59 protein-coding genes, 1 tRNA gene and 1 pseudogene (1 of these 61 only partly in view) are annotated in these 56688 nt (G+C 66.7%); 47 read left to right on the plus strand and 14 right to left on the minus strand.

Features of this window, described 5'->3' with window-relative positions:
• Positions 1 to 603 precede the first annotated feature (603 nt).
• The 11 genes and pseudogenes from KIH27_RS22365 to xerD form a co-directional block, all read left to right on the plus strand.
• Positions 604 to 1320: pseudogene (locus KIH27_RS22365) on the plus strand (tetratricopeptide repeat protein); the annotation flags it as partial.
• 39 nt (positions 1321 to 1359) lie between these two features.
• A complete protein-coding gene (locus KIH27_RS22370; RefSeq protein WP_372451295.1) occupies positions 1360 to 2358 on the plus strand; it encodes an HAD-IIA family hydrolase in 999 nt (332 codons plus the stop codon).
• 27 nt (positions 2359 to 2385) lie between these two features.
• A complete protein-coding gene (locus KIH27_RS03180; protein ID WP_214091479.1) occupies positions 2386 to 2592 on the plus strand; it encodes a hypothetical protein in 207 nt (68 codons plus the stop codon).
• Between the two features lie 8 nt (positions 2593 to 2600).
• Positions 2601 to 3410, plus strand: a complete 810-nt coding sequence (locus KIH27_RS03185; RefSeq protein ID WP_214091480.1) for a TlyA family RNA methyltransferase — start codon at positions 2601 to 2603, stop codon at positions 3408 to 3410.
• A 10-nt stretch (positions 3411 to 3420) separates the two neighbouring features.
• Positions 3421 to 4353, plus strand: coding sequence for an NAD kinase (locus KIH27_RS03190; RefSeq protein WP_214091481.1), 933 nt, complete (start codon positions 3421 to 3423; stop codon positions 4351 to 4353).
• Between the two features lie 2 nt (positions 4354 to 4355).
• The gene (recN, locus tag KIH27_RS03195) at positions 4356 to 6149 is read left to right on the plus strand and encodes a DNA repair protein RecN (protein ID WP_214091482.1); all 1794 of its coding nucleotides are present in this window, start codon (positions 4356 to 4358) and stop codon (positions 6147 to 6149) included.
• Between the two features lie 84 nt (positions 6150 to 6233).
• Positions 6234 to 7415 (plus strand): putative cytokinetic ring protein SteA, encoded by a 1182-nt coding sequence (gene steA / locus KIH27_RS03200; RefSeq protein ID WP_214091483.1) that lies wholly within the window; start codon positions 6234 to 6236, stop codon positions 7413 to 7415.
• Between the two features lie 13 nt (positions 7416 to 7428).
• Positions 7429 to 8370 (plus strand): copper transporter, encoded by a 942-nt coding sequence (locus KIH27_RS03205; protein WP_214091484.1) that lies wholly within the window; start codon positions 7429 to 7431, stop codon positions 8368 to 8370.
• A gap of 100 nt (positions 8371 to 8470) precedes the next feature.
• Positions 8471 to 10207 (plus strand): CTP synthase, encoded by a 1737-nt coding sequence (gene pyrG / locus KIH27_RS03210; RefSeq protein WP_284144675.1) that lies wholly within the window; start codon positions 8471 to 8473, stop codon positions 10205 to 10207.
• Positions 10200 to 10823, plus strand: coding sequence for an NUDIX domain-containing protein (locus KIH27_RS03215; RefSeq protein ID WP_214091485.1), 624 nt, complete (start codon positions 10200 to 10202; stop codon positions 10821 to 10823). Before pyrG ends, KIH27_RS03215 begins: the two co-directional genes overlap by 8 nt.
• On the plus strand, positions 10820 to 11776 hold the full coding sequence (xerD, locus tag KIH27_RS03220) for a site-specific tyrosine recombinase XerD (RefSeq protein ID WP_214091486.1): 957 nt from the start codon (positions 10820 to 10822) through the stop codon (positions 11774 to 11776). The genes KIH27_RS03215 and xerD overlap by 4 nt, the downstream gene beginning before the upstream one ends.
• Positions 11777 to 11852: 76 nt before the next feature.
• On the opposite strand, the gene KIH27_RS03225 is transcribed toward xerD, so the two are convergent.
• The gene (locus KIH27_RS03225; protein WP_214091487.1) at positions 11853 to 12605 is read right to left on the minus strand and encodes an O-methyltransferase; all 753 of its coding nucleotides are present in this window, start codon (positions 12603 to 12605) and stop codon (positions 11853 to 11855) included.
• A gap of 131 nt (positions 12606 to 12736) precedes the next feature.
• Between KIH27_RS03225 and KIH27_RS03230 the strand changes: the two genes are divergently transcribed.
• From KIH27_RS03230 to KIH27_RS03260, 7 genes are all read left to right on the plus strand, one after another.
• Complete coding sequence (locus KIH27_RS03230) at positions 12737 to 13594, plus strand: ParA family protein (RefSeq protein ID WP_214091488.1); 858 nt, start codon at positions 12737 to 12739, stop codon at positions 13592 to 13594.
• Positions 13591 to 14430 (plus strand): segregation/condensation protein A, encoded by an 840-nt coding sequence (locus tag KIH27_RS03235; protein WP_307856771.1) that lies wholly within the window; start codon positions 13591 to 13593, stop codon positions 14428 to 14430. The genes KIH27_RS03230 and KIH27_RS03235 overlap by 4 nt, the downstream gene beginning before the upstream one ends.
• 71 nt (positions 14431 to 14501) lie before the next feature.
• Positions 14502 to 15206: an SMC-Scp complex subunit ScpB gene (scpB, locus tag KIH27_RS03240; protein ID WP_214091643.1), complete on the plus strand. Its 705-nt coding sequence runs from the start codon at positions 14502 to 14504 to the stop codon at positions 15204 to 15206.
• Positions 15206 to 15967 carry a pseudouridine synthase gene (locus KIH27_RS03245; protein ID WP_214091489.1) on the plus strand — a complete coding sequence of 254 codons (762 nt, stop codon included), beginning with the start codon at positions 15206 to 15208 and terminating at the stop codon, positions 15965 to 15967. The genes scpB and KIH27_RS03245 overlap by 1 nt, the downstream gene beginning before the upstream one ends.
• A 65-nt stretch (positions 15968 to 16032) precedes the next feature.
• Positions 16033 to 16692: a (d)CMP kinase gene (gene cmk, locus KIH27_RS03250; protein WP_307856772.1), complete on the plus strand. Its 660-nt coding sequence runs from the start codon at positions 16033 to 16035 to the stop codon at positions 16690 to 16692.
• The gene (der, locus tag KIH27_RS03255; RefSeq protein ID WP_214091491.1) at positions 16689 to 18101 is read left to right on the plus strand and encodes a ribosome biogenesis GTPase Der; all 1413 of its coding nucleotides are present in this window, start codon (positions 16689 to 16691) and stop codon (positions 18099 to 18101) included. Before cmk ends, der begins: the two co-directional genes overlap by 4 nt.
• A 19-nt stretch (positions 18102 to 18120) precedes the next feature.
• Positions 18121 to 18903: a sulfite exporter TauE/SafE family protein gene (locus KIH27_RS03260; RefSeq protein WP_214091492.1), complete on the plus strand. Its 783-nt coding sequence runs from the start codon at positions 18121 to 18123 to the stop codon at positions 18901 to 18903.
• A gap of 4 nt (positions 18904 to 18907) precedes the next feature.
• Here KIH27_RS03260 and KIH27_RS03265 read toward each other — a convergent pair whose 3' ends face one another.
• Positions 18908 to 20611, minus strand: a complete 1704-nt coding sequence (locus tag KIH27_RS03265; RefSeq protein ID WP_214091493.1) for a patatin-like phospholipase family protein — start codon at positions 20609 to 20611, stop codon at positions 18908 to 18910.
• A 233-nt stretch (positions 20612 to 20844) separates the two neighbouring features.
• Here KIH27_RS03265 and KIH27_RS03270 point away from each other — a divergent pair.
• Positions 20845 to 20918 (plus strand) — tRNA-Pro (locus tag KIH27_RS03270).
• A gap of 118 nt (positions 20919 to 21036) precedes the next feature.
• Positions 21037 to 21705 carry a sensor domain-containing protein gene (locus KIH27_RS03275; protein WP_307856773.1) on the plus strand — a complete coding sequence of 223 codons (669 nt, stop codon included), beginning with the start codon at positions 21037 to 21039 and terminating at the stop codon, positions 21703 to 21705.
• Here the strand turns inward: KIH27_RS03275 and KIH27_RS03280 are convergent.
• Together KIH27_RS03280 and KIH27_RS03285 are read right to left on the minus strand one after the other, a co-directional pair.
• Complete coding sequence (locus KIH27_RS03280; protein WP_214091495.1) at positions 21702 to 22901, minus strand: site-specific integrase; 1200 nt, start codon at positions 22899 to 22901, stop codon at positions 21702 to 21704. The two genes, KIH27_RS03275 and KIH27_RS03280, sit on opposite strands and share 4 nt — an antisense overlap.
• Entirely contained in the window at positions 22894 to 23337 is a 444-nt protein-coding gene (locus tag KIH27_RS03285; RefSeq protein WP_214091496.1) for a helix-turn-helix domain-containing protein, read from the minus strand. Before KIH27_RS03285 ends, KIH27_RS03280 begins: the two co-directional genes overlap by 8 nt.
• A gap of 100 nt (positions 23338 to 23437) precedes the next feature.
• Between KIH27_RS03285 and KIH27_RS03290 the strand changes: the two genes are divergently transcribed.
• The 20 genes from KIH27_RS03290 (at position 23438) to KIH27_RS03380 (ending at position 41443) form a co-directional block, all read left to right on the plus strand.
• The gene (locus tag KIH27_RS03290) at positions 23438 to 23668 is read left to right on the plus strand and encodes a helix-turn-helix transcriptional regulator (protein ID WP_214091497.1); all 231 of its coding nucleotides are present in this window, start codon (positions 23438 to 23440) and stop codon (positions 23666 to 23668) included.
• Positions 23665 to 24192, plus strand: coding sequence for a hypothetical protein (locus KIH27_RS03295; protein WP_214091498.1), 528 nt, complete (start codon positions 23665 to 23667; stop codon positions 24190 to 24192). The genes KIH27_RS03290 and KIH27_RS03295 overlap by 4 nt, the downstream gene beginning before the upstream one ends.
• Positions 24189 to 24521, plus strand: coding sequence for a WhiB family transcriptional regulator (locus KIH27_RS03300; RefSeq protein WP_372451296.1), 333 nt, complete (start codon positions 24189 to 24191; stop codon positions 24519 to 24521). The genes KIH27_RS03295 and KIH27_RS03300 overlap by 4 nt, the downstream gene beginning before the upstream one ends.
• A complete protein-coding gene (locus KIH27_RS03305; RefSeq protein WP_214091500.1) occupies positions 24518 to 24835 on the plus strand; it encodes a hypothetical protein in 318 nt (105 codons plus the stop codon). The genes KIH27_RS03300 and KIH27_RS03305 overlap by 4 nt, the downstream gene beginning before the upstream one ends.
• A gap of 256 nt (positions 24836 to 25091) precedes the next feature.
• Entirely contained in the window at positions 25092 to 25253 is a 162-nt protein-coding gene (locus KIH27_RS03310; protein ID WP_214091501.1) for a hypothetical protein, read from the plus strand.
• A 182-nt stretch (positions 25254 to 25435) separates the two neighbouring features.
• Positions 25436 to 25789 carry a hypothetical protein gene (locus KIH27_RS03315; protein ID WP_214091502.1) on the plus strand — a complete coding sequence of 118 codons (354 nt, stop codon included), beginning with the start codon at positions 25436 to 25438 and terminating at the stop codon, positions 25787 to 25789.
• 1119 nt (positions 25790 to 26908) lie between these two features.
• On the plus strand, positions 26909 to 27112 hold the full coding sequence (locus tag KIH27_RS03320) for a helix-turn-helix domain-containing protein (protein ID WP_214091503.1): 204 nt from the start codon (positions 26909 to 26911) through the stop codon (positions 27110 to 27112).
• Between the two features lie 167 nt (positions 27113 to 27279).
• On the plus strand, positions 27280 to 30879 hold the full coding sequence (locus tag KIH27_RS03325; protein WP_214091504.1) for a bifunctional DNA primase/polymerase: 3600 nt from the start codon (positions 27280 to 27282) through the stop codon (positions 30877 to 30879).
• A gap of 48 nt (positions 30880 to 30927) precedes the next feature.
• Positions 30928 to 31140 carry a hypothetical protein gene (locus KIH27_RS03330; protein ID WP_214091505.1) on the plus strand — a complete coding sequence of 71 codons (213 nt, stop codon included), beginning with the start codon at positions 30928 to 30930 and terminating at the stop codon, positions 31138 to 31140.
• Positions 31141 to 31225: 85 nt separating this feature from the next.
• The gene (locus tag KIH27_RS03335; RefSeq protein ID WP_214091506.1) at positions 31226 to 32185 is read left to right on the plus strand and encodes a DUF2637 domain-containing protein; all 960 of its coding nucleotides are present in this window, start codon (positions 31226 to 31228) and stop codon (positions 32183 to 32185) included.
• Positions 32186 to 32198: 13 nt separating this feature from the next.
• Positions 32199 to 33488: a hypothetical protein gene (locus tag KIH27_RS03340; protein WP_214091507.1), complete on the plus strand. Its 1290-nt coding sequence runs from the start codon at positions 32199 to 32201 to the stop codon at positions 33486 to 33488.
• Between the two features lie 777 nt (positions 33489 to 34265).
• On the plus strand, positions 34266 to 34808 hold the full coding sequence (locus KIH27_RS03345; protein WP_214091508.1) for a hypothetical protein: 543 nt from the start codon (positions 34266 to 34268) through the stop codon (positions 34806 to 34808).
• Positions 34808 to 35080, plus strand: a complete 273-nt coding sequence (locus KIH27_RS03350; protein WP_214091509.1) for a hypothetical protein — start codon at positions 34808 to 34810, stop codon at positions 35078 to 35080. The genes KIH27_RS03345 and KIH27_RS03350 overlap by 1 nt, the downstream gene beginning before the upstream one ends.
• Before the next feature lie 6 nt (positions 35081 to 35086).
• Positions 35087 to 37219: a P-loop NTPase family protein gene (locus KIH27_RS03355; RefSeq protein WP_214091510.1), complete on the plus strand. Its 2133-nt coding sequence runs from the start codon at positions 35087 to 35089 to the stop codon at positions 37217 to 37219.
• Complete coding sequence (locus KIH27_RS03360) at positions 37213 to 37917, plus strand: hypothetical protein (RefSeq protein ID WP_214091511.1); 705 nt, start codon at positions 37213 to 37215, stop codon at positions 37915 to 37917. The genes KIH27_RS03355 and KIH27_RS03360 overlap by 7 nt, the downstream gene beginning before the upstream one ends.
• Entirely contained in the window at positions 37914 to 38015 is a 102-nt protein-coding gene (locus tag KIH27_RS22375) for a DUF3067 family protein (protein ID WP_250149506.1), read from the plus strand. The genes KIH27_RS03360 and KIH27_RS22375 overlap by 4 nt, the downstream gene beginning before the upstream one ends.
• Complete coding sequence (locus tag KIH27_RS03365; protein ID WP_214091512.1) at positions 38012 to 38350, plus strand: hypothetical protein; 339 nt, start codon at positions 38012 to 38014, stop codon at positions 38348 to 38350. The genes KIH27_RS22375 and KIH27_RS03365 overlap by 4 nt, the downstream gene beginning before the upstream one ends.
• A complete protein-coding gene (locus KIH27_RS03370) occupies positions 38347 to 38574 on the plus strand; it encodes a hypothetical protein (RefSeq protein ID WP_214091513.1) in 228 nt (75 codons plus the stop codon). The genes KIH27_RS03365 and KIH27_RS03370 overlap by 4 nt, the downstream gene beginning before the upstream one ends.
• Before the next feature lie 152 nt (positions 38575 to 38726).
• The gene (locus tag KIH27_RS03375) at positions 38727 to 39281 is read left to right on the plus strand and encodes a hypothetical protein (RefSeq protein ID WP_214091514.1); all 555 of its coding nucleotides are present in this window, start codon (positions 38727 to 38729) and stop codon (positions 39279 to 39281) included.
• On the plus strand, positions 39281 to 41443 hold the full coding sequence (locus tag KIH27_RS03380; RefSeq protein WP_214091515.1) for a hypothetical protein: 2163 nt from the start codon (positions 39281 to 39283) through the stop codon (positions 41441 to 41443). The genes KIH27_RS03375 and KIH27_RS03380 overlap by 1 nt, the downstream gene beginning before the upstream one ends.
• Here the strand turns inward: KIH27_RS03380 and KIH27_RS03385 are convergent.
• The 3 genes from KIH27_RS03385 to KIH27_RS03395 all read right to left on the minus strand — a co-directional run bounded on the left by KIH27_RS03385 (position 41440) and on the right by KIH27_RS03395 (position 42578).
• Positions 41440 to 41712: a hypothetical protein gene (locus KIH27_RS03385; protein WP_214091516.1), complete on the minus strand. Its 273-nt coding sequence runs from the start codon at positions 41710 to 41712 to the stop codon at positions 41440 to 41442. The genes KIH27_RS03380 and KIH27_RS03385 overlap by 4 nt on opposite strands.
• Positions 41709 to 42173, minus strand: a complete 465-nt coding sequence (locus KIH27_RS03390; protein WP_214091517.1) for a hypothetical protein — start codon at positions 42171 to 42173, stop codon at positions 41709 to 41711. The genes KIH27_RS03385 and KIH27_RS03390 overlap by 4 nt, the downstream gene beginning before the upstream one ends.
• 63 nt (positions 42174 to 42236) lie before the next feature.
• Positions 42237 to 42578, minus strand: a complete 342-nt coding sequence (locus tag KIH27_RS03395) for a VOC family protein (protein ID WP_214091518.1) — start codon at positions 42576 to 42578, stop codon at positions 42237 to 42239.
• Between the two features lie 69 nt (positions 42579 to 42647).
• Here KIH27_RS03395 and KIH27_RS03400 point away from each other — a divergent pair, with 69 nt between their 5' ends.
• The 4 genes from KIH27_RS03400 (at position 42648) to KIH27_RS22380 (ending at position 48114) form a co-directional block, all read left to right on the plus strand.
• Complete coding sequence (locus tag KIH27_RS03400) at positions 42648 to 46232, plus strand: DEAD/DEAH box helicase (RefSeq protein ID WP_214091519.1); 3585 nt, start codon at positions 42648 to 42650, stop codon at positions 46230 to 46232.
• Positions 46233 to 46486: 254 nt separating this feature from the next.
• On the plus strand, positions 46487 to 47254 hold the full coding sequence (locus KIH27_RS03405; RefSeq protein WP_214091520.1) for a hypothetical protein: 768 nt from the start codon (positions 46487 to 46489) through the stop codon (positions 47252 to 47254).
• 339 nt (positions 47255 to 47593) lie between these two features.
• Positions 47594 to 47899 (plus strand): hypothetical protein, encoded by a 306-nt coding sequence (locus KIH27_RS03410; RefSeq protein ID WP_214091521.1) that lies wholly within the window; start codon positions 47594 to 47596, stop codon positions 47897 to 47899.
• A gap of 80 nt (positions 47900 to 47979) precedes the next feature.
• Complete coding sequence (locus KIH27_RS22380; RefSeq protein ID WP_250149521.1) at positions 47980 to 48114, plus strand: YlcI/YnfO family protein; 135 nt, start codon at positions 47980 to 47982, stop codon at positions 48112 to 48114.
• A gap of 382 nt (positions 48115 to 48496) precedes the next feature.
• Here KIH27_RS22380 and KIH27_RS03420 read toward each other — a convergent pair whose 3' ends face one another.
• Positions 48497 to 48772, minus strand: a complete 276-nt coding sequence (locus KIH27_RS03420) for a hypothetical protein (protein WP_214091523.1) — start codon at positions 48770 to 48772, stop codon at positions 48497 to 48499.
• 180 nt (positions 48773 to 48952) lie between these two features.
• Here KIH27_RS03420 and KIH27_RS03425 point away from each other — a divergent pair, with 180 nt between their 5' ends.
• Together KIH27_RS03425 and KIH27_RS03430 are read left to right on the plus strand one after the other, a co-directional pair.
• Positions 48953 to 49288 (plus strand): DUF732 domain-containing protein, encoded by a 336-nt coding sequence (locus KIH27_RS03425; protein ID WP_214091524.1) that lies wholly within the window; start codon positions 48953 to 48955, stop codon positions 49286 to 49288.
• A gap of 212 nt (positions 49289 to 49500) precedes the next feature.
• A complete protein-coding gene (locus KIH27_RS03430; RefSeq protein WP_214091525.1) occupies positions 49501 to 50361 on the plus strand; it encodes a DMT family transporter in 861 nt (286 codons plus the stop codon).
• Between the two features lie 12 nt (positions 50362 to 50373).
• Here the strand turns inward: KIH27_RS03430 and KIH27_RS03435 are convergent, their stop codons facing one another.
• The 6 genes from KIH27_RS03435 to KIH27_RS03460 all read right to left on the minus strand — a co-directional run bounded on the left by KIH27_RS03435 (position 50374) and on the right by KIH27_RS03460 (position 56540).
• Positions 50374 to 51099: a VldE C-terminal domain-containing protein gene (locus KIH27_RS03435; RefSeq protein WP_372451297.1), complete on the minus strand. Its 726-nt coding sequence runs from the start codon at positions 51097 to 51099 to the stop codon at positions 50374 to 50376.
• 15 nt (positions 51100 to 51114) lie between these two features.
• The gene (locus KIH27_RS03440; protein ID WP_214091527.1) at positions 51115 to 52758 is read right to left on the minus strand and encodes an NAD-dependent malic enzyme; all 1644 of its coding nucleotides are present in this window, start codon (positions 52756 to 52758) and stop codon (positions 51115 to 51117) included.
• Positions 52755 to 54008, minus strand: a complete 1254-nt coding sequence (locus KIH27_RS03445) for an amidohydrolase family protein (protein WP_214091528.1) — start codon at positions 54006 to 54008, stop codon at positions 52755 to 52757. The genes KIH27_RS03440 and KIH27_RS03445 overlap by 4 nt, the downstream gene beginning before the upstream one ends.
• A gap of 63 nt (positions 54009 to 54071) precedes the next feature.
• The gene (locus KIH27_RS03450; RefSeq protein WP_214091529.1) at positions 54072 to 54881 is read right to left on the minus strand and encodes an LLM class flavin-dependent oxidoreductase; all 810 of its coding nucleotides are present in this window, start codon (positions 54879 to 54881) and stop codon (positions 54072 to 54074) included.
• Between the two features lie 46 nt (positions 54882 to 54927).
• Complete coding sequence (locus tag KIH27_RS03455; protein ID WP_214091530.1) at positions 54928 to 56169, minus strand: PE-PPE domain-containing protein; 1242 nt, start codon at positions 56167 to 56169, stop codon at positions 54928 to 54930.
• A gap of 50 nt (positions 56170 to 56219) precedes the next feature.
• A complete protein-coding gene (locus tag KIH27_RS03460) occupies positions 56220 to 56540 on the minus strand; it encodes a DUF732 domain-containing protein (RefSeq protein WP_214091531.1) in 321 nt (106 codons plus the stop codon).
• 140 nt (positions 56541 to 56680) lie between these two features.
• Between KIH27_RS03460 and KIH27_RS03465 the strand changes: the two genes are divergently transcribed.
• Positions 56681 to 56688, plus strand: the 5' end (the start) of a protein-coding gene (locus tag KIH27_RS03465) for a hypothetical protein (protein WP_250149507.1). It continues 361 nt past the right edge of the window; 8 of the gene's 369 nt are visible here — the first part of the coding sequence; it begins with the start codon at positions 56681 to 56683; the stop codon falls past the right edge of the window.

A 56688-nucleotide genomic window follows, 5' to 3' on the forward strand; every position in this document is an offset into this window, starting at 1 on the left:
AACCTGGACCCCCCAAGAAATTGGGGGGTCCAGGCATATCCATTGATCGATGTATTTGTCGCCGTTGCCCGGCGCCCCGCGTGGTGCTGCCGGCAAATGGGATTGCGGCGGTGTCATCGGCGAGTTCGCCGTATCCTTTGCGGGGTACGGATTCGATCGGGAAGGCACGAAGTGGCCGAGCACGGCAGCGGCGGAGACGGCACGCGAGGAGAGAACGCCGGCGGTGCCGACGACGCCAGGCGACAGGACCGGCCGAAGTCGTCGTTCGGCGGGGCATCCCGGGATCACCGGGAGTCCCGCGAGCGTCGTGACTTCCGGGATTCGCGCGAACCTCGCGAGCACCGCGGCGCAGCCAAATGGTCGGGCCCGGATCGGCCTCGCCGGGCGCAGCCGCAGCGCGACGAGGGCGGCTTCCGCCCGCCGCGCGGCGAGGGCGGACCTCGTCGGCCGCGCACCGACGGCGGATCACGACCACCACGCAGTGACGGCGATGCCCGCCGACCGCGTACCGAGGGCTGGTCACGGCCGCAACGCGACGACGGCGACGCCCGTCGGCCCCGCTCCGAGGGTGGATCGCGTCCGCCGCGGACCGGGACCGGGTCGCGACCACCGCGTTCGGATGCCGGTCGCCCAGCACCCGCACGGGACGAGTCGGCGCCGCGCCGCGACGACCCGCCGATTCCCGAAGGCGTCGAACCCAAGCAGTTGGCGCCGGAAGTGCGCCGTGAACTGAGCACCCTGAGCAAGGCCGTCGCGGACGCCGTGGCCTGTCACCTGGTGGCGGCCGGCAACCTGCTCGACGACGACCCGCAGGCTGCGCTGCGGCATGCCCAGGCGGCACGGGCCCGGTCGACCCGGATCACCGCGGTGCGCGAGGCCGTCGGCATCGCGGCCTACCACTGCGGTGACTGGACGCAGGCGCTCGGCGAACTGCGGGCGGCACGACGGATGGGCAGCAAGTCCGCGCTGCTGCCGCTGATCGTCGACTGCGAGCGCGGCCTGGGCCGGCCGCAGCGGGCGATCGAACTGGCCACCGGACCGGAAGCGGAGGCACTGGAAGGCGACGAGGCCGACGAACTGCGGATCGTCGTCGCCGGCGCCCGCGCCGACCTCGGCCAACTCGAGCAGGCGCTGACCGTGCTGTCGGCGGCGCAGGCCGATCCGGAGCGGACCGGCCCCATCGTCGCCCGGCTCTGGTACGCGCGTGCCGAGGTGCTGACCGCGCTGGGCCGCACCGACGAGGCGCTGCAGTGGTTCCTGCAGGCCGCCGCCGCCGACGTCGACGGCGTCACCGACGCCGAGGAACGGGTCGCCGAGCTGGCCGGGGCGAAGCCGCTGGCCGAGGAGTACGACTGCCTGCTGCTCGATCTGGACGGCACTGTCTTCCGGGGCGGCGAGCCGACCGTCGGCGCCGTCGACACGCTGGCGCAGGTGCCCGGCCGGGCACTGTTCATCACCAACAACTCGTCGCGCAGCGCGGGCGAAGTCGCGGCGCACCTGGCCGAGCTCGGCTTCACCGCCGGCGCCGACGACGTCGCCACCAGCGCGCACGTCGCCGCCGAACTGCTGGCCGGGCAGTTGCCCGCGGGCGCGCCGGTGCTGGTGGTCGGGACCGAGGCGCTGGCCGGTGAGATCAGCGCCGTGGGTCTCACCCCGGTGCGGCTGGCGTCGGAGAACCCGGCCGCGGTGATCCAGGGGCTGTCAACCGAAACGGACTGGGCGGAATTGGCGGAGGCGGCGCTGGCGATCCGGGCCGGGGCGCTGTGGATGGCGACCAACGTCGACAAGACGCTGCCGTCGGAACGCGGGCTGCTGCCCGGCAACGGCTCGATGGTGGCCGCGCTGCGCACGGCCACCGACGTCGAACCCCAGGTGGCGGGGAAGCCGTCGGCCGCACTGCTGACCGCCGCGCTGGCCCGCGGCGAGTTCTATGCACCGCTGGTGGTCGGCGATCGCCTCGACACCGACATCGCGGCGGCCAGCGCCGCCGGGCTCCCCAGCCTGATGGTGCTCACCGGCGTCAACTCGGCAAGCGACGCCGTGCTGGCGGTCGCCGGCCATCGGCCGACGTACATCGGCGCGGACCTGCGGTCGCTGCTGGTCGACGCCGACCGGCTCGCGATCGGGCCGCAGCCGGACTGGGACGTGCGCGTCGACGGCGCCACGGTCACGGTCGCCACCCGGGAGCACGACAGCGCCGGTGACGACACCGAGAGCGACGGACTGTCGATCGTCCGGGCCGTGGCGGCCGCGGTATGGGACGCCGACCTGGACGGAAAGGCCGTCACGCTGGCCGCCGCCGACGACGCCGCACGGGAAGCCCTGCAGCGCTGGGCCCTGCTCGACACCTGCCCGTAGCCGCCATCGACTAGCGTAAGTGGCGCAATGGAAATCGAAACCCGCCACAACGCCGAGTCGGACCGGGACCCTGAGCGCATCAGATCCCGGATCGAAGCGCTGCTCGCCGAGCTGCCCGGCGAGGCCGAACTGCCCGATCTGCCGGCGCAGACCGACCTCAACCAGCTGGCGCAGCGGCTCGAGGAGGCGCACACCGTGCTGGTGCGGGCGCTGGAGTCGGTGGAGAAAGGCTGAGGGCACGCATGTCGCGGCGCGCTCGCGTTGACGCTGAACTGGTTCGGCGCGGCCTGGCCAGATCCCGCCAGCAGGCAGCGGAGTTGATCGATGCCGGCAAGGTGACCATCGACGGCATCCGGGCCGTCAAACCGGCCACCGCCGTCGCCCTCACCGCGGCCCTGGCGGTTGCCGCCGACGCCGAACGAAGCTGGGTGTCCCGCGGGGCGCACAAATTGATCGGCGCCCTGGACGCGTTCGGCATCGCGGTCGAGGGCCGCCGCTGTCTGGACGCCGGGGCGTCGACCGGCGGGTTCACCGAGGTGCTGCTGGACCGGGGCGCGGCCCAGGTGGTCGCCGTCGACGTCGGCTACGGGCAGCTGGCCTGGTCGCTGCGCACCGATCCGCGCGTCGTCGTCATCGAACGGACGAACGTGCGGACGCTGTCCCCGGAGACGGTCGGGGCGCCGGCGGACCTGATCGTCGCGGACCTGTCGTTCATCTCGCTGTCGACGGTGCTGCCCGCGTTGACTGGTTGCGCGTCGGTGGACGCCGATATCGTTCCGATGGTGAAACCGCAGTTCGAAGTCGGGCGCCAGCAGGTCGGCGCCGGTGGCGTGGTGGCCGACCCGCAGCTGCGCGCCGGCGCGGTGCTGACCGTGGCGCAGCGTGCCGAGCAGCTGGGCTGGCACGCGGTCGCGGTGACGGCCAGCCCGCTGCCGGGCCCGTCGGGCAACGTCGAATACTTTCTCCATCTGCGCAGGGCTGCCGAGAATCTGCTGACCGGCGATGCGCTGCAGCAGGCCGTCCAGGATGCCGTCGTGAGAGGTCCGCAGTGAGAGGCCCACAGTGACTGTCGAAAATCACCAGCGCACCGTCCTGCTGGTCGTGCACACCGGGCGCGAGGAAGCCACCGACACCGCCCGCCGGGTGGAGAAGGTGCTCGGCGAGCGCGGCATCGCGCTGCGGGTGCTGACCGCCGAGGCCGTCGACAAGGGATCGCTGCACTTGGCGCCCGACGACATGCGGGCCCTGGGCGTCGAGATCGACGTCGTCGACCCTGACAACCGGGCTGCCGAGGATTGCGAACTGGTGTTGGTGCTCGGCGGCGACGGCACCTTCCTGCGTGCCGCCGAACTGGCCCGCAACGCCGACATCCCGGTGCTGGGAGTCAATCTCGGCCGGATCGGGTTCCTTGCCGAGGCCGAAGCGGAGACCATCGACGCGGTGCTCGACCACATCATCGCCCGGGACTACCGGGTCGAGGACCGGATGACGCTGGACGTCATGGTGCGGGCCGGCGGGGAGATCATCGACCGCGGGTGGGCGCTGAACGAGGCCAGCATGGAGAAGGGCCCGCGCCTCGGTGTGCTCGGCGTGGTCGTCGAGGTCGACGGCCGGCCGGTGTCGACGTTCGGCTGCGACGGCGTGCTGGTGTCGACGCCGACCGGGTCCACCGCCTACGCGTTCTCCGCGGGCGGCCCGGTGCTCTGGCCGGACCTCGACGCGATCCTCGTGGTGCCCAACAACGCGCACGCCCTGTTCGCCCGGCCGATGGTGACCAGCCCGGAGTCGACGATCGCGATCGAGGTGGAGAGCAACGGCCATGACGCGCTGGTGTTCTGCGACGGCCGCCGCAAGATGCTGGTGCCCGCCGGCGGACGCCTGGAGGTGCAGCGCGGCGGCACCCCGGTGAAATGGGCGCGGCTGGGCAGTTCCCCGTTCACCGACCGGCTGGTGCGCAAGTTCCGGCTGCCGGTCACCGGCTGGCGCGGGCAATAGGCGTGCTTACCGAGATCCGGATCGAGTCGCTCGGCGCGATCAGCGCGGCGACCGCCGAATTCGACCGCGGCCTGACCGTGCTCACCGGGGAGACCGGTACCGGCAAGACGATGGTGGTCACCGGCCTGCACCTGCTCGGCGGTGCCCGCGCCGACGCCACCCGGGTGCGGTCCGGGGCGGCCCGTGCGGTGGTGGAGGGCCGGTTCTCCACAGCGGAGCTGTCGGATGCGGCCGCCGCACAGATCGATCAGCTGCTGGACTCGTCGGGCGCCGACCGGGACGAGGACGGCAGCGTCATCGCCGCCCGCTCGGTCAACCGGGAGGGACCGTCGCGCGCCTACCTGGGCGGCCGCGGGGTGCCCGCCAAGTCGCTGACCGGCTTCACCGAGGGGCTGCTCACCCTGCACGGGCAGAACGACCAGCTGCGCCTGATGCGGCCCGACGAGCAACGTGCCGCGCTCGACAAGTTCGCGGGGGTAGGCGCCCGGCTGGACCGGTATCGCGCGGCGCGGGACGCGTGGCTGTCGGCCCGCCGCGAACTGGTCGACCGGCGCGACCGGGCGCGGGAGCTGGCGCAGGAAGCCGATCGGCTGGCGTTCGGGCTGCGGGAGATCGACGCCGTGGACCCGCAGCCCGGTGAGGACGAGACGCTGACGCTGGAGATCCGGCGGCTCTCCGAACTCGATGCGCTGCGCGCGGCGGCCACCGGCGCCCGCACCGCGCTGACCGGCGGTGACGACTTCGCCGAGCTGAGCCCGTCATCGGCCACCGACCGGTTGGGGCAGGCCAGGGTGGTGCTGGAGGGCACCGACGACACCGCGCTGTGGGTGCTGGCCGAGCAACTCAGCGGCGCGATGACGGTGGTCGGCGACGTGGCCCGCGAGCTCGGCGACTATCTGGGGGAGCTGCCCACCGAGGCCGACGCCCTGGACACCCGGTTGGCCCGGCAGGCCGAACTGCGCACGCTGACCCGCAAATACGCTTCCGACGTCGCCGGGGTGCTGGCCTGGGCGGCCGAGTCGCGGGCCCGGCTGGCCGGCCTGGACGTCTCCGAAGAGGCAATGGTGGCGCTGGCCGCCCGCGTCGACGAGTTGGCCGGTGCGGTCGCCACGGCCGCCACCGAACTCAGCGCGGCCCGCGGGAAAGCAGCCGGGAAACTGGCCAAGGCCGTCAGCGCCGAGTTGTCCGGGTTGGCGATGGCCGACGCGGAGTTCGCCATCGGCGTCGTCACCAGCCCCGGTGCCGCCGACGATCCGGCGGTGCTGACGCTGCCGTCGGGTCAGCAGGTGCACGCCGGCGCCGACGGCATCGACGACGTCGAGTTCGGGCTGGCCGCGCACCGCGGGATGGACGTGCTGCCGCTGGCGAAAAGCGCGTCCGGCGGTGAACTGTCGCGGGTGATGCTGGCGCTGGAGGTGGTGCTGGCGACGACCGTGCGTGACTCGGCCGGCACCACGATGGTCTTCGACGAGGTCGACGCCGGTGTCGGTGGCCGGGCCGCGGTGCAGATCGGCCGTCGGCTGGCCCGGTTGGCGCAGACCCACCAGGTGATCGTCGTGACCCACCTGCCCCAGGTCGCCGCCTACGCCGACGCGCACCTGACCGTCGACAGCGGCGGGGGCCGCGGCGCCAGCACGGTGCGGCACCTCGGTGACGACGACCGGGTCGCCGAACTGGCCCGGATGCTGGCCGGCCTGGGGGAGTCCGACACCGGCCGGGCGCATGCGCGTGAACTGCTGGCCGCCGCCCGCGAGCATCGCGCCGAAGACGGAAGCGTGACGCCCCAAAACGTGTGACAAATGTGACGCGTTGTGACTTGTGTTGCTGTTGTTACGGCGCGCCTCCCCGCGATCCGGGTATTTCCGGCCAGAATCGCGCCCATGAAGATGTCTTCGCTGCTGTCTCGTAACACCGCCCGGCCAGGTGTCATCGGCACGGCCCGAGTCGACCACGACATCGACCGTCTGCTGCGCCGCGTCGGCCCGGGCGACATCGTCGTCCTCGACGTGCTGGACCTGGACCGGATCACCGCCGACGCACTCGTCGAAGCCGGCATCGCCGGCGTCGTCAACGCCTCGGCGTCGATCTCCGGCCGCTACCCCAACCTGGGACCCGAGGTGCTCGTCGCCAACGGCGTCACGCTGATCGACGAAGCCGGGCCGACGGTGTTCAAGAAGATCCGCGACGGCGCCAAGGTCCGCCTGCACAACAGCGGCGTCTACTCCGGTGACCGGCGACTGGCCCTGGGCGTCGAACGCACCGACATCGACATCACCGAGATGATGCACGAGGCCAAGAGCGGCCTGGTCGCGCATCTGGAGGCGTTCGCCGGCAACACCATCGAGTTCATCCGCAGCGAGAGCCCGCTGCTGATCGACGGCATCGGCATCCCCGAGATCGACGTCGACCTGCGCCGCCGGCACGTGGTGCTGGTCGGTGACGAGCCGTACGCCGCCGAGGACCTCAAGCGCCTCAAGCCGTTCATCAAGGAGTACCAGCCGGTGCTGATCGGTGTCGGTGGCGGCGCCGACGTGCTGCGCAAGGCCGGCCACCGGCCCGAACTGATCGTCGGCGACCCCGAAACGATGAGCACCGAGGTGCTGCGCTGCGGATCGCAGGTGGTGCTGCCCGCCGACGCCGACGGGCACGCGCCGGGCCTGGAGCGCATCCAGGACCTCGGGGTCGGGGCGATGACGTTCCCGGCCGCCGGATCCGCGATGGACCTGGCCTTGCTGCTGGCCGACCACCACGGGGCGGCGCTGCTGGTTACGGCGGGCCACACCGCCAACATCGAGACGTTCTTCGACCGGACCCGCCAGCTGTCCAACCCGTCGATGTTCCTGACCCGGCTCAAGGTCGGCGAGAAACTGGTGGACGCCCGCGCGGTCGCCACCCTCTACCGCAACCGGGTGTCCGCCGGCGCCATCGCGCTGCTGGTGCTGACCATGCTGGTCGCGATCGTCGTCGCACTTTGGGTGTCGCGGACCGACGCGGTGGTGCTGGACTGGCTGACCAACTACTGGCACCACGCCGTGCAGTGGTTGCGGCACTGGGTGACGTAGGGCGGGTGGACCGGTGATCACCCCTCGGCAGCACACGATCTCGCTGGTCGCGGTCTTCGTGGCCCTGGTGCTCGGCGTCGTCCTGGGATCCGGCGTGCTGTCGGGACCGCTGCTGGCCGGCCTGCAGTCGGAAAAACAGGAACTGCGCGCCCAGGTCGACGCCCTGCATGAGCAGCAGGCCGCGCTGAACGAGCGGCTGACGACCGCGAACGACTTCGACGCCCAGATGGCGTCTCGGATGGTGCACGGTGCGCTGACCGGGAAATCGGTGGTGGTCTTCCGGGCCCCCGACGCCCACGACGACGACGTCGAGGCGGTGTCGCGGATCATCGGTCAGGCCGGCGGCGTCGTCACCGGAACGGTCACGCTGACCAGCCAGTTCGTCGAGGGCAACGACGAGGAGAAGCTGCGCACGGTGGTCGAGTCGGGAATCGTGCCGGCCGGCGCGCAACTCAACACCGGCTACGTCGACCAGGGCGCGCAGGCCGGCGACCTGCTCGGCCTCGCCCTGCTGATCAACCGGGACCTGGCGGTTGCGCCCGCCGACGACAACCAGCGTGAGACGGTGCTGGCCGCGCTGCGCGACACCGGTTTCGTGACGTACGGCGAGCAGCGGCTCGGGGCGGCGAACACCGCCGTGGTCATCACCGGCGGGGCGCTGGGTGATGAAGCCGGCAACGTCGGCGTCAGTGTGGCCCGCTTCGCCGCGGCGCTGGCCCCGCACGGGTCGGCGACGGTGCTCGCCGGCCGGGAGGGGTGCGCGTCGGGGACCGCGGCGGTCGCGATGGCCCGCGCCGATTCCGGGATCTCCGGTGCGGTGAGCACGGTCGATGACGTCGACGTGGAGTCCGGTCGGATCACCACGGTGATGGTGGTGAGCAGTCAGGCCGACGGCGGCCACGCCGGTCAGTACGGGATCGGTCACGGCGCCGGATCGGTGACCATCGCGCGGTAGGCCGGGCGTGTCGAGGACCGTTCGCGTGAGTCGATGTTAGGGTGAGATTCCGTGGGTCGGCAGGCCCTCAATCCCTGCGCCGTCGTCACGGAGGTTGGTGTTGCCACCATTGCGCAAGCATCCCCAAGCTGAGCCGAAGCATCTCTTCGTCACCGGTGGGGTTGCGTCCTCGCTGGGGAAGGGTCTGACCGCGAGCAGCCTGGGTCAGCTGTTGATCGCCCGCGGCCTGCAGGTCACCATGCAGAAGCTCGACCCCTACCTGAACGTCGATCCGGGAACGATGAACCCGTTCCAGCACGGCGAGGTCTTCGTCACCGAGGACGGCGCCGAGACCGACCTCGACGTCGGCCACTACGAGCGCTTCCTGGACCGGGATCTGTCCGGCTCGGCGAATGTGACCACCGGACAGGTGTATTCGACCGTCATCGCCAAGGAGCGCCGCGGCGAGTACCTCGGTGACACGGTGCAGGTGATCCCGCACATCACCGACGAGATCAAGCGGCGCATCCTGGCGATGTCCGAACCTGACGCCGACGGGCGCCGCCCCGACGTCGTCATCACCGAGATCGGCGGCACGGTCGGCGACATCGAGTCGCAGCCGTTCCTGGAGGCCGCCCGGCAGGTCCGCCACGACGTCGGCCGGGACAACGTGTTCTTCCTGCACGTGTCGCTGGTGCCGTACCTGGCGCCGTCCGGCGAGCTCAAGACCAAACCCACCCAGCACTCGGTGGCGGCGCTGCGCAGCATCGGCATCACGCCCGACGCGCTGATCCTGCGCTGCGACCGCGACGTTCCCGAACCGCTGAAGAACAAGATCGCGCTGATGTGCGACGTCGACATCGACGGGGTGATCTCCACCCCCGACGCGGCGTCGATCTACGACATCCCCAAGGTGCTGCACCGGGAGGAGTTGGACGCCTACGTGGTGCGCCGACTCAACCTGCCGTTCAAGGACGTCGACTGGACCGAGTGGGACGACCTGCTGCGCCGGGTCCACGAACCGCACGAAACCGTCCGAATCGCGTTGGTGGGCAAGTACATCGACCTCTCCGACGCCTACCTGTCGGTGAGTGAGGCGCTGCGCGCCGGCGGTTTCAAGCACTACGCGAAGGTCGAGGTCGTCTGGGTCGCCTCCGACGAGTGCGCGACCCCGGCCGGTGCGCTCGCCGCACTCGGCGACGTGCACGGCGTGCTGATCCCCGGCGGCTTTGGCATCCGCGGGATCGAAGGCAAGATCGGTGCGATCACCTACGCCCGCACCCACGGCATCCCCGTGCTGGGGCTGTGCCTGGGCCTGCAGTGCATCGTGATCGAAGCCGCCCGGTCGGTCGGGCTGACCAAGGCCAGCTCCGCTGAGTACGACCCGGACACACCCGACCCGGTCATCGCCACCATGGCCGACCAGATGGATGCGGTCGCCGGCACCGCCGACCTCGGCGGGACGATGCGGCTCGGCGCGTATCCGGCGACGCTGGAAGCGGATTCGATCGTCGCGGAGGCATACGGGGCGACCGAGGTCTCCGAACGGCACCGGCACCGGTACGAGGTCAACAACGCCTATCGGGACCGGATCGCGGCCAGCGGGCTGCGGTTCTCCGGCACCTCACCGGACGGGCACCTGGTGGAGTTCGTCGAGTACCCGCGGGAGATCCACCCGTTCCTGGTCGGCACGCAGGCGCACCCGGAACTGAAGAGCCGGCCCACCCGTCCGCATCCGCTGTTCGCGGCGTTCATCGGTGCGGCGATCGATTACGAAGCAGCCGAACGGCTTCCGGTCGAAATCCCCGAACACCACCTGGAAGCCGAGGAACTGCAGGAGTCCGCCACTCGTGGCTGAGCACGTCTTCGAGACGACGTCGTCGCGGTTGCTGCACAGCGGCAAGATCTTCGCGCTGCGCGCCGACGAGGTGCTGATGCCAGGTGGCGGGACCGCCACCCGAGAGGTGGTGGAGCACTACGGCGCGGTGGCGATCGTCGCGATGAACGACGACGGCGAGATCCCGCTGATCTACCAGTACCGGCATCCACTGGGCCGGCGGCTGTGGGAGCTGCCCGCCGGGCTGCTCGACGTCGGCGGTGAGGCACCGCAGTTGACCGCGGCCCGCGAACTGCAGGAGGAGGCGGGACTTGCGGCCACCGACTGGCAGGTGCTGGTGGACCTGGACTCCACGCCCGGTTTCAGCGACGAGTCGGTCCGGGTGTTCCTGGCGACCGGGCTGCGCGAGGTCGAACGGCCCGCGGCACACGACGAGGAAGCGGACCTGAAACTGCAGTGGTTCCCGCTCACCGACGCGGCCCGGATGGTGTTCGCCGGGGAGATCGTCAATGCCATTGCGGTGGCGGGGATTCTGGCCGCGAACCAGCTGGCGCAGGGCGCCGGGCAACTGCGCCCGCCGGACGCTGCGTGGGTGGACCGGCCGACGGCCTTCGCCGCCCGGCGGGGCCGTCCATGACCACGGCGGCCCGCCCGACGTGTCCGGTCGAGGAGCAGTTGCAGGGCTACCTCGACCACCTGACGATCGAGCGCGGTGTCGCCGCCAACACGCTGAGTTCCTATCGCCGCGACCTGCGGCGCTACCTCGATCACCTGCTGAGCCGCGGCGTGGACGACCTGGCCGCCGCCGGCGAGACCGACGTCAGCGAATTCCTGGTTGCGCTGCGCAAGGGTGACCCCGACAACGGTGTGTCGGCGCTGTCGGCGGTGTCGGCCGGCCGGGCGCTGATCGCGGTGCGCGGACTGCACCGGTTCGCCGCAGCCGAGGGACTGACCCCGCTGGACGTCGCGCATGCGGTCAAACCACCGACTCCCGGGCGACGACTGCCGAAAAGCCTGACGGTGGACGAGGTTTCGGATCTGCTGGCCGGGGCCGGCGGAGACAGCCCGTCGGATGGGCCGCTGAGCCTGCGCAACCGAGCCCTGCTCGAACTGCTGTACTCCACCGGATCCCGGATCTCCGAGGCCGTCGGGCTCGACGTCGACGACATCGATGTGCAGGATCGGTCGGTGCTGCTGCACGGCAAGGGCGGCAAGCAGCGCCTGGTGCCGGTGGGCCGGCCGGCGATCACGGCGCTGGATGCCTACCTGGTGCGCGGCCGGCCCGGTCTGGCGCAGCGCGGGAAGGGCACACCGGCGGTGTTCCTCAACGCCCGCGGCGGCCGGCTGTCCCGGCAGAGCGCCTGGCAGGTGCTGCAGGACTCCGCCGAGCGGGCGGGCATCACCACCAAGGTTTCGCCGCATACGCTGCGGCACTCGTTCGCCACCCACCTGCTCGACGGCGGCGCCGACGTCCGGGTGGTGCAGGAGCTGCTCGGCCACGCCTCGGTGACGACCACGCAGATCTACACGCTGGTCACCGTGCACGCGCTGCGTGAGGTGTGGGCCGGGGCGCACCCGCGGGCGCGGTAACCCTTCCCCGCGAGCGTGCACAACCCACCGGCATCCGCCCAGGTGGGCCCGGTCATTTCTGCACGGTGGCGCGAGATCAGCCCAGGAACTTCGACTCCAGCACCAGGTCGTGGATCAGGCTCTGATACTCCACGTGGGTCTTGTGCTCGACGGTCTCGAACCGGCGACCCTGCTGGGCCTGCATGTACTCCCGATATCGGGGCGCCCCAGGCACTTTCACGTTGTCGGCGACGACGATCGACCCCGGGTGCAGCCAGCCCCGGTCGAGAATGCTCTGCAGGTCCGGCAGGTAGGCGTCCTTGTCGTGATCGATGAACAGGAAATCCAGGGCTCCCGCGGCGAAACCGTGCCGGACGGTCAGTGCGTCCAGCGTCCGCCCGCCGTCGCCGACGGTGCCGACCACACAGGTGATCCGGTCGGCGACCCCGGCGTGCGCCCAGATCTGCCGGGCGTTGGCGGCGTTGGCCTCGGCCAACTCGACCGAGTACACGCGTGCGGCCGGCGCGGCCCGGGCGATCCGCAGCGCGCTGTAGCCGCAGTAGGTGCCCAACTCCAGCGCCAGTGTCGGGGCGGCGCGGCGCACCGCGGCGTCGAGCAGCAGTCCTTTCTCGTCGCCGACGTTGATCAGCAGGGACTTCTCGTAGGCGAACCGGTCGATGGTGGCCAGCACGTCGTCGATGTCACCGGGCCGGGCGTTGTTCAGCACATAGTCGACGGCCGCGGCCTCGCGGCCGTCGCCGATCTGGCCCGTCGTGGTGATGTTGCGGGTGACGGTCGCCATCCGCAAGACCGACCACCGCAGGAAGGGCATCCGCCGCTTGAGGCTCATGGTTGCGATTTTATGTCCGTCCAGCGCAAACGATCACCGGTTATGTGCCCGACACGGCGGTGGACACCCGTTAGACTTCTGCGGATGTTTGCCACCACAGCGCAGACCCGGTCGACGACACCTGACCGGCGATGACCGACGCCGAGAACGCTGATGTCGGCCTGACCGGCCGACCCACACGGGTGATCCCCGAACCGCAGCCCCGAACCGCGCACGGTCCGGCCAAGGTCATCGCCATGTGCAACCAGAAGGGCGGCGTCGGCAAGACCACGTCGACGATCAACATGGGTGCGGCACTGGCCGAGTACGGCCGGCGGGTGCTGCTGGTCGACCTGGACCCGCAGGGCGCGCTCTCGGCCGGGCTGGGGGTGCCGCATTACGAGCTGGAGCACACCGTCCACAACCTGCTGGTGGAACCGCGGGTCGCGATCGACGACGTGCTGATGGAGACCCGGGTCGAGAACCTCGACCTGGTGCCCTCCAACATCGACCTGTCCGCCGCGGAGATCCAGCTGGTCAACGAGGTGGGTCGGGAGCATTCGCTGGCGCGGGCGCTGCGGCCGGTACTGGACCGCTACGACTACGTGCTGATCGACTGCCAGCCGTCGCTGGGCCTGCTCACCGTCAACGGCCTGGCCTGCGCCGACGGCGTCATCATCCCCACCGAGTGCGAGTACTTCTCGCTGCGCGGGCTGGCGCTGCTGACCGACACCGTGGAGAAGGTCCGTGACCGGCTCAATCCGAAACTGGAGATCAGCGGCATCGTGCTCACCCGCTACGACCCGCGCCCGGTCAACGCCCGCGAGGTGATGGCCCGGGTGGTGGAGCGTTTCGGGGATCTGGTGTTCGACACCGTGATCACCCGCACCGTCCGGTTCCCGGAGACCACGGTGGCCGGCGAGCCGATCACCAGTTGGGCCCCGAAATCCAGCGGTGCGTTGGCCTATCGTGCGCTGGCCCGCGAAGTCATCGACCGATTCGGCGCGTGAACCCCGACAGCGAACCGGCCGGCGATTCGAACACCCCGCCGGAATCGTCGGGCTTCAAGGTTCGGCTGACGAACTTCGAGGGCCCGTTCGACCTGCTGCTGCAGCTGATCTTCGCGCACCGCCTCGACGTCACCGAGGTGGCGCTGCACCAGGTCACCGACGACTTCATCGCCTACACCCGCGACGTGGGCGCACAGCTGGAGCTGGAGGAGACGACGGCGTTCCTGGTGATCGCCGCCACCCTCCTCGATCTGAAGGCGGCGCGGCTGCTGCCGTCCGGGCAGGTCGACGACGAGGAGGACCTGGCGCTGCTGGAGGTGCGCGACCTGCTGTTCGCGCGGTTGCTGCAGTACCGGGCGTTCAAGCACGTCGCGCTGATCTTCGCCGAACTGGAGGCGGCCGCACTGCGCAGCTACCCGCGGGCGGTGGCGCTGGAGGACGGGTTCGCCAATCTGCTGCCCGAGGTGATGCTGGGCGTGGACGCCGGGACGTTCGCCGAGATCGCGGCGGCGGCCTTCACACCCCGGCCGGTGCCCACGGTGGGTGTCGACCACCTGCACCGGGTGATGGTGTCGGTGCCCGAGCAGGCCGGGCTGCTGCTGGCGATGCTGGAATCGCGCGGGACCGGCCAGTGGGCGTCGTTCTCAGACCTGGTCGCCGACTGCGTGCCGATCGAGATCGTCGGCCGGTTCCTGGCGCTGCTCGAACTGTATCGGGCGCGGGCGGTAGCATTTGACCAGTCAGAACCACTTGGTGTGCTCCAGGTGTCGTGGACCGGAGAGCGTCCGACCGCGGGTGAATTAGTAGACCTGGTGAAAGCAGAAGCGGCCGAGTAGTGCAAGACCAAGAGATGATCGACGACGTTTCCGAGGCCGAGGTGTCCGAACCCGAGGCCGCGGAGTCCGAGATGCCGGGGTCCGAGGTGACCGAACCCGAGGTGGCCGGCACCGACCTGGGCATCGACGTCGCCCTGGCGCCGGAACTCGAGGACGGCGAACTGGGCTCGGTGCTGGAGGCACTGCTGCTGGTGGTGGACACCCCGGTGACCGTGGAGGCGTTGGCCAGCGCGACCGAGCAGCCCGTCTACCGGATCGCGGCGAAACTGCGGCTGATGGCCGACGAGTTCACCGCCCGCGACAGTGGGATCGACCTGCGTGAAGCCGGCGGCGGGTGGCGGCTGTACACCCGGGCGCGCTTCGCACCGTACGTGGAACGGCTGCTGCTCGACGGGGCGCGCTCCAAGCTGACCCGCGCCGCTCTGGAGACCCTGGCCGTGGTCGCCTATCGGCAACCGGTGACCCGGGCGCGGGTCAGTGCGGTGCGCGGGGTGAACGTGGACGCGGTGATGCGGACCCTGCTGGCCCGCGGCCTGATCACCGAGGCCGGTGCGGACTCCGACACCGGCGCGGTGACGTTCGCGACCACCGAACTGTTCCTGGAGCGGCTGGGGCTGTCGTCGCTGACCGACCTGCCCGACATTGCGCCGCTGCTGCCCGACGTCGACGTGATCGACGACCTGAGCGAGTCCCTGGACTCCGAACCACGTTTCATGAAACTGGGCGGCGCACCCGCGCCGGACCAGCCGCTCGCGTTCGATGTGGATCACGACTGATGGCCTTCTCCGATTCCGATCTGGAACCCGACGGTGTGCGACTGCAGAAGGTGCTGTCGCAGGCCGGTGTTGCGTCACGACGCGTGGCGGAGAAGATGATTCGCGACGGCCGGGTCGAGGTCGACGGGGTAATCGTCACCGAACTGGGCACCCGCGTCGACCCGAGCGAAGCGGTGATCCGGGTTGACGGCGCGCGGATCACGGTCGACGACACCCGGGTGTACCTGGCACTGAACAAACCGAAGGGCGTGCATTCGACGATGTCGGATGACCGCGGCAGGCCGTGCATCGGCGACTATGTGGAGCACCGGGTTCGCGGTGACGCCAAGCTGTTTCACGTCGGCCGGCTCGACGCCGACACCGAAGGCCTGATGCTGCTGACCAACGACGGCGAACTGGCCCACCGGCTGATGCACCCGTCCTACGCGGTGCCCAAGACCTACGTGGCGACAGTGCTCGGCTCAGTGCCGCGCGGGTTGGGCAAGAAGCTGCGTGCCGGTGTCGAACTCGACGACGGGCCGGCGAAGCTGGACGACTTCGCCGTCGTCGACACCGTGCCCGGCAAGACGCTGGTGCGGGTCACCCTGCACGAGGGCCGCAAGCGCATCGTGCGTCGGCTGCTCGCCTCGGTCGGATTTCCGGTGCAGGCGCTGGTGCGCACCGACATCGGCGCGGTGGCCCTCGGGGAGCAGCGGCCGGGCAGCATCCGGGCGCTCAACCGCAAAGAGGTCGGCGAACTGTACAAGGCGGTCGGGTTGTGAGTAGAACGAGCGGAGGGAGCGCAGCGACCGACGGGAGTGTCACGAACCGGGAAACGCCGAGCGCCGTGACGATCGCCGTGGACGGGCCGGCCGGCACCGGGAAGTCCTCGGTGTCAAAGGGATTGGCGGCCGCGATCGGCGCCCGCTACCTGGACACCGGTGCCATGTACCGGATCGTGACGCTGGCCGTGCTGCGTGCCGGTGTCGCTCTCGATGACGTCGCGGCGATCGGTGCGGTTGCCGACGGCGTGCAGCTGTCGGTGGATCAGGACCGTGCTTACCTTGCCGGCGAAGACGTTTCGACGCTGATCCGCGGCGACGACGTGACCGCGGCGGTGTCGGCGGTGTCGGCGGTGCCCGCGGTGCGCACCCGCCTGGTCGCGGTGCAGCGGCAACTGGCTGCCGGCGGCGGCGTGGTGGTCGAGGGCCGCGACATCGGCACGGTGGTGCTACCGGACGCCGACCTGAAGATCTTCCTGACCGCCTCGGCGGAGACCCGGGCGCAGCGGCGCAACGACCAGAATGTCGCCGCCGGCCTGCCCGACGACCACGACGGCGTGCTGGCCGACGTGCGTCGGCGCGACCACCTGGATTCCACCCGGGCGACGTCACCGCTGCGCGCCGCCGATGACGCGGTGACCGTGGATACCAGTGCGATGACGCAGGAACAGGTGATCGACCGCCTGCGGCAACTGGTCGAAGAACACTGTGGGGCGATCCGATGACTGACGGCACCTGGACCGATGAGAGCGACTGGGAGATCGCCGGAGACTTCGGCGATCTCGACGAACTCGGTGAGGAGTCCGGCCCGCCGCCGGTGGTGGCCGTGGTGGGCCGGCCGAACGTCGGGAAATCGACTCTGGTCAACCGGATCCTGGGCCGTCGCGAAGCGGTGGTGCAGGACCTGCCCGGGGTGACCCGTGACCGGGTGTCCTACGACGCGCTGTGGACCGGACGTCGGTTCATGGTGCAGGACACCGGTGGCTGGGAGCCCGACGCCAAGGGGTTGCAGCAGTTGGTCGCCGAGCAGGCCGCGGTGGCGATGCGTACCGCCGACGCGGTGATCCTGGTGGTCGACTCGGTCGTCGGCGCCACCGCCGGTGACGAAGCCGCCGCCCGTATCCTGCGCCGCTCCGGCAAGCCGGTGTTCTTGGCCGCCAACAAGGTTGACGGTGAGCGCGGCGAGGCCGATGCCGCGGCGCTGTGGTCGCTGGGGCTGGGTCAGCCGCACGCGGTCAGCGCGCTGCACGGCCGCGGCGTCGCCGATCTGCTCGATGACGTGATCGCGGTGCTGCCCACCGTCTCCGAACTGGCGGGCGGTGGCGGTGGTGGGCCGCGCCGGGTGGCGCTGGTCGGCAAGCCGAACGTCGGCAAGAGTTCGCTGCTGAACCGGTTGGCCGGTGACGAGCGCTCGGTGGTGCACGACATGGCCGGCACCACCGTCGACCCGGTGGACTCGCTGATCGAAATGGACGGCAAGATCTGGCGTTTCGTCGACACCGCCGGGCTGCGCCGCAAGGTGGGGCAGGCCAGCGGCCACGAGTTCTACGCATCGGTGCGCACCCACGGCGCGATCGACGCCGCCGAAGTGGTGATCGTGCTGGTCGACTCGTCGCAGCCGCTCACCGAACAGGACCAGCGGGTGATCTCGATGGTGGTCGAGGCCGGCCGTGCGGTGGTGCTGGCCTACAACAAGTGGGACCTGGTCGACGAGGACCGGCGCTACGTGCTGGACAAGGAGATCGACCGGGACATGGCCCGGCTGGCGTGGGCGCCGCGGGTCAACATCTCGGCGAAAACCGGTCGTGCCGTGCAGAAACTGGTGCCCGCACTGGAGACCGCACTGGCATCCTGGGACACCCGGATCTCCACCGGGCAGCTCAACAACTGGCTCAAAGAGGTCATCGCCGCCACCCCGCCGCCGGCGCGAGGCGGCCGGGCACCGCGGGTGCTGTTCGCCACCCAGGCCGCGGCGCGTCCACCGACGTTCGTGCTGTTCACCACCGGATTCCTGGAAGCCGGGTATCGGCGATTCCTGGAACGGCGGCTGCGGGAGACCTTCGGGTTCGAGGGCAGCCCGATCCGGATCAACGTGCGGATGCGAGAGAAGCGCGGCGCAAAGCGCACCCACTGACTCCCGTAGGGTCCTGTAAGTGCCTGTCTCCGAAATCCTGCTGATCATCCTGGCCGGGGTCGGCGCGGGCGCGGTCAACTCACTGGTCGGCTCCGGCACCCTGATCACGTTCCCGACGCTGGTGACCCTCGGCTTCCCGCCGCTGACCGCCACCATCTCCAACTCGATCGGCCTGGTGGCCGGGGGAGTCTCGGGAACCTGGGCGTACCGCCGGGAACTGCGCGGGCAGTGGAATCGGCTGCGCTGGCAGATCCCCGGGTCGCTGATCGGGGCGATGTTCGGGGCGTATCTGCTGCTGCACCTGCCCGAAAGCGTCTTCAACCGGGTGGTGCCGGCGCTGCTGGTCGGCGCACTGGCGCTGGTGGTGGTGGGCCCGCGGGTGCAGGCCGCCGCGCAGCGCCGGGCCGAGGCGGCCGGTCGCTCCGTCGACCATCTCAGTCGCGGCCGACTGCTGGCGCTGACGGCCGGCACGTTCGGGGTCGCGGTCTACGGCGGCTATTTCTCCGCGGCGCAGGGCATTCTGCTGATCGGCGTGATGGGCATCCTGCTGCCGGAGTCGATGCAGCGGATGAACGCCGCCAAGGTGCTGCTCACGCTGATCGTGAATGTGGTTGCCGCACTGGCATACACGCTGACCGCGTTCGACCGGATCAGCTGGCCGGCAGCCGGGCTGATCGCGGTCGGCTCCCTGATCGGCGGCTACCTGGGCGGGCACTACGGGCGACGGCTGTCACCGAATGCGCTGCGGGCGGTGATCCTGGTGGTCGGGTCGATCGGGCTGTACCGCCTGCTGGCAGTGTGATGCGTCAGCGGCCGCGTCGTTCCCGTCGTCGTTCCCGCCAGTTCGCGTAGCGGGTGCGCGGTGCGCGCACCGCGGCCATCACCTTGCTCATCGACGCTGCCCGCGCCGCGCCCTCGCCGGGCGGTTCCGGCGCCGGCGCTGGGGCGGGTTGGTCGGTCCACCAGATCGGTTCCAGCAGTGCGGAGATCACCGGGACGGCGTGCTCGACACTGTCCCGACCCCAACTGCAGGCCCGATCGATGGTGGGTGCCGACGGCGCCAGGTTCACCGGTGACAGCGTCGGGGAGAACCGGACCAGATGATCGGCGTAGGGGGCGTTGCGCACCATCTGCAGCTGAATGGCCTGGGTGATCGGCACCAGCCACAGGTGTTTCGGATCCCACTGCGGGTGAAAGCAATCGAACGCCAGATAGCAAGCGTTGCGGGTGCCCAGCCGCCCGTCGCGGACCCGCTTCCAGGCCAGTTCGACCGGGACGTTGCTGGCGGCGCCGCCGTCGACCAGCGCACCGACGTCGTTGTCGGCGAGGAACGCGTCGAACAGCGGTTCCATCGCCGGGTCCTTGGTCTCGTGGTGCAGCACGCCGGGGATCGCCGAGGAGAACGATGCCGCGTCGACGACGTTGACGTCCAGGTCCGGATCGTCGCCGCCGATGACGAGCGGGGTGGTCACCCGGGGGTCGATGAACGCCGCGGTCTGCCACAGCCGGGTCGCCACCTGCGGGCCCAGACCGATCGGCAGGTAGGGGAGGGATCGCAGCTTCAACGCGGCCAGACGCTGGTTGCGGTAGCGCGACGGCAACGCGGCGAACGGCTGGCGGCGCACCCCGGCGACCACCGCGTCGAACGGGATGGCCAGATCCGACATCCGCATCGGGGCGCCGTCCTCACGCCGGAACATCGCATCGGCGAACGTGTCGAAGTTCAGCGAGAACACCCCGGTCAGCCCATGCCGTCGACGCAGCCGCTCCTGGCCGAGGATCGCGCCGTAGGACACCGTCTTGGCCCATTCGACGTACTCCTCGATGGGCACCGGCAGGGTGCGGGCGACGACGGCGCTGAGAATCGACCCGAACGACGAACCGATCAGGTAGTCCGGGGTCAGACCGGCCTCCAGCAGCCGTTGCGCGCCACCGATGTAGACGAATCCGGCACCCCCGCCGCCGCCCAGCACCGTGACCAGTTTCTTGTGGCCGACCTCGGCATCGAGTTCGGCCAGCGAGAACTCGTTGCCGTGCCGCTGCGCCAACAGGCTGCGCTGCTCATCCTGGCCGGAGATCAGCCCCTCCAGCGCATCGCGTGCCGTGCTCAGCGCGGTGACCGGATCGCGTTCCGCACGCAGCGGGCCGTGCAGCGCCTCGATGACCTGGGTGCGCCATGCGGTCAGCTCCGCCCCGACCGACACGTCCCCGCGGCCCCGTTTGCCGCCCGGTCCGGCCGCGCCGGGCTCGAAGTCGGTGAGCCGGGCGAAGTTCAGCAGATACCGCAGCCGTCGCAGCTGCTCGGCGTTGAGCACATCGGGGTGACGCAGGTGATGGCGGACCAGGCGGTTCTCCATCTTCTGCAGCAGCAGGACCGTGTCACCGGTGTCCGGGACGTCGACGACCTCGGCGTCGTCCCCGCCGAGGTTCCCGGGGTCGGCGTCCGCGTCGGCTGCTGCATCGCGGCGGCCGACGAGGTTCAGCAACGCATCGCCGAAGGGGATATCCATGAAGTCCGTTCGCTGGTGGTGGTCAGACGGCCACGACGTCGATCAACCCGCTGAGCCCAGCGAAGTCGACCGCGTTGCGAGTCTAGAGCCGGGCCGGGGGTGCGTGCGCGGTGGCCGTGGCTTGTGGCGATGGCCTCTCCGGGGTGGTGTTTGACGACGGGCGGTGCGGATTCCAGGTTCCCGGTGGGGTTGCGGTAGGCTTTCGACCTGCTGCCAGGCTTCATCGGCGGCATCGGGCTGTGGCGCAGTTTGGTAGCGCACTTGACTGGGGGTCAAGTGGTCGCAGGTTCAAATCCTGTCAGCCCGACGCAGGTCAGAGGCGGTTTCGGAGAAATTCGAGACCGCCTCTCATCATTTTGACCACCACTGGTGACCACCACTGGTGACCAGTGGTGGTGACCACCACTGGGCGAAGGAAGAGGGCTGTGACTCGGGTTGTCGGCAGGTTTTTCAGAGGGTGTGCGGTCGTCGCAGCAGCGTTGTCATTAGCGTCGTGCTCTCACGGCTCGCAACCAAGTGCGTCGCCATCCACTGGAGCGCTCGTCCCAGAAGATCGCTTCGACTCCCTATTCCTCAGCGTGGGCGAGCTGGGCGCTTTGATCGGATTGCCGATCTCCGATAGCTCGACGACCGAAGGTCGGCCCGATCCGGCCATCAACCACACCCAGGACGACATCAAAGTCCCTTGCGAGATGCTCAAGACCGCGTTGGTAAGCCAAAACGTCTACGGGACTGACTTCACCAGGTACAGGCTCGTTAGCCAATCCGCGTCGCAGGGTCACGGCCAGATTGACTACACGGTTGCCCTCTACCCTGACGCCGCTAAGTCCACCGCTGCGTTCCAGCATCTTGCCGATGGCTTCCATACGTGTCGGCTGAATGGTGGGCGTAACGGAGCGTTCTCCCTCGGTGAGGATTCTTCCACGAAGCTGACATGGACCGTTCCGATGGCTGGCGATGATGCGATCTGCGCTACCAATGCCAGGATCACCAGCAATGTAGTGATCACGACCAGAACCTGTATGCCGAAGAGCAACGCCGGGGACGCGGCGGAGAAGATCGGTGACGCGATTGATGCGAGGGCCGGAGGCTAACCAGGCTTGCGGTGTCCGAGGCGTTCGGCAAGGGCGTCCATCGCAGCCCGGGCAGTGTCATCACTGGTATGCCCGTAGATGTCACCCGTGATGCTGATGGAGGAGTGCCCGAGCAGGTCCGATACCGCCTTGATGTGGACACCGGCTTCGAGCCACGTCTGAGCAGCGGTGTGCCGCAGCGTGTGGTTGGTTACCTTGTCTGCGACACCCGCGCGCTTGGCAGCGGAAGCCATCGCACGGAGTAGGTAGCGGTCATCGACGATGGTGCCGAGTTCAGTGCGGAACACCAGACCTTCGCCCTGCTGGGACCAACGATCCCCGGCCCGTAGCTGCGACTCGACCAGCAGTTTCCGCTGCGCCTTGAGCACCCGGAGAATTTCATCGGTCAGCGGGATGTTGCGCCGTGACCGCACGGACTTCACATCCTCGACGGTGATGTCTGCGCCCTGCCCAGCCGTCGTCTTGGAGATGTGGACCTGCCGGGTCTTCTCGTCAATGTCGCGCCATCGCAGCCCGAGGCTTTCACCGATTCGGGTGCCCAACAGTGAGGTCAGCACGATCGCGTTGTGGTACCTGGACGCCTTGGTCTGCTCGATGACCGCCGCGATCGTCTCAGCGTCGATCTTCACCACGGTGTCGGTCGCCTTGACCTTCGGGCGTTTGATGGCAGCCACGGGGTTACGCGCCAGCATCCCATCGCGCACGGCGGTGTCCATCTGCGCCCGCAGCACGGTGTAGCAGGTTCGGATAGTGGAATCGGACAATCGACGGCTCTTGTCACGGGCGTTGGTGGGGGACTTCTTGCGCAGCTCCACCAACCAGCCCTCGACATGGGAAGCCTTGAGGTTCTTCAACTTCAGGTCAGCCAGTAGGGGAGAGCGCTCGATGTGCACCACGGCGAGCTGTGCGTACTGGCTCTTCGTCTGCTTCTTGTAACTCGACGCCTCCAGCGTGGTTTCCCGCCAATACCGGGACCAGTTGGCAATGGTGTCCTTGGCGTCGGTGGCGGGCAGGTCGTTGGCAAGCCGTGCCCTTACCTCGTCGGCGTTGGCGCGACACTCATCGAAAGTCTTGCCGTAGACACTCTTACGGTCTGGTTTTCCGAAGCGGTCGGTGAACCTGATCTTGACTTCCCAGCGTCCATCTTTGCGTTGCTTCGGGACGGTGCCTTCACCGTCCATGCGCTTGCTAGCCATCGGTTGACGCCTTTCGTGCCCACGGCGGGATCACGCTGCGCCGCCACGTTTCCACGTCGTGCGGGTCGGTGGCGGGACCTTCCCATAGCGGGTGCTCGGATCGCAGCCACTGCCACCAATCGATGGCCCGGGGAGGGGAGTGGTCAGGTGCGCCGGGTGTATCACCGATGTCGTCGTCCAGGCTCTCGGTGGCAGGCATGAGCAGGGCAATGGGGGACACGTCGAGCGCGAGTGCCAGGTGCACCAGGTCGTCCACGTCGATCCTCCGTTTTCCGTTCTCCACTGCGGAGAGCGTCGGGACGGACATCGGGCGACCGAGCGCGGTGAGTCTCTCGGACAGATCACCCATCGTCATCCGACGCAGACCCCGGAATCGCGGCAGGTTGTGCATCACCGTCACTCCTGCCCAGCCGATCTCGATGCGCCGTGTCGCCATAGGCGTCCATGTTGCTTGATTTCACGTAATCATACAACAAGTTGCGATCATATCGTGATATAGTTCAGATGATGTGAAGTTGAATTCAACGGAGACACTGATGACTGATCCTGTAGCAACTGCCCCCAGCTCGGTACCGCATCTGAACACCCTGGGTGAGGCGGCAGCGAAGTTCCGCCGGTCGAAGGCGTGGCTGTACGCCCGGATCAAATCCGGGGACATCGAGGCGGTTCGGCTATCAGAGCGGTCGGTGTTCGTCACCGACGACGAGATCATCCGGTATCTGGCTCTGCACGGTTTCACGCCCAACGGCGCGGCGGCGTCAGCATGACCCCGGCATACGACCCCTTCGACATCGACCCCGATGGCACGTACACCGCCGGATATCACGCCGGATGCCACCTCGAAGCACTCACCCCTGCGTTCGCCGACCCGACCGTGATCGCGTCACCGGACCCCCTCCCCTGCCATGCCGACGAGCACCCCGCGGAGTTCGCCGCCCTACTCCAGGAGTGGGGTCAGTGCCTGAACGCGGCGTCGGTCATCGCGTCCCGGTACCGCGCCGACAGCACCCCCAGCAGCCCGATGGCGGTCATCGCGGAGGCGGTTCGAGATGCAGGGGTGCGGGCGCTGGAACGGGCATGGAAAGCGGTGTGCGACAGGTACGTTGCGCAGACGTTGGACCGGGAGAGGCAGCCGTGGGACTGCTTGTTTTGTGGTGTCCCGGTGGACCCTGCCGGGTGGCGTGCCAGTGAGCACAGGTGCGGGGAATGCATGTGCATCTTGTCGATGAATCCAGCGGAGACGGACTGGTCGAGTGGCTTGGAAGACCTGCTGACTTTTGACCTCGAATAACCGAGGCGAAAGCCCCCGGCGGTGTCCCAAAACGGTGCCGAGGGCTTTCTCACTCCCCGCGTAAAGGAGCAGCACCAATGGTAAACGAACAAGACCAGAGTTGGCGGGAACAGGCGTTGTGTGCGCAGACCGACCCCGAGGCGTTCTTCCCGAATCAAGGCGGCTCTCCCCGCCTAGCCAAACAGATTTGTATGCAGTGCCCAGTACGCCGCGAATGCCTGAAATTCGCACTGGACAACAACGAACGGTTCGGGGTGTGGGGCGGGTATTCGGAACGGGAACGCCGCGCTCTACGACCGTCCGCTCGACCGATGGAAGGAGTGGCATGACTATCCTTATCGACCGCCGCATCACCGCACTCGTCATCGACCCGATCGATGACGAACGGCACGGGTTGGAGCGAATGTGGCCTCGCGGCAGCGCCATTGGTGACGCCGCCAACGCGGTTGGTGGTTGGACCACCGGGGGTGCGGTGGTGGTGTTCCACTACACAGAGGGTCCGGTGAACCGGGCGGCGACACGCCTGTGGCACCAGCTGAACCCGATGGCTGGTGGCGACCTGCACGGCACGGTCGTCATCACCGGGCTCGCCGGTGCAGACGTACCAGCTGAGGTCGTTGAGATGTGGCAGGTAGCAGCATGACCAAACCACAACCCCCGCACCTCACCGGCCCCCACAAAAACACCACCCACGGCATCCCGCTGATCGCCCTCGCCGCCGGTGATTGGCACACCCCGGACGGTGTGTACCGCGTGCATCGATACACGGCACCAGAGGCGTGTATGGCGAGGCACCCCGGGTGTCCAGGCGGTGTGGCACATGAGAAGTCGGCATGGATGGTGTCGGGTCCGGCGGGGGTGATGGCGGTCGGGTTCGGGACGTTCAAGGCAGCCGCCCGGTGGCTGGCACGGCGGGTGCGGGGATGACGCCCCGGGTGGTCGTGACCACCGACGACCACGGCGACCGGGTGATCCTGGTGATCGGAAGCGGGTGTGACCGGTTGACGGCGGCGGAAGCGCGGGCGTTGGCCGAGGAGTTGCTGGAGGCGGCGGCGGGTTGACCATTTTGGTGGAGCCCGGACACCCCGGGTGCCTGCGCCGGTAGGTCATCAAGCCATTGTCCCTCAGCCCCCCAGGTTGTCGCCGCCGCCCACCTGGTTGACCAGCACAAACGCCCCCGATGTGAGATACTCGGGGCATCACATCTCTAGTCGATATCCCGGACACGGCGGTGGGTGCCGCTGTGGAGATTTACCTGTCCGCACTCACTGCCAGGGTGCATGAACTGGCGGCGGCGCTCGCTCGCGAGGTCGGCGGGCCGGAGCGCGATGACCACGGCTGTCGGCTCGCGGGGATGACCAATCATGTGACGGCGGTGATGTGGTGGAAGGCGAGCCATCTTGCCGAAGCAGCGGCACCCCCGGCGGGGCGGGTGGCGATGACCTTGGCGATTGAGCGGCTGTCCAGAGCGGCGGTGTACGACACCCTCTGTATGGCGGCAGCGGGGACGTGTGGGCGCGAGCGGGTCATCCAGGGCGCGTGGGGGGCAATGTTTCTGCCATGGCTGCGTGGGGAGTTGACCCGTGCGTGCGGATAGCCCCAGCCCGGTCGTCAGCGTGCTTGTAGAGGACCTACTCGATCACGTGACCCACGTGGTCGCCAGGGTGGCAGACATGTACACGGCTGATCAGGCCGCTCGGGCGGACAGCTGGGAGAGCGACGGCGGGCTTCGGCGCATGGGCGCGGCTATGGGGGTGATGGCAGAGGTGTGGCCCAGTTTGGGGCGCTTGGTGGAGCTGGGGGTCGAGGACGTGACGGCTCGGCGGGCAGCTGCGGGGGCGGTCGAAGGGGCTGTGAGGGACGGCTTGGAGGCGGCTTTTGGGTGTCCGGGTGGCTTGGTGGACGGGTGGCGGGGTGTGGTGACGGGCGTCCGGGGGCGGGTTTTGGGGGCTGTTGGGGGCGGGGTGGCGAGTTAGCTGGCAGGGTCTGGCTGCTTCCGCCAGACCCCAGCCAGACCCCGCCAGAGGGTCTGACCTGGGGAAATAGAAAAATCAGAGGGTCTGGCTGGGTCTGGCTGCGTTCGACCCCGCGTGCGACTGCGATCTCACTGCCTCGCATGACGTAGTAATAGTTAGATTAGTTAATTACTATAGTTGACCTGCGGTGTAAGGCTGTGTGCATCTTCCCTCGGCTCCCTCACGGGGGGGGGTGAGTGTCACTCACGTGCGGGGGGTCCGGCGCAGCCAGACCCAGCCAGACCCCTTCGGGACCTTCGGCGAAAGTTAGCTGGGCGGGGAAGTGCGGCTCGCTGGAGGCTCGATGACCCAGCGGTGGGGGACCCAGCGGTGGGGCACCACTATTGCCGACACGCCTCACTGAAATGTGACGAACGCCACATTGCCCTAGATTCCGTCCGAACCGCGCGAGTCCGGCAAATTCGTACACCAGGGTATGTGATATCAACTCGAATATCACGTACTCACGTCGCCATTGTGTAACTGTTCGTTAATTCATGATGCAGCGCAACAAGATATGTCGTGAATCGTCTGTATTGTGCGTCTGCATGGTCTCGATTCTGCGGAAACGGCAGGTCGCATCAGCAAACTCCACTTGATTCACTCGTTGATATCACGTGTAAGTGAGATAGTTACGTTGACCTGGCATTATCCATGCAGTATCCATGCTTTCCGCTTGCCGTAGGCGTACGTTAATCGACATGAAGCAAATTGCACCACCACTTAGGGGGCTCCTAAATCGCAAGGAAGCCGCTGTCTATCTCGGGTGCTCTACCCGGCGGGTAGATGACCTTCGCCGCGCAGGGTTCTTGCCTGCTCGGCTTGATGGGCGCGAATGGAAATACACCTGCGAGGACCTAAACATGTACATCGACGCCTTGCCCCGCAATAAGGCACTCGCCTAGCCCATAAAAGCCGAAAGCCGGTCCCACATACGCCCTGGAAAGCGAAGGACCGGCTCGACCTCACGAAAGGACCTCGTGAACGACATGTCCAGACTACAGCGCTCTCGAAGCGCTGCGCCAGCTACCGCACCCGACCGGCGTGTCATCTCCCCCCCGGTGGTGTCCCGATGATCGGCGGAACGAACGCCTGGGACATCCTCGGCGCGCGCCCCGCAGGGGACCTGTCCGACCTGAAACCCTACGTCCGGGAAGTCACACGCAGGGGTATCCCACTGCTGATCCTGGAACCAGGAGGCACCGAACCGATCGATCTTCGCACCCCCGCGATGATCAAAGAAGACGGCGGAGCGGAGTACACCGCAAGCTCCGACACCTCCCGGCTGGAGCGGCTCGTCACTCAGGCTGGGAAGAGGTTCCCTGACGACGCACCCAACCTGGGAACCATCACCGGCGACGGGCTTCTGGTCATCAGCACAGATCACACCGCTGGGGCAGACGCCTTCCAAGCGGTGCACCACCGGGTCACCGGACAGCGCGTGTCGCCCACCGTGATCACCCCTGGAAACGACGGTGGTGCCTACTTCTACTTCGCCCTGCCGGATGGCGTGGCACTTTCCGATGGGGCGCAGCGCTTTTCCGCTGGAGGCGGTGACGCCACTTGGCGGGTAGTCCCCGCCGGGGAGGCCCTGCCCATCCCGCCGAGCGTGACCGCTGATGGTCCGCTCCGCTGGGTGAGCGGTGTGTTCGACGTGCACCCGTCGTTCCTGGAGGTGCTGGAAGGGCGGGCGGGTATCCCGAGCGCCACCCCCACCACCGACTGGAACGTGATCGGGGAAACCGCCACGGAAGGACTTAGCGACCTCAAGAGCCTGGCGGTGCGCCTAGGGACCGCCGGTGTACCCCTGATTTTCCTGTCCCCGCTGTCCAAAGAGCCGGTCGATCTGCGTACCGCGTTGATGAAAGAATTGGACGATCGGGCCGCTCAAGAGGCCGCAAAGGCAGCGGGTAACCCCCGCTGGGCAGCCGCTCGGGTACGCGCTGGACTCCAGACTGCCACCACCGATACAGAGCGGTTGGCCGCGTATGCGGACACCGCCGCAGTGAGGTACACGCACGGGCAGGTACCCAACCTCGCCACTGTCCCAGGCAACGGGTTGCTCATCATCGACACCGACCATGCCGAAGGCGTTGCGGCGTTTTGCGCGCAGTACCGGGAGTGGACCGGCCAAGACATCGGACCAACGGTTGCTACTCCCGGGGTTCAAAACCCGGACGGTAGTTGGCATCACCGCGATGGAGGTCATTTCTATTTCACGCTGCCTGCTGGCTACACACTGCCTGACTCAGTCAGATCATTCGCAGTTGGCTCCGACAAACTCCAGTGGTCGATATTTCCCCTGGACCACTATGTCCTTATCCCCCCATCAGTGCGCAAAGAGGGTCCCTACCGCTGGGTTGGGCAGGTCATCGAGGCACCGCCACAGCTGTTGGCGATGATCGAAGGTGATGCCAACAAACGTACTGAGGAGATGGCGCGGCAGGCTGAGCGCGCGGCCACCCGCTCCGGACCTTCTGGCATCGACTCCTGGGCAGCGCGTACGTCATGGGCGGAGCTACTGGAACCCGATGGCTGGTTCATGACCGGGTGCCGCACTTCATGTGGCTGCCCTGAAACCACCGCACCAGGACCACACGGCAGCCCGAAGTCGGCTACCGCGCACGAGGTCGGGTGTCTGGAAACAGACACCAGCAGCGGTCATGGGCCACTTCATGTTTGGACGGATAACCCGCCGGACGGTGTGGCTGCGTACACACGTGCTACCGGCTCCCGCACGCTGACCAAACTCCAGTATGCCGCTTGGGTTCGCCACGGCGGTGACGAAGCGGTGGCGATCAAAGCGCTCGGGATCACGAACGGGATGACGCTGATGACTTCCAGTGCGGAACTGCGCGCAGCGGCAGGGCTACCCCCCACCGGTGGCATCGCTGCACCTTCCAGTGGAATCGCCGCACCTTTGGGCACCGGGGCAGTACCTGATGATGACCGGTTCAGTGCGTTCACTGCCGCAGCATCGGCAGCTGCTGCTACTTCATCTTCCGCATTCGGGCTAGATGACGACTGCGATGAATTCTCCAGCGACGACGGCGCTTCCAGCGCACCACTACCGCCGGAAGGCGTCGATGTCGACACCCTCGCCGTACAAGCGTTGATGCCCGCTAACCGGAAGTTCGAACCATACGACAAAGAGGTGTACCCAGCGGGGTACCACAGCACACCAGAGCTTCTGGAGCAGATTTTCAACTTCTCCGATGAGACCAGAGAAATTTTCCATACCGCGCGGTCTCGCAAGCCGAAGGCTGTGCATCCTGTTCCGCTCTTGCTTCGCGAGATGACCCGTCGCGGCGCGAGATGCCCTGTCGGCGTTCGTTTGTGGGAGGGAACACCGCTGAGCACCTATGTGGTGATCGCCGGGCGGTCCGGGTTGGGTAAATCGGAATCTGCGAAGCCCGATGCGAGCCCCTGGCGGACCTTGAAAGCTCCGACCTACCTGGAGAACTTGGCAACGCGGAAGGTCACTTTGTCAGCAGAGGATGCTGCGGCGTACATCGCGCGACAGGTTGCTCTCGGGCAGCCAGTCCCCACCGTAGGTCCGGTCAAGACCCCCACGGGGGCGAGCGCCGCCCCCGGCGCAAGCAGCGCCAAGGGCACCAATGGAAAGGCGGCGGGTAACAGCAAGCCCTCCGGCGGCATCACAGGTCCGAGTGCGCCCGTGCTGATCCCGTACAACTTCGACCGCACAAAAAGTCTCGGCAGTGGACAGGTGTTGTCCGACAACCTCATCGATTTGATCGGGAAGGGGGAGGACACCGTGGTGACGATGAAACCACACCCCTGCGTCTTCCTGGAAGAGGACGAGATGATCACGATGCTACGTGCTGCGAAAAACGAGGCGAGCACCCTGATCGGCACCTTGAACTCGGCGTGGGCAGGGGCACCTATCGGAAACGAAACACGTCTTCACGGCGATCGGCGTACCAACGGTCCTTACTCGATATTTCTCATAGCGGGGTTGCAGCCCAAGCTAGCCGATCAGCTGCTGTGCCACGACGACTCGGGATTTCTCCAGCGGTGTGTGTTGGTACCGACCGCGGACCCGTACAGGCATGTCAACGCACCAGATATCCCGCGTCCTGCGGTCAAGCCCAGTGGCGCGATGCCTTTGATCTCCGGCACGAGCACGTTCACCGCAGACCCGCGCGTCATCGCCGAGATCGAGGGCACAGACCTCGATTACGACCTCGATCATCTAGGCGACGCTTATGCGGAGGCGATGTCACACGCGAAGCAGGTACAGGTGCGGTTGGCGCACCTGGGAGCACTTCTGCATGGGAGCCTGCACATTTCATGGGAGCTGTGGGTGTGGGCCGGATGGCTTATGGAAGTTAGCCGCCGGGTCTTCGCCTGGATGGAGGCACAGTCCCGCGCACAGGATCGTGTGGTCGCCGAAACACGCGGTGTAAGCCGCTCCGTTGAAAAAGCCGCGCAGGACACCTACACCTCGGAGGCCATCGAAGAAACTTGCGCCCGGATTCTGGAAGTTCTCGGCACCGCAGGGGCTGCGGGCATGTCCGCAGGCAACATCAGCGGGAAGTTGTCCGGCAAGCAACGTCCTTATCGCAACGACGCGATAAAGCTCCTGCTGGACAGAAATCTGATCTTCGCGAAGGGCATGAGATACGTGCTCATCGACTTCAAGGCGGCGTGACCCATGTCCTCGAAATCAAAACGCCGCCGCCCGACACCACCGCCCGGGATGTTCAACACCCCTGAACTGAAGCGCATCAAACTCGCCGCCGAAGCACGCGGACTCGATCCGTTCGCTGTGCTCATGGCGACCCTGGACGCCCTGGGCGATGCGGTCGGCCTGCCGATCGACACCAAACCCCTCCGCGATCCGACCCAGCGCGCCCGGGTCACGCACTTAGCGGATCAACTGGCTGCTGAGGCACTTGGTCGGCTCGCATGACCACCCCACCACCCGCGCCCGGGGGCGGCGCGCCCTCCCCACGGACTTCCAAAAACGTGACGGATAGAGACGAGAGGATTGACGGATGAACCCCACGGAACTAGCCGAGGCCGAGCGCGACCGTCGCCGTGCGCGGTGGCTTTTCATCGGGTGGCTGGCGCTGTCCACCATGCTCACCATCGGCGGCAACCTGGTGGACGCATACCTGGGTGCGATCGACCCGGGTGTCATCAGGTCAGGCGTGCGTGTCATCCCGCCTATCCAACTCGCGATCGGTATCGCTGGGCTGATGGCGCTGTCGTCGGCAGGCATGGTTCACCGCGCCAAGCGCGGTGGGTGGGCTGCGGTGAAGAACGCGGGGAAGTTCTACCAGTTCTCCGTGGTGTCCATCTTCCTGCTCGTCGCGGTAACGCTGGTTCTGTCTTGGGCGGGTTTGCTCGACGTGGCAATCGCGGGCGGCACGAAACCCAGCCTGGCACCGCTGTGGCCTATCTCCATCGACGCCGGGGTGGTCGTCAGCACGGTGGCGCTGGCTGCTCTGCGACCGGCGTCTGCCGCCGACCTTCGTGCTGCACGGGAGGTCGCTCGGGAAGCGGAAGCCGCCAGGAAGACGACGGTCAACAGGGAAGTCGTCGAGCAGCTGGTTCAGCGAGTTACGCCACCGCGGACAAGTCCACCACCGGCTCCACCACCGCCCCCGGTCACCCCGGCACCGGTTACACCGGCACCGGTTACACCGGCACCTTCTCCACCGCCGCCGCCGCCACCGCCCGCTCCGGTCACCCCGGCACCGATGATCTCGACACCACCCGCCGTTTCTCCGTCATCGACCTCGACGACCAGCCGTGCCCGCGCCGAGGCCATCGCCGCCCGCGCCGACATGGCGACACCGATCGAGACGATCGAGCAGGTACTCGACCGGCTGGACGCTGGGGTAAGTCAAGCTGCCATCGCCAGGGAGCTGGGAGTACACGCCAAGACCGTCAGCAAGATCAGCAAACACGATGCGCCGACCGCTCCCCGGCTGCTGGCGAGCGTGCGATGAGAGGTGATTAGCCGTGACCACCCCTGAAGCCCGTGCATGCCTCTGGCGGCTGATCACCGGAGACAAGCTCACGATCCGTGCGGATGCCAACGCCGCCACCCGTGCCGCTGTGGACGTACTCGTCGCCGCCAAGCGGATCAGAGTGACCGGGAACAAGGTCACCCTGCTCCCGCATCCGGAAGCGGGAGCGCCAGAGGGCGAGGACACGGTGTGCCTGGCGAGCAGGCTCATCCTCGTGGACCTGGAGTCTCGGACTCCGCGTGACGATGCTTGGTGGGTGCCACGTGCCCGCGCTTACGGCATATCGAGGGCCGCACTGCGGAGGGCATATATCCGACTCATCGCGGACGGGCTGATCCGCCGCGATGATGCGGGGCTGACGCACGCCGACTGCCCTCTGCCCCCGCGCAAAACACCCCTGACCCCTGAAGCCGTGGGGTTGAAGCGCGGCACTGCCACGGCATCGCAGCGTGGCACCGTGGCACCGGACGTGACATCGCAGCGTGGCACCGTGACCCCGGGTCGCGGCAGTGCCATGGCATCCGACCGTGGCATCGTGGCACCGACCGTGGCACTCGATCGTGGCACTGCCATGGCATCGCAGCGTGGCACCGTGGCATCCGGCCATGGCACCGGTCGTGACCCTGCCGTGGCACCGGATGCCACGTCCGGTCATGCCGCCGGTCGTGGCAGCGTGGCATCGCAGCGTGGCAGTGCCATGGACAAAACGAACGTGACCAGCGCGGATGCCATGGCATCGCATCGTGACCCTGCTCAACGTGGCACCGTGGCATCGGTCGTGGCATCGCAGCCCCGTGGCACCGTGACACCGCCCCGTGGCACTGCTCCCCGTGACCCCGTGGCATCGCATCGTGACCCCGTGGCACCCACCGCCGATGCCACGCTCATCGGGTTGCTCCAGCACATGTCGAGTGCCATGGACACGCTGACCATGGCACTGGTCGCACCCCACGTGCGGCATCGCACCCCGGCGGGGGCGAGCACGCTGACCGACACGATGCGCCGTATCGCGGTGGCACTGGTGGTCGAAGGAAAGCCCACCAACGCGACACGGCTGGCGAAGGGCTACCTGACCAAGAGGCAGCGCGACTTCCAGGAACCGGCGTTGGCGGAGGCCACTGCACGCGGCGCTTTCCGGAGCGTCGGGGGTCAAGCGTTGGGTCACGGGACGCGCTATGCGCTTGCTGACCCCACACCGCTCGGCCTTACGTGGGATGAGGTCAATCGCGACGCCGCGAGGGTTATCGCCCGCCGCGAGCTGGCGAGCGCACCCGCCCGCTGAGCAGGGGTCAGAAAAACATACGTCGCAACTGCGACCTGCGCCTTTGTGTCTGTTTTCCGCTGGAGGGGCTCCAAAAACGGATAGGTGGATATCCCCGTGTCCACCTATCCACCCCGATGCCAGGTCTGCACCAGCTTGGGCTCCAGAAATCACGCCGATCACGTCACCGCCCCGACCACCCCCCTGAACCCCGCACCCGCCGACCACCGCCCCGGTCACCCGGGTAGCGCGGCAGTGCCGACACCCGCCACCCGAGTACCACCGCCCCGGTCACCCGGGTACGGCGGCAGTGGGGAGATGGCGAAACCCCGCCACCCCGTCACCCCACCGCCCCGGTCACCCGGGTAGTGCGGGGTGCGGGGGCGTGATTTGAATTCCTGGCGTTGTATTCACGATCCTGAGAAGCAACGTACGAACACGCTAATTGCAGAGCATGTAACCGTATTGCTTACACATCATTCATCACCCTGTGATGGTCACTCAAGACGTTGGATTCACGCCTTCAACACCCCCGAATAGAGGTATGTAACGCAGATCACAGTGACTAATTTTCGGGCGTATAACCGCAGGTCAACGTATGCGTAACACTCCCATTTGAAACGTAAGTTTATATTGTTTGGCAAACATCGTGATGGACAAAGGGGCAGGTCATTTGATTAAAATTAGATCAGCATAGCCACCGTTGCACCTCGCTAGCGCTCGGCACAACGTCGGATCAGCTGCTAGAGGGGCATAGCAACCCCGAGCGCGCGAGGAACGCGAGGAAGGAGCACCGAGATGGGATTCCTGGACCGGATGCTGGACGCCATCGAGGACCCAGCCGTGCTCACGATGCGCACCCACCTGGACCAGTTGCTCGCGGACATCAACGAGGGCACTGAGCAGTACGACTCGATCTACGAAATGCCCGCGGATGTCTTGCACAAATACCTCTGGCATGGACAGCAGATCGTCCAGGTACGCGCTGCCCTCGCGCACCGCCTGACCAAGCTTGGTCAGCACCGCGCCGCTCGGGAGATGAGGGATGAAATGCCCGTCATCGAGGCGGAGATGGACGCGGGCAACCAGCTGATGGAGTCGTACTCCGCAGGTGCCCCGCAGCCATACCCCAAGCCGCCGGTCGGCTGGACGCCGCCACCCCCACCGATGCAGGTGCCCGTGCCGATGCCGATGGCACCGCCCATGCCCACCGCCCCGATGCAGGCACCACAGCAGCCGGAGCCCTCTCCGGCTGCGCGCGCGATGCCCAGCGCCTCGGACGACGACCTTGCCGACCTGATGGGCGGCGGCACTGGCGGCGATGACGAAGGAGATTGGTGATGGAAGCCTTGGGAGTCCTTGCACTGGTCGGCATCGTGCTCGTGTGGGTGCTCGTGATCAAGGGCGACGCGGACAGATACAGGGTGCGTCGGGAGGGTAAGCGCCAAGCGGCGGACTACCTCGACAGCATCCCGCAGTACCCGTACCCGCAGCCGGGTCAGCAGGCCCAGCAGCAGCAGTACCTGGGATACCAGCCACCGCAGCAGTACCCGGGATACCAGCCGCCGCAGGCATATCCGCAGTACCCCGGATACCCAGGGCAGCAGGGGTGACCAGCCGTGGGAGTCGTAGACCACATTCTCGCTAGGCAAGCAGCTAAGGACGACGCTGAGCGCAAGATCGCCACGGCGCGACGGATCAACGAAGAGAAGATCGCAGCGGCTCAACAGGTAGCTGATCACCGTGCCGCGATTGCCGCCGCACAGCAGGCACAGCGCGATCAGCAGCGCCGCGCTGAACAAGTTCAGCGTGACCGGATCGCCGCAGAACGGGCGCGGCTATCCGCGCCCGTCACTCAGCGGGTAATCCTCGGAGACCCTCCAAAAGTCATGCCGGTCACGCACTGGAAAGCCCCGGCGGCACCCGTCAAGGGGGCATCGACACCACCACCAATCTTCTTTCTCATGCACGGCGGGGGCTCGGTGCTGGCTCCCCGGCTGATGGTGGAGATGCGCCCGAGCCTGGCTGATGACAAGCCTTTCCAAGGCTGGGTGCGGCAGATCAAACCGCTGATCGACGAATCGCTGGAGCGGTATCCGGTACTCACCAAGCTGCGCGACCGGCAGTGGTGGGCGAGCATCTGCGAGTCCAGCGGACTGGGCATCACCCACACTGCTGATAAGCCGTGGCGGGCTGGGGAACTCACCGGAACCAGGAAAGTCACCACTGTCGTTCTGCCGACGATCATCGGTGTTCGGATCGCTCCGGACGGACTGCGGATCAAGGTGAAGCACCGTATGGGCGATGCCATCGACAGTTGGGTGAAGGCGCTGCCGAGACTGCGTGCCGCCCTCAGTGCGGCTGGGGTGAAAGCCGACCGGCTGCGTGTCTACGAGTCCTCGGGATCGTTTGTCCTTGCTTTCAACGATGCACCAGAAAATTTCCCGACAGCCGTCGCACCGCCGCCCGTGGCCCCCGTTGAAACCGTCGATGAGGCTATTGCTGCATACCCGCAGCTGAATTGGACGTTCGGCGTTGACGCCCGTGGCAACGTGCTGTCAGCCAAGCTCGCAACCAACCCGCACATCGCACTCATCGCTGAGACCGGCGGCGGAAAAAGCGTTCTCGCAGCCACGATCCTGGAGTCGCTGAGACCCTTTGCGAGCTGCTGGATTTTCGATGGCAAGGGGTCGGACCACCCCGCGTCGTTGGGCTCGCTGTCCAACGTGTCGTGGATTTCAAAGACAGCCGCCGAACACATCGTCGGCGCGCGGTGGCTGTGGGACGAGATGAACGAACGTTATATGGAAGCCGACCGCCGGAAGGCAGCCGGGAAGCCGGACACGGCTTTCAGCTTTCCGCCCACGTTTGTGCTCATCGACGAACTCCCTTCTCTGCGTGGACAGGTGGCGAAAGCCGACACCAAGGACAAAGGCGAACTCTTCGATTTCTATGTCAACGACCTCTTGCAGAAGGGACGGCAGGCTCGCATCCACCTCTGCCTGATCAGTCAGTCACTGCGGGTGGATGCGCTGCCCGGATGGTGGCAGGAGAACTTGTCTCGGATCATTTTCCTGGGCAGTGTATCGAGCCGTTCGTTGATGTCGGACGCGATCCCGGACTCTGCGAAAGAGGATGTCGTGTCGCTGTCCGCACAAATTCCTGACACCGCCAAGGGGCGCGGGATTTACCTAGAGCGGGGTCAGGGCGGCGCGAAAGCTCGCATGTTCCAGTCGTTCTGGGGCTATGCACCAGGGACTACATCGCTTGCCCATGCCCCCAACGCTGAAGTAAAGGCGGCATGGGAGATCGCCGCTGCACAAGCCGATGAGATTCCGCGGCTCTACGACAGGATCGGCATCAAGGTCGAGGACGCCGAGTGGCGGAAGTTGCCGATGGCGGAACTCGCGGAGACGCCCACGGTGATCGTGTCCGACGAGGGCGGCGTGATCCCGGAGATGTCTGAGTACGACCCACTCAGCCCCGATTTCCTGGGTCGGGTTTCTGTCGCGGCTGCCGCTGGTCGCGCCCGGGGGCGTGGGTCTGTGGCTCCCACAGCTGTGCCGAAACAGAAAGCGGCAGAGCCAGTTCCAGTGCCGACTCCAGAGCCCGTTTCGGAAGACGCAGTGCGCCGCAAAGCGATTGAGATGGGATTGATCGACCCAGACGAACCTGCGGACATACCAGCAGCGCCCGAGCCCGAACCCGACAAGCCCGAAACAAAAACCACATCGACAGGAGATGAATGGTGACGATCGACAAAGCGGTAATCGCGATTGATCCGACAACTTCCGGCGTGAGCCTCGCGCGCATCGTGACCGGCGAGAGGACTCCGCGGCTGCGGTATGTGGAAGCCCCCGAGGCGACCACGAAATATCGCGAGCGGGGTCTGGTCGGAGCAATGCAGCGAGCAGAAGACACCGCCACGGGCGTGCTCGAACGGGTGCTTCGCGGCGGTGCGCCGGACCTCGTGGTCATGTCCAAACTGGTCACCGGTGAGCTGACCAGAGACCCGTCCGGTCCCCGCCGCAGCGGGCTGTGGTGGGAGATCATCCGGCAGTGCGAAGCCGCCGGAATCCCGGTCGCGGACTACCCCAGCCTCGCCGCGCAGAGATATTTCGGGACGCACGCACAGCCCGGTCTGGAGGGCGCGAATCGACTGGTCAGGGCAGTCAAGAAGCGGTGGCCGGGAGTTTCTCTCGATATGCCGGAGGCGTTTCGGTACACGTCGGTGGCGTTGGCGGCGATCGGGTGTGCGGTAGTTGGCATCCCCACAGCCATCCCGGTTACGCAAGAAAGGCTCAAGCTCCTGAAGACCGGGACGTGGGCTCCGGGAACCGTCATCCCTCGGGGTGTCGAAGGGTGGAAAGAACAGCACGGCTGTGACACCAGGATCGCCGGGATCGATGACGACGAGGACGCGGACGACACCGAGGAGAAGTCAGCATGACCGAACAAGAAGAGCGCGAACACCTGGATGCCGTGCTACAGGTGCTGACCAGTCGCCCGGTCAACGACAGCGAAGACGAGGAAGGAGACGAGAAATGAGAAATCACCGCCCACGCCACCACCCTCACCACGGGCTCCTCTACGGCATCGAGCGCGACATCGCCCACGCCCGGGAGGCGCTCGCCGCCACCAAGTGGGGCTATGACCATCTGCCCCCCGACGCCGCGTGCCAGATGCATCCCCACCTCACTGATCTGAGCACGGCGATCCTCTCGATCACCGAGGACATGTGTGTAGTCCACGCGGAAATCAGCACCACCAAGCGCCCTCGCCCCGCAGCCCTCACCCAAGCGCAGGAACTCCGCAGTGAACTGGCCGACCGGCTGTTCGACCTGGAGACCACCATCAGCACCGCAGGGAAGGTATCGAGATGAACGACATAGAAATCATCGAAGCCGACCTCGACGCTGGTCTGATCACCCCCGCCGAAGCCGCCGCCCGGGTGCGCGCAGTAGCCGCTGGGATCAAGGTGGGCGGGCTGGACACCGCCCGCATGTACCCGCCCGTCCGGCGGGCAGTGCTCGCGATGGATCAGCGGTGGGCGGACATGAAAGAGCAGCTGATGGCGGTCGCCGCCGACCTGGAGGCTGCGCGATGAGGCACGATCGGATCATGGACGTACACCACACGTATGCGGATTGGGAGGCGGCGGGGATCAGCCCGCCGCCGTTGGACTGGCCATCCCCAGCTGCGCCCCCGCCGGTGGCGCGTCGGGGTGCTGGGCGGCGGTTCGGCACGGCGGTGGCTGCCATGCTGCTCACGGCTGGGGTTGTCGTTGGGTGTGCCCACGGCGGGACGAAGACGGTCGAGGGGAAGGCTACTGCTGCTTCGGAATCGGCGTCGGCGTCGAGCACCGTGCCGCCGGACCAGGTAGTGCACCAATGGGATACACGGACCTTGCCCTGCGCCAACCCGGACTACACAGAGGGTCCACCGGTCAACCGATTCGGGATCGTCCCGGACGGTACATACCCATACGCCGATGACATCCGCGCCCAACTCCAGGACCTCACAGCGGTGGGTAGCCCGGAGTTTGTCGCTGGACGCATCCAGCACCTCAACGTCATCTTGGTGCTGACGGAGAGCGACATGACCATCGAGGATCGCGATGGGAGCAGGAACGTGGACCGTGCGAATAAGGACAAGACGCTGGAGGCACAAGCCGTTCGGCAAGCGCAGCAGATGCTGTCCGTGCAGAAGTCGCAGTACGACAATGCCGTGAAGAACACTCTCGACCAGCTGCGGAACGGTCCCGATTTCCAAGTGCCCGCTGACAGCTTTACCGATTCGAAGATGTGCCACTGATGACTGACGTACTAAAGCCCGAAGACCCGTACAGCCTCATCCAGGGCAACTGGCCAGCGGAGAGCGAGACCGACTACGCCGAGGATGCGAAGACCTGGACTGCATTCGCGAAGACGTACGAAGACAGCGCAGGCACCGCGCAGTCCGCGGCGACCCACGCCGCTAAAGAGTGGCTGGGACAGTCAGGTTCAACGTATCTGGAGGGGATGCAGGGCTTCATGTCCAACCTCAACGCCGCCAGCAGCAAGGCAGCGTACCTCTCGGGGCAACTGACCGAAGCCGAGGGAGAGATCAGCCACGCGAAGTCCAACATCGCATCGGTCGTTACCGTGTACACCCCGCAGATCGACGCGGCGAAGAAGGCTGAAGAAGCCGGGAAGAAGATGCCCGCCGGAGAAGGGTCAGCGGACCTGATCAGCACTGCCCGCGAAGCGATCTCGACTTCCAAGGGCAACTACCAGACGCAGATGGACATGGTTGGGCAGAACCTCACCCGTGGTGGACCTCCCGAGGAGAAGCCGGGTGCTCCAGCAGCAGCACCGGAGCCCAGCTTTGCATCCCACACGGCTGGGGAAGCACGACAGGCGTCGAACACCAAGATGGCGCAGCCCGATCCGGGTACCACCCTGCCCAGCGGTGCGCCGCTGCCGGATAACAAGCCGCTGACACCGCCAGGGAAAGCAGCAACTCCATCAACGCCGGGTTCGGCTACACCATCAACCCCCAGCACTCCCTCGATGCCGAGTGCCCCCAGCAGCAGCGGTGGATCACCATCATCAGGATCACCGTCCACCAGCGGCGGCGGCTCCCCGGCGGGCTCGCCTTCCGGGGCACCTGCATCAGGGTCACCCGGCGGTGGATCGCCGTCCAACAGCGGTGGTTCCGGTCAGAACAGCAACCAGAACAATCAGAATCAGAGTGGCAACACCGGCACCACCAGCGGTGGTGACCCACTGCTCGCCGCTATAGACCAGCAGTTCGGACCTGCCCCCATGACCCAACTATCCGGCGTCACATCCGGTCTATCGCAAGCCATCCCACCGACCATCAGCCAAGCCGTGCCGCCCCCGATAGCACAGCCGGGGCCGGAAGCCGTGGGTATGCCTTCCGCAGCTCCCATGGGCACCGGAGTGACACCCGGTATACCCGGTGGTCCAGCTGTGCAACCCACGACAATGCCCCCGCCGTCGAGCACCCCCGCCCCGGCGGTGACCGGCGAAGCACAGGGCAGCACGGTCAACAACGCCACCATGTCCAAGAACGCTCGGATGATTCCCCTCGAATCGCCGCCCGTCTCCGGCGGCACCCAGCTGTCAGGTGCATCCGGTGCCGCAGACCGCCGCCCCGCCGGGTTCGGGATGGCCGGTCCCGGCGGCGGCATCAATGGGGGCTGGGTTTCAGCGGCTGCGGGGGCTGCTGCCGGTGCCGGGGGTCTGAGCGATACGGCGGATATGCCGACCGGTGGGTTCAAGACCTTCTTGGCTGACTTGGGTGCCGCAGAGCGGATCGCTCACCGGGCGCTTGCTTCTATACGGCAACAATTCGAGCGCGCCGGGTGGATCGGGGATCAGCTGGCACAGCCACTGGCGGTCGGGGTCTATAGGCGAGAAGGCGTGCGTGGCACCAGTTTCCACGCCGTGTGGGCGACTGCTGATGGCATCAGCCTGTGGCCATACGGGGTCAAGCTGCCCGCCGGGGTACACCCGGTGGGGATGGTTGACGGGATCGACGCGGTGCAGGCGACGAAGATGATTGGTTATGCCGACCCCAGGCAGAAGATCGGGGCGATCATGCCGGAGACGTACGGAGAACTGGTCTGTGTGTTGGACACGGTGGATCAGGACACTGCTCGGTATGGGCAGATCGTCTCTGCCGGAGAGGCGTTTTCGGCTACACAAAGCCGTGGGGATTACGCGAAGGTGCCCGCCGAGGCTGCTGAAGCAGCGGTGACAAACACCATCATGAAGTACGAGATGCGGGAATGTGCGGCACATCTCGACCGGCTACAAGAAGAAATGATCCGCCACCGCTGGGACAGAGAAATTCCTGCGCACGGTGTCGAAGCGGCGACGGGCATGTGGCAGGTAGCCGAAGCGAAAAGGTGTCTTGACCTGGGGATGCTCAGCGATGCGGGCTACGCAATCGGGCAGATCGCCCGTTAGGTCGCTTGGATTTTCTCGCCGCCCTTGGCATCGGTGGCACCCAGGTCGCGCGCAGCTTTAGCCCCCGACTTCGCCAACTTCGCGGCGTCACCGAGCACTGAGCGCCCCTGGGTGGCATGGGTTTTCAGGGCGGTCAGGTGGTCAGCGCGGATACCCGTCGCGGACGGCATCGTGATCGAGTTGCGGGCGGTGGTGAAGGTTTGCGACCAGCTCGTCTGTCTGGACTGCTCTGCGGCAGGCTTGACACTTGTTGTTCCGGACATGATCACCGACCCCCCGTCACCGGCGGGCACCCCGGCTGCGCGACGATGCCGACCGTGTGGGGGCTGGGCTTCCCGCCGTGACTGATTTCAGCCAGCGCGTCAGTCAGGGTGCGGTTCATGGACTCTCGTTGCGCGGCGAGGTCGGTACGGGCAGCGGCGATAGCCTGATCGGCGGTCTGACCCTGTGGTGGGTGCGCGATGCGGTCGGCATACAGCGTGATCAGTCTGCTCACGTTTGTACCCCACGCCGTGACCTCAGCGGCGTAGTCCGACGCCGGGATCACGACTTCTTCGCAGCGGTCGGGGAGTCGAGACATCGGCGTATCGGCGGTGACCTCGGGAGCAGCTTCCACAGCCGCCCCATGACTCCGGTGGTGGTCGATCACGGTGGTGGTCGCTACGGCAGAACCGGCGAGAATCAGGCCAGCACCTACGGCCCCGGCGGCGATCTTCGTACGTGTACGCATGGTCACATTTTACCGGCTGAAACCCCCACCCTTGTGGAAGCCGACCCCCAAATCCATTGCAGCTCAAATGATGTCACCAACCACCTCACCTACATCCCGGCTGGCTGTAAGCAGCACGCGGTTACCGTCTGGATCAACCACAGCCGCGCACCCGCGCGGGGTGACCGGTTCGGCGTCCGGGAACCGGTCGAGAATCTCGGGCACGACGGTCAACGTGATGCCTATGCGCGTGGCCGGGTGCAAGGCGGAGGCTTGCCACAGCTGCACGAGGACCGGCCCGAGGTGGAGGTGGTAGGCGGGGTCCCCGGCGGTGGGCTCGATGACGTTGACGCCGAGTTGGCGGTAGAAGGAGGCGGTGCGGGCGGGGGATGTACAGATCAGGGTGAGGGCGGTGAGGGTGGGCATGGGCGCACGATAACGCTGGTCGGTGACACCCCCTAGAAGGTCGGTAGCTGGTAGTAGCGTCATGAACCGATGGCCACATTCACCGACTTCTACGGCACGCTCGACCCTGACCCGCAGGTCAGGGGCCGCGAGTTCGAGCATGTGTGCCGCTGGTTCCTGTCCAACGATCCGACCTACAAGTCCGCTCTTCGCAAGGTGTGGCTGTGGGACGAATGGCCTGGTCGCTGGGGCATCGACGCCGGGATTGATCTGGTGGCCGAAGATCATGCAGGGAAGCTGTGGGCTATCCAGTCGAAGGCGTACGCGGCGGGGAACGCGGTCACCAAAGAGGACGTGAACACCTTCCTGTCGGAGTCTGCGCGGGCGCAAATCTCGTACCGGCTGCTGATCGCGACCACCGACCGGATCGGCAGCACGGCGCAGCGGACCATCGACGACCAGGAGAAGCCGGTCGGCTTCGTCGGCCTGGCGGACCTGCTCACTGCCGAACTGGATTGGCCGGAGTCACTGGCCGATCTGCGCCCCGCCCAGCCGCTCGAACCGGCCAAGCCGCGTGACTATCAGCGGGAGGCGATCGACGCGGTGATCGCCGGATTCGGCACTGCCGATCGCGGCCAGTTGATCATGGCGTGCGGCACCGGGAAAACCTTGACGGCGCAGTTCATCGCCGGAGAGTTGAACGCAGCCCGGACGCTGGTCTTGGTGCCGTCGCTGTCGCTGCTCAAACAGACCATGAGGGTCTGGCAGGCCAACTCTGCTAGCGGATTCGAGGTGTTGCCGGTCTGCTCGGATGCCACTGTTGGTCGTGACGAGGACGCGCCGATCACCAGGGCCAGTGAGCTGGGTGTGCCGGTCACCACCGACCCCACCGACATCGCAGCGTTCCTGCGTGAACCCGGCCCCCGGGTGGTGTTCTCCAGCTACCAGTCGTCCCCGAGGATCGCGGCTGCGCAGGCGCTAGCGGATGTCCCCGGCTTTGACCTGGTGATCGCTGATGAAGCCCACCGCTGTGCAGGCCCGGTCTCGTCGGAGTTCGCGACGGTGCTCGATGGGGCTGCGATCAGGGCTGAGCGACGGCTGTTCATGACAGCCACCCCGCGCTACTACACAGGGCGGATCGTCAAGGCTGCCCGGGAATCCGATTTCGAAGTGGCCTCGATGGATGATGGGTCCAAGTTTGGCACCGTGTTTCACCGGCTTGGCTTCAGCGAGGCGATCCGTCGTGACCTGCTGACCGACTATCAGGTGGCCGTGGTGGGTGTGGACGACGCCACCTACCGGCAGTGGGCCGAGACCGGCAGGTTCGTCCGCCGCGATGATGGCGCGGAGACCGACGCCCGCAGCCTGGCCGGTCAGATCGGGCTGGCGAAGGCCATCAAGAAATACAACCTGCGGCGGACGATCAGCTTCCACTCGCGGGTGAAGTCGGCCCGAGAGTTCGCTGCCGAACTGCCCGACGTGATCGCGTGGATGCCTGCCGACCAGCGCCCAGCCGGTGAGCTGTGGGCGAAGTACGCATCCGGTGAGATGAGTGCCGGGGAACGGCACGTGCTGCTCCAACACCTGAGCCGTCTGGACGACGGCGAGCGCGGCCTGCTCGCCAACGCACGGTGTCTGGCCGAGGGTGTCGATGTGCCCGCACTCGACGGGGTTGCCTTCATCGATCCCCGCCGCTCAGAGGTGGACATCGTGCAGGCTGTTGGTCGGGCTATCCGCAAGTCCGACGACAAATCCATCGGCACCATCGTCATACCAGTCTTCATCGACACTGATGCAGACCCTGAAGTGGCGCTGGATGATTCGGTGTTCAAGCCGGTGTGGGACATCATCAAGGCGCTGCGGGCGCACGATGACGAGCTGGCCGAGCAGATCGACAGCTTGCGACGGGAGATGGGCCGTCACCGTGCCGCGCCGAAGCTGCCGTCCAAGATCAAGCTCGATATCCCCATCACCGTCGAGGCTCGGTTCGCCGAAGCGTTCGAGGCACGGCTGGTCGAGCAGACATCGGCAGTATGGGAAGAGTGGTACGGGCTTCTCCTCGACTACGTAGAGGAGAACCGGACTGCCCTGCTCAAACAGTCATATGCAGTAGGGGCGTACCGACTCGGTCAGTGGATCACGATCCAGCGTGGCCACTACTCGAAGGGTCGCCTCAGCGCGGATCGGCAACGACTTCTGGAGGTGCTACCTGGATGGAGTTGGGACCCGAAAGCCGATCTATGGGAGGACGGCTTCGACCACTTCCAGGCGTACGTCGAAGAGAACGGGACTGCCGGGATTCGCGATGACTACGTCTGTGGGGACGGCTACCGGCTCGGGAAGTGGGTGGGCAAGCAACGGACCAAGTGGGAGTCGCTGCCCCAGGATCGAAAGCACCGACTGCAAGAACTACCCGGCTGGACACTCGATGCCCGGGTCACGCTCTGGGAAGCGTCCCTGGCGGCGCTCATCCACTACGCCGAAGAGAGCGGGCATACGAGCCCACCACGAGGGCTGAAGGTCGAAGGCATCGAACTCGACTCATGGATTCGACGCCAGCGCAAGACCTGGGATCAACTGACAGAGGAGCGGAAGGAACGCCTGAAAGCCCTTCCCGGCTGGACACTGAACGTCCTTGATGCGCAGTGGGACATCGCCTATCAACATCTTCTCGGCTATGTCGAAGAGAACGGCACCGCCCAGGTCAAGCAGTCCTACGTAGCCCCTGACGGCTACCGGCTTGGCAAGTGGGTCAGCGTGCAGCGTCGTATCTGGTCCAAGCTGAGCAACGACCGGAAGCAGCGACTGGAACAACTTCCTGGCTGGACTCTCAATGCTCGCGGCGACTGGTGGGAGAACTGGTTTCGGATGCTCCAGGAGTACGTCGCGGAGTACGGGACCGCCCGGGTGCCGCAGACCTTCGTCACGGCGGACGGCGACAAGCTCGGCGCGTGGGTGGCCAACCAGAAATCGACCCGCAAGACCCTCAGCGATGAACGCCGGGAGCGGCTGGAAGCACTTCCGGGATGGACGTACGACACCCACACGGCGTACTGGGAGGACGGCTTCCGGTATCTCGCGGAGTACGTCGAAGAGCACGGCGTGGCCCAGCCGTCGAGTAAGTGCGTGGTCAACGGGTTCAAGCTCGGAATTTGGGTCAACACCCAGCGGCAGACCTGGGACACCCTCAGCGATGAACGCCGGGAGCGGCTGGAATCGCTACCCGGCTGGGTGCTGAACACGAAGTCCGCGCAGTGGGAGGAAGGCTACGAGTGCCTTCGGCGGTACGTCGCTGAGTTCGGGACCTCGCTGGTTCCCACCTACTGCGTCTACGAGGACTTCAAGCTCGGCCAGTGGGTCGGGGTTCAGCGGGCCAGTTGGAAGATGCTGAAGCCGGACCGCAAGGGACTGCTCGCGGCCCTACCGGGATGGGCGGTGTCCGCTCGGGACGCCTGGTGGGAGGAAGGGTTTCGTCAACTCCAGGTGTACGCCGCGCAGACCGGCAACGCCTCCCCAGCGCAGTCCCACTCCACCGACGACGGCTTCAACCTTGGGCCGTGGGTCGCCACGCAGCGGGCGACACGGGTGCAGGGGAAGATGCCCGCGGAACGGCAGGCACGCCTGGAAGCCCTTCCCGGCTGGGAGTGGACAGCTAGACCCGGTCCGCGGCGGTAGCAGTACCAAGCGAGTTATCCACAAGGTCACCTGGTGTTGTCGTACCTGCGAAGTACCATCATGAGCGGCAGCATCAGACGATCTGCCCAGAGACGCCGAGGCCCTGCCGAAGCGGACTCCGACAGGGCTCGGTGCGTATTTTGGCGAATACCGCTCCAGCCTAGAGTGCGTTCGGCCCCAAGCAGCAGGGGGTCGGTCACATCCGGGGTCAGACAGGTCTTGGTCGCGGCGATGACGCACCAGGAGACGCCTCTGTGTCCGGAGAACCGTTGTCGAGACGATCTGTCCAAGCCTTCTGCAATTACTACGGGCTCACCCGAAACCAGTATCTCAACGCCAGGGCGAAGGCGAAGATCGCGCCGAAGGCACACGACGCAATGCTCTCGGTGAAGAGCCAAGAAGCACTGTTACGTCACATCGGTGCGAAGAAGCGGGAGGATCAGGTCGTTCGGAAGATTCGTCAACGCCCCACCGTGACCAAGCGATTCGTCCCACCACCACCGCCTGAGCCGGAGTCGGAGTCCAGCATCGATTACGAGGCGAAGATTCATCAGGTAGCTGAGTCGCTGGACAAGTGGCGAACCGTCTTGGTCGAACTAGCCAGAGGCCACAACGCCGCCGATGACCCTGGACCGTGCAAACGTTGCCGTAAGGAAGTTCCCTGCCCTACCAGGCAGACTCTGTCGGGTCTTGAAAACGAGCTGGTGGAGCGGATCGCTGCGGCTGACTACGAGGTACCCCTCGACCGGCAGCTGAGCCAGATGTACGTAGCCCGGAACCGCTGGATGTCCGGGCTGACGAAGCTGACAATCGACCACATGCTCGCAGACGAGGGCGGCAGATGCCTAGAGTGCGATGTACCCGGGCCGTGCGACATCAAGAATACGGTGATGCGGATCAACAAGGGCATCGCCCACCGGATCGAGAAGTTCGCGACGATGGATGACGGCGAGCTTGAAGTCGCCCTCGGAAATCGCCGGAGGTTCGACGACTACGCCGACGCTGCCTGGGATGCGATGTAGCCCGTTTCGGGGGAGTGGTGGTCAGAATCTTTGACCACCACAGTTGACCACCACTGGCCCGAATCCGTGACCAGTTCAGATGATCTGAAAACGTTGATTTACGTGCTGTAATGCGCCCAATCGGAGTTTGCTAGAGGTGCTGGAAAGAACTGGGGGTCAAGTGGTCGCAGGTTCAAATCCTGTCAGCCCGACGCAGGTCAGAGGGTGTTTTCGAGCAATCGGAGACACCCTTTCGACATTTTGACCCCCACTGGTGGTCGCCACGGGCAGGATTGAACGACTAGAGCACTGCTATATGCACGCTAGACGCGTGTAGTCGAAGCGACTACACTTTCACATGTGGGCGAGTTGCTGGACCCCGAACAGCTAGACGACTACGACCCTTTTGAGATTGATGCCCAGGCCGCGCATCTGTTCAAGCACCCGCGTCTCGGTGTTGACGACGTGTTCGATGTGTGGATATCCGACCCGCTGTTCTACCCAGCCAACCCGCCAGCTCATTGGCTGATGTGCGCGGAGGTGTCTGGAGTGGTTCTCGTGGTTCCGATAGCACCGTCACGGACAGGCAACCCAACCAAGTGTCGACCTATCGGGTGCTACATAGCTTCCAAAAATCTAGCCGACGAATACAGGAGAGACCGATGACCCCAGACCAGGAATATGAGTTCTACGCACGACCCGAGAACCAAGAGCCGAAGGGTGCACCGATTCGCCGACGCGGGCGGATGGCAGACCCCGTTCCCGTTCGTCTTCCTCCCGAGCTGCTGGAGCGGGTACGAAAGGCAGCCGAGAGCGACGACCGCTCAATCTCGGCGTGGATTCGGCGGGCGGTGGAGCATGAGTTGTCTGGTACCAGCTAGCTCGACGCCGCGCTTGCGGTGTCCCGAGCGTCCTTGGCCACAGACAGGTTCGGCTTGCGGTGTCCGAGTCGTTTGGCGAGAGCGTCCATCGCAGCGCGGGCGCTGTCATCGGACGTGTGCCCGTAGATATCACCCGTGATTGCTGTGAACCGCTGGACTCAACTCACCCTGGGGCTACCCGCAACTGCGTTCGATCGCGTGGCAGTTGCGCCCCGAGACCGAACTCACCGGCGTCGAGGCACTACAGCGGTATGAACGCAACTGGCGTCACGAGGATCAGGCGGCCATGGGCGACGACGAACGGATCCTCATCAGGCAACTGGCGGACACGCACAGCGCCGGAGTCCTTCTCGTCTAGCCGGGCGCGCCGTGTCGGCCAAGCTCATTCGCCGACGGTGAGATCGAATATTTTGTAGCTGACCTGCTGGTCGCCGATCGTGCGACTGCCGTGGTAGACGTCGTCGTCGAGTTCCAGCTCGAATGAGTCGGGGGACAGGTCGCCGATTCCGAGTTCAACGAGGGTCTCCCGAAGTCGCTCCGCGGCGGTGGCAAGGCTGGAATGAATGAAATACCCTGTCAGCGAAGGGCTTTCGTGGGTGGGTTCAATCGGTTCCGTTGTTACGGTCACGAGCCAAACCTGTTCGCCGATTGCGCTCATACCTGATTCGCTTCCTTCCGCGGGCTGGCGCTACGCGCGTTCCAGATGTGGTCCAGTATCCGGCCGCGGCGGCTGCCACACCGCGCCGACCCGGTGTGCCGTTGCATCGCAGCACCCATCGACTGGCCTCACCGCGCTGCTACGCTCCGGCAAACCCGTACCCGAGGCAAGAACATACCGATGAAGCCCGCAGCCGCCCTAGCCACCGCGATCGTCGCTGTGGCGCTGCCACTGCTCACCAGCCCAACCGCCGGCGCCGACGCGGATCAGTTCCTGCGTGACGTCGCCGCCGAGGGCTGGTCGCACGAGCGGGGCCCGAACGCGATGCTCGCCGACGGCTACCAGGTCTGCGCGGCGATGGATCAGGGCGCGACCATCGAGCAGGTGACGCTGAAGTACCTGATGCCGATGAAGCGGATGACCTCCTATGAGAAGGCCCGGGTGCTCGACCTCATGCTCACCGACCTGTGCCCGAACCACGCCGAGGCCTACCACAACTGGCTCAAGGGCGGCTGATCGGCACTGACGGGTTCGGCTCACCATGATCGAATGAATTTGCGCTGAATTCCTTGGTCAACGCCCAGTGGCGTCACGTTGTGTTCACCGCCTGGTTGTACTCTCGCGACTGCTGAGTCGAGCGCATCCGGCAGTGCCGGCGCCCATCAACTCAGACCACGGCGACGGCCCACGTCACGCGGTTGACAGACCTGTCGAGATACGAGGAAGACATGCTGACCGGGCCGTCTGCTGGGCCGACCTATGCGCTGATGTCCGCCGCCAGTTTCGGCGTCAGTGACTTCGTCGGCGGTATCGCGTCGCGTCGCATCGCCGCCCTGCGGGTGGTGCTGGTGTCCACCCCGGTGGCGATGGTGCTGCTGGGGGCGTTGGCGGTGGCCGCCGGCGGGCCGATCACCGCCGATGCCGTGATCTGGGGGTCCCTCGGCGGGATCAGCCAGGCGCTGGGGATCTGGTGGTTCTACGCCGCCCTCGGCTCCGGGCCGATCTCGGTGGTCTCCCCGCTGTCGGCGCTGGTGGACGCCTCCGTCCCGATCGCGGTCGGGATGACGCTGGGGGAGCGACCGGGTCCCGTAGCGCTGGGCGGCATCGCGCTGGCGCTGGTCGCGGTGGTGCTGATCAGCCGGCAAGCCACCGACGAGGACGTCAAGCCGCACCCGTTCACCGGTAAGGTCGCCTGGCTGACGATCGGTTCCGGGTTGGCGCTCGGGCTGAACTTCGTGCTGATCGATCAGACACCGGTCGAATCGCGGCTGTGGCCACTGCTGTTCGCACGGGCCGCGGCGACCGTCCTGGTTGTCATCATGGCCGCCGGCACCCGCAACCTGAAGCTGCCGACCGGCATCCCGATGCGGCTGGCCCTGCTGGCCGCGGTGCTCGACACCGCCGCCAACGTCACCATGCTGCTGGCACTGCATTCGTCGATGCTGTCGCTGGGCAGTGTGCTGATCGCGCTGTACCCGGCGGCGACGGTGATCCTGGCGATCGTGGTGCTGCGCGAACGGGTGCACCGCATGCAGGTGGCCGGGATGGGCCTGGCGCTGATCGCGGTCGCGATGATCACCGGCGGCTGAGTCGGCGCAGGCTCAGTCGGGCGCGGTCGGGTTCATCGAGCCGACGTAGTACGTCTCGTTCCCGGTGGGGTAGCCGCCGCCGTCGGTCGCGATGTGCACGTGATCGTAGTGGTTGGCGGTCTCATTGCCGAGATCCGCGGTCCAACTGCCCGCCCCGACACCCGGATAGATCTTCTGCCGCCAGATCACATGCGAGACACCCCAGCGCTGCGCGTTCGCCAGCGCGTAGCCGGCGATCTGATTGCCCAGCTCAATACCCTCGTCGGTGTGCGGGTTGGGGATCATCACGTCGATCGCCAGCCCGTTGGGGTGCCACTTCAGCGGATCCTGGCGATAGCCGTAGATGGTGGTGATCTCCGGGAACAGCACCCCGATGGTGCGCGCCGCCCAGATCGTCTTGACCTGCAGCCCGCCCTCCTGCGCGACACCGGTCGGCAGCGCCAGCGAGAACGTCTGCGGATTGCCGACGTTCGGCACGTTCGCCGTCAGTGCGGCGGCCTCCTCCGGGGCGGCCATCCGCGGCCCCTCCGGCGTCGCGGGGTGCGCCGTCGGCTGGGGCGGTTGCGCGACGGGCGTCTGGGTGCAGCACGCGGTGGCGGGTGTCGCGGGACTGGCGTCCTGGGCGTGAATCAGCGCCGCGGAGACCCCGACCGAAGCGGCGATCGCCAGCCCCCGGCCGCAGTTCCGGACAAACCTGCGCCTTCCCACCGGCAGTACTTTAGTGCCGCCGGCGCGCACCTGCGACACAGATGGCTAACCCGGATAATCCGGTGTCCAGCGGGTCCGCTCAACCAGTGCGGCCAGGTCGGCGCCGGCCGGTTCCGGGGCGACCCCGTCCCGGACGGCCTGCAGCGCCACCGCGGTCGCGATCCGCGTGGTGATCTCGGGCAGATCCTCATAATCCGGGAGCAGGGGCAGGCCACGGTCGACCAGCGCCGGTGACGCCTCCCCGAGCGTCATCGCCGCCGCCCGCATCATGTTGTCGGTGACCCGGGTGGCCCGCACCGCCGTTACCGCCAGCCCGATGGCCGGGAAGATGTAGACGTTGTTGCACTGCGCAACCTTGCGGGTGTGCCCGCCGACCTGCACCGGCGGGAACGGTGACCCGGTCGCGACCAGGGCGCGTCCGTCACTCCAATCCGCGATCTGCTGCGGGTGCGCCTCAGCGCGGCTGGTCGGGTTCGACAGCGGAAAGATGATGGGGGAGTCGGTCTTCGCCGCCAGCGCGCGGACGATCTCCTCGGTGAACGCCCCGGCGGCCGTCGACAGCCCCAGCAGGATCCCGACGTCGACGTGCTGGATGACGTCGGCCAACTGCCGCCCGCCCCACCCCGTGACGCGCTCCGCCGGCTGGGCGAAGCGGCGCTGCGCTGCCGAGAGATCGGTGCGGTCATCGGTCAGCAGCCCGTTGATGTCGATCGCCCAGATCCGCAGTGCCGCTTCGGCATCGGATAGTCCCTGCGCCACCATCTCCTGGCGGATCATCTGTAGCACCCCGATACCGGCCGAACCGGCGCCGAACATCACCACCTGTTGCTGGGCCAGCGGACGCCCCGCGACTTGAGCCGCCCCGTGCAGTGCGCCGACGGCGACGGCCGCGGTGCCCTGGATGTCGTCGTTGAACGTGAGCATCTCATCGCGATACCGGGTCAGCAGCGGCAGTGCGTGCGCGGTCGCGAAGTCCTCCCACTGCAGCAGCACATCGGGCAGTTCCTCGCGCACCACCGTGACGAACTCGTCGACGAACGCGTAGTACTCGTCGTCGCTGATCCGCTCATGGCGCCAACCGAGGTAGTACGGGTCGTTGAGCAGGTCGGCGTTGTCGGTGCCGACGTCCAAGACGATGGGAAGCGTTCGCGCCGGGGCGATCCCGCCGATCAGGGTGTACAGCGAGAGCTTCCCGATCGGGATGCCCATGCCGCCGATGCCCTGATCACCCAGGCCGAGGATGCGCTGCCCGTCGGTGACGACGATGACGTCGACCTCTTCCGCCCGCCGGTTGCGCAGCACCTCCCGCAGGTGCTCCCGATCCGGGTACGACACGAACAGTCCGCGGGGCCGCCGGTAGATCTCCCCGAATCGCTGGCACGCCTCACCGACGGTGGGGGTGTACACGATCGGGAGCATCTCGGCGATGTTGTCGAGCAGCAGCCGGTAGAACAGGGTTTCGTTGCGGTCCTGCAGCGCACGCAGGTAGATGTGCCGGTCCAAATCGTTGTGCCGCGTGGAGAATTCGTGATACGTGTGCTCGCACTGATCAGCGATCGTCTTCACCGCCGCCGGCAGCAGTCCCAGCATGCCGTGTTCGCGCCGCTCGTCCTGGCTGAATGCGGTGCCTTTGGTCCGCAGTGGATCCAGCAGCAGTTCCTGACCTCGACGCGGCCGCTGCTCGCTCATCGCAGCCGCCGCCCCTCGACGTAGACGTGCTCGACGTTGCGGTCGTCGCCGCAGTAGATGAGTTTCTCGATGCGCTGCGCCAGTGACATCTGCTTGTAGCGCGTCCACATCGAGTCGTCGACGATCAACGCATCGAAGGCATAGCCGGGTTCGAAACTTCCGGTCCGGCCGAAGAATGATCCACCGCCCTTGGTGGCGCAGTAGAACGCTTCAGCCGCCAGCACCGGCCGGGAGGTGCGCTCGGTGAGGACGTTCATCGCACCGGACTGGATCGCCGCGACGATGTTGCTGAACATGTTGAGCTGATGCCCCGCCGAGATGTCGCTGCCGAGGCCGACCCGGATGCCCAGGTCGTGGTATTCGGCGAGTTTCATCACCCCGCTGAGCAGGTTGAGGTTCGAGTGCGGGCAGTGCGCGATGAGGATGCCGGTGTCGCGGATCACCTGCTTCTCCCGGTCGGTCAGGTGAATCGCGTGGGCTACAACGGTGTTCGCGTTCTTCATCAGTCCTGCGCGCTCATAGGTCTCGACGAAGTCGGCGCAGTCCGGGTACATCTTCAGCGTCAGCTCGACTTCGGTGCGGTTCTCCGCCAGGTGCATGTGGCAGGGGATGTCGAATTCGGCTGCCTGCTCGGCCAATCCGGCCATCAACTCGCGCGAACAGACCATGCTGACGCTGGGTGCGATCGCCGGTATCACCAGCGGCGACTTGCCCAGGTTGTCCTCGATGAACCGTCGGGAGTCCGCGATCTCCTGCACGGTGTCGGCCCGGCAGTCCTCCGGTGTGTTCTGATCCCGGGACACCTTCGCCACGCAGCCTCGCAGGCCGGCGGCGGCGAGCTTGTCGACGAGGATCCCGGTGGTGTCGTGAATCGTGCCCATCACCACCGAACCGGTGATCCCGTTGCGCAGCAACGCGTCGACGAACTGGGTGTAGACGGCGTCGGCGTAGTCCGGATCGTGCAGGCCGGACTCCTGCGGGAACGTCAGGGTGTGCAACCAGTCGATCAACTCGGTGCTGCACTGCAAGCCGGTGATCGGCAACTGTGAGGCGTGCACGTGCGCATCAGTGAACCCCGGGATGATCAGCCGGTCGCCGTGGTCGGTCACCGGCACACCGGCGTGCGCGTCCGACAACTCCTCGACGCACTCGACGATGGTCCCGCCGTCGACCACCAGGTAGCCGCCTTCGACGGTGACGAAGTCCTGTGGTGTCGGGGTGAACACGATGTTGCCGCGGTGGATGTGCACCTGATCTCCTGGTCTGCCGCGCCGTGCCTTCGAACTACACCCTAGGGAACCCACGCCGGCCGGTCAGGTCGGCGTACCCCGTTCGACCACCCGCAGCACCTGTTCGGGGCCGTCGCCGGGCCAGAATTCGTGCATCGCCCAGGTGGCGCCCGCCGCCACCAGATCCTGTTCGGGGGCCTGCCCGGGCCGGGTCCCCACCGCGATGTCGAACCCGTCCCGGCTGCCGCGGATCGCGGTGATGCCCGCCGCGATCCGGGCCACCCCGTCGGCGTCCAGACTGCTCGGCCAACCGAGTGGGAAGACGCCGTCGTAGCGGGCGGCCCGTTCGATGGGTGCTCCGGCGGTGCGGTTGGTCCCGAACCAGACCGGAATCCGCGGCTGCTGCACCGGGCCGGGGACGATCCGGACACCGTCGACGACGACCGCACCGCGGTGGGTGACGGTCTCCCCGGACCACAGCGCCGTCAGCGCTGCGGCGCCCTCATCGAGCACCCGGCCCAGGTGCCGCGGATCGCCGTCGTCGCCGAATGCCGAGTACTCCCGCCAGTTGTCGCGGCCGGTGCCCAGCCCCAGGGTCAGCCGGCCCCGGCTGAGCCGGTCCAGCGTGACGGTCTCCCGCGCCAGTTTGATCAGCCGCCGCCGCGGTAGCGGGGTCACCATCGGGCCCAGCCGGATCCGGTCGGTCACCGTCGCCGCGGCGGCCATGACGATCCACGGGTCGGAGATCTCCCATTCCCCGTCGACCGGGCTCAGCACGTGATCCCAGACGAAAAGCCCGTCCCAGCCCGTTCGTTCGGCCACCCCGGCGATCTCGGCGATCGTCTGCGGGTCGGAGAGCGCACCGAACAGGGGCAGATGAATCGCATGGCGCATCAGCCGATCCTACGGCGACGACTCGGTCACCCCGCCGGTGTCACGGTCACGAGAAGGAACTGCCGGAACCGCTCAAGTCACTGAACCAGGTACCCATCCAGGACGTCAGGAACTGCCAGTCCGTGGGCGGGTGCGCGGCGTCGATGAAGCCGGCGCCGTACGCCCCGTCGACGATGGGCTGCAATATCGGTTGGTCCACCAGCGGGATCGACTTATAGGTCTCGGGGTCCTGCAGGTCGGCGATCGCCGCATTCACCCCTTGCGTCCAGCCGTTGCCCAGAGCGGTGAATACGTCCGACCAATTCGTGTCCGGCGCGAATGGGGACAGGCTTATCGGGGTGTCCACGTTGGCCGGTCCTTGATTCCAGCCGTCGGTGATGCTGCCGTATCCCAGGTTGACCATGATGCGCATGTCCGGTTCCAGCAGGTCGTAGAGCGGTTTCCCGATAACCGGCATCAACGCCACCGGCATCAACAGCGGCAGGTATTCCGACGGAATCATGTAGTAGTCGACGAGCCCGCCCGGGGTCGTGTCCAACTGAATGGCGTTTGCGATCTGATCGGGGCTCAGTCCGAGATACATCAGGTGCGAATAGAACATGCCCATCACGGCGTTGAGGTCGGAAAATGTGTTCAGTGCATAGCGCGGGAAATCCGCATAGCCGTCGTATTCCATCGTGTAGACGTCGGCGTGATACAGGTCGTCCGGCGTCGACGCGCCCAGGGTGAAGTTCAGGCTCGGGAACGTGAGCTGGCTGCCCGGGAACGGATTGAGGGAGGACAGCAGGCCGCCGTTGGGGTTCGCGCCGTTGCCGACCAGCACGAAGTGCACGTCATCAGGGGAAACGCCCAGTGCGTGCAGCCCCTGCATGGTCTGGGTGATCAGCGCTGAGCTCTGCGAATACCCGAAGACCGCCACCGGGTCGTCGGCATCGACGTGCCCCAGGAGAATCTTCGACATGATCGCGGTCGTGAGGAACGTGGCCCCGATACCCAGACTGAAATCCGGGAAGGTGGTCCACTCGGGTGTGTAGAGGGCTTCGGCCGTGCCGGTGAATCCGAATGGCTTGAGGTACAGGTCGGTGGCGGTCTCGACCCACTGTGAAGACGGCAACGGAACGCCGGAGGCGCCCATGACGAGAGCGGGCCCGTCGCCGAGTGGTGTGTGCACGGATTCGGCACTTGTCAACTGGATTGGTGTAGCGGATTGCACCGATGCGGACGCTACCGTTTGTGCCGGGCCGGCGAATATGGTACCGGCAATCAGCGCCGCGCACCCGAACTTCATCAACGTGTTCCCCGACCGCGTTGAAATTGTCATTAGGCGAGCCTACTACCTCAGCGGAGCCCGCTGGGACACAATTCGCGTTGTGCGGCGTCGGCGATCAGCGGAAACTGCGGCCACGCCGGGTAATTGGGTTGCTGCAGCTCGACCGTCACGCCGACGTGCAGGTTCTCGCAGACCATGTGGCCCAGCGCGAGCACGCTGGACTGCGGGATCGGCTCACCGCCCGCGTACAGCCCGGTGTAACCGTGCTCGGCCAGGAAGCGCAGGAAACCGGCGTCATCCGCCTGCGCTGGGCCGGCCCCGGCAACGGCCGCGGCAGTGATGGCGGCGGTGACCAGCGCCGGCGCAGCGCAGCGAAGGACTCGGCTCATAACGGCGATGCTACGGCGACGAGTCGTAATCCGCTGAGTTCACCCCCGGCGACAACGGCCCGGCCGTGCGTCGGCAACTGCTAGCGTCAGCACCGAGGACAGAAAGGCCTGGGGACGTGAAACCAACTGCACTGGCGCTGATGGTTGC

Source organism: Mycolicibacter acidiphilus, from assembly GCF_018455725.1.
Classification (GTDB): Bacteria; Actinomycetota; Actinomycetes; order Mycobacteriales; family Mycobacteriaceae; genus Mycobacterium; species Mycobacterium acidiphilum.

Excerpts from the sequence above, each read along its gene's own strand:
- KIH27_RS03180 (WP_214091479.1), top strand. The coding sequence starts at position 2,386 with ATGGAAATCGAAACCCGCCACAACGCCGAGTCGGACCGGGACCCTGAG.
- KIH27_RS03185 (WP_214091480.1), top strand. The coding sequence starts at position 2,601 with ATGTCGCGGCGCGCTCGCGTTGACGCTGAACTGGTTCGGCGCGGCCTG.
- steA (WP_214091483.1), top strand. The coding sequence starts at position 6,234 with ATGAAGATGTCTTCGCTGCTGTCTCGTAACACCGCCCGGCCAGGTGTC.
- xerD (WP_214091486.1), top strand. The coding sequence starts at position 10,820 with ATGACCACGGCGGCCCGCCCGACGTGTCCGGTCGAGGAGCAGTTGCAG.
- KIH27_RS03225 (WP_214091487.1), bottom strand. The coding sequence starts at position 12,605 with ATGAGCCTCAAGCGGCGGATGCCCTTCCTGCGGTGGTCGGTCTTGCGG.
- KIH27_RS03230 (WP_214091488.1), top strand. The coding sequence starts at position 12,737 with ATGACCGACGCCGAGAACGCTGATGTCGGCCTGACCGGCCGACCCACA.
- scpB (WP_214091643.1), top strand. The coding sequence starts at position 14,502 with ATGCCGGGGTCCGAGGTGACCGAACCCGAGGTGGCCGGCACCGACCTG.
- KIH27_RS03245 (WP_214091489.1), top strand. The coding sequence starts at position 15,206 with ATGGCCTTCTCCGATTCCGATCTGGAACCCGACGGTGTGCGACTGCAG.
- der (WP_214091491.1), top strand. The coding sequence starts at position 16,689 with ATGACTGACGGCACCTGGACCGATGAGAGCGACTGGGAGATCGCCGGA.
- KIH27_RS03265 (WP_214091493.1), bottom strand. The coding sequence starts at position 20,611 with ATGGATATCCCCTTCGGCGATGCGTTGCTGAACCTCGTCGGCCGCCGC.
- KIH27_RS03280 (WP_214091495.1), bottom strand. The coding sequence starts at position 22,901 with ATGGCTAGCAAGCGCATGGACGGTGAAGGCACCGTCCCGAAGCAACGC.
- KIH27_RS03285 (WP_214091496.1), bottom strand. The coding sequence starts at position 23,337 with ATGGCGACACGGCGCATCGAGATCGGCTGGGCAGGAGTGACGGTGATG.
- KIH27_RS03290 (WP_214091497.1), top strand. The coding sequence starts at position 23,438 with ATGACTGATCCTGTAGCAACTGCCCCCAGCTCGGTACCGCATCTGAAC.
- KIH27_RS03295 (WP_214091498.1), top strand. The coding sequence starts at position 23,665 with ATGACCCCGGCATACGACCCCTTCGACATCGACCCCGATGGCACGTAC.
- KIH27_RS03305 (WP_214091500.1), top strand. The coding sequence starts at position 24,518 with ATGACTATCCTTATCGACCGCCGCATCACCGCACTCGTCATCGACCCG.
- KIH27_RS03320 (WP_214091503.1), top strand. The coding sequence starts at position 26,909 with ATGAAGCAAATTGCACCACCACTTAGGGGGCTCCTAAATCGCAAGGAA.
- KIH27_RS03325 (WP_214091504.1), top strand. The coding sequence starts at position 27,280 with ATGATCGGCGGAACGAACGCCTGGGACATCCTCGGCGCGCGCCCCGCA.
- KIH27_RS03330 (WP_214091505.1), top strand. The coding sequence starts at position 30,928 with ATGTTCAACACCCCTGAACTGAAGCGCATCAAACTCGCCGCCGAAGCA.
- KIH27_RS03335 (WP_214091506.1), top strand. The coding sequence starts at position 31,226 with ATGAACCCCACGGAACTAGCCGAGGCCGAGCGCGACCGTCGCCGTGCG.
- KIH27_RS03345 (WP_214091508.1), top strand. The coding sequence starts at position 34,266 with ATGGGATTCCTGGACCGGATGCTGGACGCCATCGAGGACCCAGCCGTG.
- KIH27_RS03350 (WP_214091509.1), top strand. The coding sequence starts at position 34,808 with ATGGAAGCCTTGGGAGTCCTTGCACTGGTCGGCATCGTGCTCGTGTGG.
- KIH27_RS03360 (WP_214091511.1), top strand. The coding sequence starts at position 37,213 with ATGGTGACGATCGACAAAGCGGTAATCGCGATTGATCCGACAACTTCC.
- KIH27_RS22375 (WP_250149506.1), top strand. The coding sequence starts at position 37,914 with ATGACCGAACAAGAAGAGCGCGAACACCTGGATGCCGTGCTACAGGTG.
- KIH27_RS03365 (WP_214091512.1), top strand. The coding sequence starts at position 38,012 with ATGAGAAATCACCGCCCACGCCACCACCCTCACCACGGGCTCCTCTAC.
- KIH27_RS03370 (WP_214091513.1), top strand. The coding sequence starts at position 38,347 with ATGAACGACATAGAAATCATCGAAGCCGACCTCGACGCTGGTCTGATC.
- KIH27_RS03375 (WP_214091514.1), top strand. The coding sequence starts at position 38,727 with ATGCTGCTCACGGCTGGGGTTGTCGTTGGGTGTGCCCACGGCGGGACG.
- KIH27_RS03380 (WP_214091515.1), top strand. The coding sequence starts at position 39,281 with ATGACTGACGTACTAAAGCCCGAAGACCCGTACAGCCTCATCCAGGGC.
- KIH27_RS03390 (WP_214091517.1), bottom strand. The coding sequence starts at position 42,173 with ATGCGTACACGTACGAAGATCGCCGCCGGGGCCGTAGGTGCTGGCCTG.
- KIH27_RS03395 (WP_214091518.1), bottom strand. The coding sequence starts at position 42,578 with ATGCCCACCCTCACCGCCCTCACCCTGATCTGTACATCCCCCGCCCGC.
- KIH27_RS03400 (WP_214091519.1), top strand. The coding sequence starts at position 42,648 with ATGGCCACATTCACCGACTTCTACGGCACGCTCGACCCTGACCCGCAG.
- KIH27_RS22380 (WP_250149521.1), top strand. The coding sequence starts at position 47,980 with ATGGCAGACCCCGTTCCCGTTCGTCTTCCTCCCGAGCTGCTGGAGCGG.
- KIH27_RS03420 (WP_214091523.1), bottom strand. The coding sequence starts at position 48,772 with ATGAGCGCAATCGGCGAACAGGTTTGGCTCGTGACCGTAACAACGGAA.
- KIH27_RS03425 (WP_214091524.1), top strand. The coding sequence starts at position 48,953 with ATGAAGCCCGCAGCCGCCCTAGCCACCGCGATCGTCGCTGTGGCGCTG.
- KIH27_RS03430 (WP_214091525.1), top strand. The coding sequence starts at position 49,501 with ATGCTGACCGGGCCGTCTGCTGGGCCGACCTATGCGCTGATGTCCGCC.
- KIH27_RS03440 (WP_214091527.1), bottom strand. The coding sequence starts at position 52,758 with ATGAGCGAGCAGCGGCCGCGTCGAGGTCAGGAACTGCTGCTGGATCCA.
- KIH27_RS03450 (WP_214091529.1), bottom strand. The coding sequence starts at position 54,881 with ATGCGCCATGCGATTCATCTGCCCCTGTTCGGTGCGCTCTCCGACCCG.
- KIH27_RS03455 (WP_214091530.1), bottom strand. The coding sequence starts at position 56,169 with ATGAAGTTCGGGTGCGCGGCGCTGATTGCCGGTACCATATTCGCCGGC.
- KIH27_RS03460 (WP_214091531.1), bottom strand. The coding sequence starts at position 56,540 with ATGAGCCGAGTCCTTCGCTGCGCTGCGCCGGCGCTGGTCACCGCCGCC.